This window comes from Bacteroides sp. An19 (assembly GCF_002160215.1).
GTDB classification, from domain to species: Bacteria; Bacteroidota; Bacteroidia; order Bacteroidales; family Bacteroidaceae; genus Phocaeicola; species Phocaeicola intestinalis.
In genome coordinates this window covers 111,695-169,365 of sequence record NZ_NFKD01000001.1, presented here as the reverse complement: position 1 = coordinate 169,365, position 57,671 = coordinate 111,695, and the positions used below count along the sequence as shown (strand labels likewise).

At 44.6% G+C, this 57,671-nt stretch carries 57 protein-coding genes and 1 pseudogene (2 of these 58 running past the window's edge); 6 read left to right on the top strand and 52 right to left on the bottom strand.

Annotated elements, in window-relative coordinates; translation table 11 throughout:
- The 7 genes from B5F25_RS21445 to B5F25_RS00885 form a co-directional block, all read right to left on the bottom strand.
- Positions 1-139: the 5' portion of a hypothetical protein gene (locus tag B5F25_RS21445; protein ID WP_162608579.1), read on the bottom strand. The gene continues 44 nt to the left of window position 1, outside the view; only the first 139 of its 183 coding nucleotides appear in the window; it begins with the start codon at positions 137-139; the stop codon falls past the left edge of the window.
- A gap of 212 nt (positions 140-351) precedes the next feature.
- Positions 352-933, bottom strand: coding sequence for a Maf-like protein (locus tag B5F25_RS00910; protein WP_191763679.1), 582 nt, complete (start codon positions 931-933; stop codon positions 352-354).
- A gap of 33 nt (positions 934-966) precedes the next feature.
- Positions 967-1,485, bottom strand: coding sequence for an HAD-IIIA family hydrolase (locus B5F25_RS00905; protein WP_022040865.1), 519 nt, complete (start codon positions 1,483-1,485; stop codon positions 967-969).
- 68 nt (positions 1,486-1,553) lie between these two features.
- Positions 1,554-1,706: a hypothetical protein gene (locus B5F25_RS21440; RefSeq protein ID WP_158098054.1), complete on the bottom strand. Its 153-nt coding sequence runs from the start codon at positions 1,704-1,706 to the stop codon at positions 1,554-1,556.
- Between the two features lie 59 nt (positions 1,707-1,765).
- Positions 1,766-2,578, bottom strand: coding sequence for a Rossmann-like and DUF2520 domain-containing protein (locus B5F25_RS00895; protein ID WP_206423520.1), 813 nt, complete (start codon positions 2,576-2,578; stop codon positions 1,766-1,768).
- A gap of 18 nt (positions 2,579-2,596) precedes the next feature.
- Positions 2,597-2,929, bottom strand: a complete 333-nt coding sequence (locus B5F25_RS00890) for a hypothetical protein (RefSeq protein WP_022040863.1) — start codon at positions 2,927-2,929, stop codon at positions 2,597-2,599.
- Entirely contained in the window at positions 2,926-3,462 is a 537-nt protein-coding gene (locus tag B5F25_RS00885; protein ID WP_022040862.1) for a nitroreductase family protein, read from the bottom strand. The genes B5F25_RS00890 and B5F25_RS00885 overlap by 4 nt, the downstream gene beginning before the upstream one ends.
- Positions 3,463-3,861: 399 nt before the next feature.
- Between B5F25_RS00885 and B5F25_RS21015 the strand changes: the two genes are divergently transcribed.
- Positions 3,862-4,269, top strand: a complete 408-nt coding sequence (locus tag B5F25_RS21015) for an MATE family efflux transporter (protein ID WP_140406835.1) — start codon at positions 3,862-3,864, stop codon at positions 4,267-4,269.
- A 223-nt stretch (positions 4,270-4,492) separates the two neighbouring features.
- Here B5F25_RS21015 and B5F25_RS00875 read toward each other — a convergent pair whose 3' ends face one another.
- Complete coding sequence (locus tag B5F25_RS00875; protein ID WP_022040859.1) at positions 4,493-5,083, bottom strand: sugar O-acetyltransferase; 591 nt, start codon at positions 5,081-5,083, stop codon at positions 4,493-4,495.
- Positions 5,084-5,144: 61 nt separating this feature from the next.
- A complete protein-coding gene (locus B5F25_RS00870; protein ID WP_087247012.1) occupies positions 5,145-5,507 on the bottom strand; it encodes a helix-turn-helix domain-containing protein in 363 nt (120 codons plus the stop codon).
- Positions 5,508-5,733: 226 nt separating this feature from the next.
- On the opposite strand from B5F25_RS00870, the gene B5F25_RS00865 reads away from it, so the two are divergent.
- Positions 5,734-6,615 carry an arginase family protein gene (locus B5F25_RS00865; RefSeq protein ID WP_241148326.1) on the top strand — a complete coding sequence of 294 codons (882 nt, stop codon included), beginning with the start codon at positions 5,734-5,736 and terminating at the stop codon, positions 6,613-6,615.
- A gap of 193 nt (positions 6,616-6,808) precedes the next feature.
- On the opposite strand, the gene B5F25_RS00860 is transcribed toward B5F25_RS00865, so the two are convergent.
- From B5F25_RS00860 to B5F25_RS00850, 3 genes are read right to left on the bottom strand one after another with little or no spacing between them, the layout of a single operon-like run.
- A complete protein-coding gene (locus tag B5F25_RS00860) occupies positions 6,809-7,609 on the bottom strand; it encodes a hypothetical protein (protein WP_140406834.1) in 801 nt (266 codons plus the stop codon).
- Position 7,610: 1 nt separating this feature from the next.
- Positions 7,611-8,183 (bottom strand): hypothetical protein, encoded by a 573-nt coding sequence (locus B5F25_RS00855; RefSeq protein WP_140406833.1) that lies wholly within the window; start codon positions 8,181-8,183, stop codon positions 7,611-7,613.
- Positions 8,138-8,587: a hypothetical protein gene (locus B5F25_RS00850; protein WP_087208329.1), complete on the bottom strand. Its 450-nt coding sequence runs from the start codon at positions 8,585-8,587 to the stop codon at positions 8,138-8,140. The genes B5F25_RS00855 and B5F25_RS00850 overlap by 46 nt, the downstream gene beginning before the upstream one ends.
- A 98-nt stretch (positions 8,588-8,685) precedes the next feature.
- On the opposite strand from B5F25_RS00850, the gene B5F25_RS00845 reads away from it, so the two are divergent.
- Positions 8,686-9,975 (top strand): ATP-binding protein, encoded by a 1,290-nt coding sequence (locus B5F25_RS00845; RefSeq protein ID WP_087247004.1) that lies wholly within the window; start codon positions 8,686-8,688, stop codon positions 9,973-9,975.
- A gap of 136 nt (positions 9,976-10,111) precedes the next feature.
- On the opposite strand, the gene B5F25_RS00840 is transcribed toward B5F25_RS00845, so the two are convergent.
- From B5F25_RS00840 to B5F25_RS21430, 37 genes and pseudogenes are all read right to left on the bottom strand, one after another.
- Positions 10,112-11,242 (bottom strand): dTDP-glucose 4,6-dehydratase, encoded by a 1,131-nt coding sequence (locus B5F25_RS00840; protein WP_087247002.1) that lies wholly within the window; start codon positions 11,240-11,242, stop codon positions 10,112-10,114.
- Positions 11,243-11,289: 47 nt separating this feature from the next.
- Positions 11,290-12,195: pseudogene (rfbA, locus tag B5F25_RS00835) on the bottom strand (glucose-1-phosphate thymidylyltransferase RfbA).
- A 40-nt stretch (positions 12,196-12,235) separates the two neighbouring features.
- On the bottom strand, positions 12,236-13,252 hold the full coding sequence (locus B5F25_RS00830) for an NAD(P)-dependent oxidoreductase (RefSeq protein ID WP_087247000.1): 1,017 nt from the start codon (positions 13,250-13,252) through the stop codon (positions 12,236-12,238).
- A gap of 12 nt (positions 13,253-13,264) precedes the next feature.
- On the bottom strand, positions 13,265-14,335 hold the full coding sequence (locus B5F25_RS00825; RefSeq protein WP_087246998.1) for a glycosyltransferase: 1,071 nt from the start codon (positions 14,333-14,335) through the stop codon (positions 13,265-13,267).
- Positions 14,336-14,386: 51 nt separating this feature from the next.
- On the bottom strand, positions 14,387-15,151 hold the full coding sequence (locus tag B5F25_RS00820) for a glycosyltransferase family 4 protein (RefSeq protein WP_087246996.1): 765 nt from the start codon (positions 15,149-15,151) through the stop codon (positions 14,387-14,389).
- 4 nt (positions 15,152-15,155) lie between these two features.
- Complete coding sequence (locus B5F25_RS00815) at positions 15,156-15,524, bottom strand: glycosyltransferase (protein ID WP_087246995.1); 369 nt, start codon at positions 15,522-15,524, stop codon at positions 15,156-15,158.
- A 210-nt stretch (positions 15,525-15,734) separates the two neighbouring features.
- A complete protein-coding gene (locus tag B5F25_RS00810) occupies positions 15,735-16,154 on the bottom strand; it encodes a PIN domain-containing protein (protein ID WP_087246993.1) in 420 nt (139 codons plus the stop codon).
- Position 16,155: 1 nt separating this feature from the next.
- The gene (locus tag B5F25_RS00805; protein WP_087246991.1) at positions 16,156-16,392 is read right to left on the bottom strand and encodes a hypothetical protein; all 237 of its coding nucleotides are present in this window, start codon (positions 16,390-16,392) and stop codon (positions 16,156-16,158) included.
- A gap of 107 nt (positions 16,393-16,499) precedes the next feature.
- Positions 16,500-16,898 (bottom strand): HEPN domain-containing protein, encoded by a 399-nt coding sequence (locus tag B5F25_RS00800; protein ID WP_087246989.1) that lies wholly within the window; start codon positions 16,896-16,898, stop codon positions 16,500-16,502.
- Positions 16,895-17,203, bottom strand: coding sequence for a nucleotidyltransferase domain-containing protein (locus B5F25_RS00795; RefSeq protein ID WP_087246987.1), 309 nt, complete (start codon positions 17,201-17,203; stop codon positions 16,895-16,897). The genes B5F25_RS00800 and B5F25_RS00795 overlap by 4 nt, the downstream gene beginning before the upstream one ends.
- A 118-nt stretch (positions 17,204-17,321) precedes the next feature.
- Positions 17,322-17,564 carry an acyltransferase gene (locus tag B5F25_RS22185; protein ID WP_206423519.1) on the bottom strand — a complete coding sequence of 81 codons (243 nt, stop codon included), beginning with the start codon at positions 17,562-17,564 and terminating at the stop codon, positions 17,322-17,324.
- 251 nt (positions 17,565-17,815) lie between these two features.
- A complete protein-coding gene (locus tag B5F25_RS00785) occupies positions 17,816-18,793 on the bottom strand; it encodes a glycosyltransferase (RefSeq protein ID WP_087246985.1) in 978 nt (325 codons plus the stop codon).
- A 176-nt stretch (positions 18,794-18,969) separates the two neighbouring features.
- Positions 18,970-19,896 carry a capsular polysaccharide synthesis protein gene (locus B5F25_RS00780; protein WP_162614337.1) on the bottom strand — a complete coding sequence of 309 codons (927 nt, stop codon included), beginning with the start codon at positions 19,894-19,896 and terminating at the stop codon, positions 18,970-18,972.
- On the bottom strand, positions 19,893-20,894 hold the full coding sequence (locus tag B5F25_RS00775) for a glycosyltransferase (RefSeq protein WP_087246981.1): 1,002 nt from the start codon (positions 20,892-20,894) through the stop codon (positions 19,893-19,895). The genes B5F25_RS00780 and B5F25_RS00775 overlap by 4 nt, the downstream gene beginning before the upstream one ends.
- Positions 20,891-21,895: a hypothetical protein gene (locus B5F25_RS00770; RefSeq protein ID WP_087246979.1), complete on the bottom strand. Its 1,005-nt coding sequence runs from the start codon at positions 21,893-21,895 to the stop codon at positions 20,891-20,893. Before B5F25_RS00770 ends, B5F25_RS00775 begins: the two co-directional genes overlap by 4 nt.
- Before the next feature lie 16 nt (positions 21,896-21,911).
- Entirely contained in the window at positions 21,912-22,802 is an 891-nt protein-coding gene (locus B5F25_RS00765; RefSeq protein WP_087246977.1) for a glycosyltransferase family 2 protein, read from the bottom strand.
- Between the two features lie 21 nt (positions 22,803-22,823).
- Positions 22,824-23,978, bottom strand: coding sequence for an EpsG family protein (locus B5F25_RS00760; protein WP_087246975.1), 1,155 nt, complete (start codon positions 23,976-23,978; stop codon positions 22,824-22,826).
- Between the two features lie 276 nt (positions 23,979-24,254).
- Positions 24,255-25,301, bottom strand: a complete 1,047-nt coding sequence (locus B5F25_RS00755; RefSeq protein ID WP_087246973.1) for a glycosyltransferase — start codon at positions 25,299-25,301, stop codon at positions 24,255-24,257.
- Positions 25,302-25,358: 57 nt separating this feature from the next.
- A complete protein-coding gene (locus B5F25_RS00750; protein WP_087246971.1) occupies positions 25,359-26,897 on the bottom strand; it encodes an MATE family efflux transporter in 1,539 nt (512 codons plus the stop codon).
- The gene (locus B5F25_RS00745) at positions 26,894-27,946 is read right to left on the bottom strand and encodes an acyltransferase (RefSeq protein WP_087246969.1); all 1,053 of its coding nucleotides are present in this window, start codon (positions 27,944-27,946) and stop codon (positions 26,894-26,896) included. Before B5F25_RS00745 ends, B5F25_RS00750 begins: the two co-directional genes overlap by 4 nt.
- A gap of 5 nt (positions 27,947-27,951) precedes the next feature.
- A complete protein-coding gene (locus tag B5F25_RS00740) occupies positions 27,952-29,202 on the bottom strand; it encodes a nucleotide sugar dehydrogenase (RefSeq protein ID WP_087246967.1) in 1,251 nt (416 codons plus the stop codon).
- 90 nt (positions 29,203-29,292) lie between these two features.
- Positions 29,293-30,285: an acyltransferase family protein gene (locus B5F25_RS00735; RefSeq protein ID WP_087246965.1), complete on the bottom strand. Its 993-nt coding sequence runs from the start codon at positions 30,283-30,285 to the stop codon at positions 29,293-29,295.
- A gap of 73 nt (positions 30,286-30,358) precedes the next feature.
- On the bottom strand, positions 30,359-30,775 hold the full coding sequence (locus B5F25_RS00730; RefSeq protein ID WP_087246963.1) for a hypothetical protein: 417 nt from the start codon (positions 30,773-30,775) through the stop codon (positions 30,359-30,361).
- A 286-nt stretch (positions 30,776-31,061) separates the two neighbouring features.
- Complete coding sequence (locus B5F25_RS00720) at positions 31,062-31,952, bottom strand: site-specific integrase (RefSeq protein WP_087246961.1); 891 nt, start codon at positions 31,950-31,952, stop codon at positions 31,062-31,064.
- A 9-nt stretch (positions 31,953-31,961) separates the two neighbouring features.
- Positions 31,962-33,065, bottom strand: coding sequence for a hypothetical protein (locus tag B5F25_RS00715; RefSeq protein WP_087246959.1), 1,104 nt, complete (start codon positions 33,063-33,065; stop codon positions 31,962-31,964).
- A gap of 108 nt (positions 33,066-33,173) precedes the next feature.
- Positions 33,174-34,679, bottom strand: a complete 1,506-nt coding sequence (locus B5F25_RS00710) for a transcription termination/antitermination NusG family protein (protein ID WP_087246957.1) — start codon at positions 34,677-34,679, stop codon at positions 33,174-33,176.
- A 1,045-nt stretch (positions 34,680-35,724) separates the two neighbouring features.
- Positions 35,725-35,919 carry a hypothetical protein gene (locus tag B5F25_RS21435; RefSeq protein ID WP_162614336.1) on the bottom strand — a complete coding sequence of 65 codons (195 nt, stop codon included), beginning with the start codon at positions 35,917-35,919 and terminating at the stop codon, positions 35,725-35,727.
- Between the two features lie 34 nt (positions 35,920-35,953).
- Positions 35,954-36,988 carry an alcohol dehydrogenase gene (locus tag B5F25_RS00705; RefSeq protein ID WP_087246955.1) on the bottom strand — a complete coding sequence of 345 codons (1,035 nt, stop codon included), beginning with the start codon at positions 36,986-36,988 and terminating at the stop codon, positions 35,954-35,956.
- A 61-nt stretch (positions 36,989-37,049) separates the two neighbouring features.
- Entirely contained in the window at positions 37,050-37,184 is a 135-nt protein-coding gene (locus B5F25_RS22615; RefSeq protein ID WP_255376638.1) for a hypothetical protein, read from the bottom strand.
- A 114-nt stretch (positions 37,185-37,298) separates the two neighbouring features.
- Positions 37,299-38,588, bottom strand: a complete 1,290-nt coding sequence (locus B5F25_RS00700; protein WP_087246953.1) for an MFS transporter — start codon at positions 38,586-38,588, stop codon at positions 37,299-37,301.
- Positions 38,589-38,754: 166 nt separating this feature from the next.
- Entirely contained in the window at positions 38,755-39,366 is a 612-nt protein-coding gene (locus B5F25_RS00695) for a PepSY-like domain-containing protein (RefSeq protein ID WP_022039653.1), read from the bottom strand.
- A gap of 178 nt (positions 39,367-39,544) precedes the next feature.
- Positions 39,545-40,588 (bottom strand): ketol-acid reductoisomerase, encoded by a 1,044-nt coding sequence (gene ilvC, locus B5F25_RS00690; protein ID WP_013616880.1) that lies wholly within the window; start codon positions 40,586-40,588, stop codon positions 39,545-39,547.
- Between the two features lie 198 nt (positions 40,589-40,786).
- Positions 40,787-41,533, bottom strand: coding sequence for an acyl-ACP thioesterase domain-containing protein (locus B5F25_RS00685; protein ID WP_087212770.1), 747 nt, complete (start codon positions 41,531-41,533; stop codon positions 40,787-40,789).
- A gap of 5 nt (positions 41,534-41,538) precedes the next feature.
- Positions 41,539-42,096: an acetolactate synthase small subunit gene (gene ilvN, locus B5F25_RS00680; RefSeq protein ID WP_013616882.1), complete on the bottom strand. Its 558-nt coding sequence runs from the start codon at positions 42,094-42,096 to the stop codon at positions 41,539-41,541.
- Positions 42,097-42,211: 115 nt separating this feature from the next.
- Positions 42,212-43,915 (bottom strand): biosynthetic-type acetolactate synthase large subunit, encoded by a 1,704-nt coding sequence (gene ilvB, locus B5F25_RS00675; RefSeq protein ID WP_087246951.1) that lies wholly within the window; start codon positions 43,913-43,915, stop codon positions 42,212-42,214.
- 109 nt (positions 43,916-44,024) lie between these two features.
- Positions 44,025-45,827, bottom strand: coding sequence for a dihydroxy-acid dehydratase (gene ilvD, locus B5F25_RS00670; protein ID WP_087247094.1), 1,803 nt, complete (start codon positions 45,825-45,827; stop codon positions 44,025-44,027).
- 349 nt (positions 45,828-46,176) lie between these two features.
- Positions 46,177-46,410 carry a hypothetical protein gene (locus B5F25_RS21430; protein WP_158100143.1) on the bottom strand — a complete coding sequence of 78 codons (234 nt, stop codon included), beginning with the start codon at positions 46,408-46,410 and terminating at the stop codon, positions 46,177-46,179.
- Positions 46,411-46,764: 354 nt separating this feature from the next.
- Here B5F25_RS21430 and B5F25_RS00665 point away from each other — a divergent pair, with 354 nt between their 5' ends.
- Both B5F25_RS00665 and B5F25_RS00660 read left to right on the top strand, forming a co-directional pair.
- Entirely contained in the window at positions 46,765-49,983 is a 3,219-nt protein-coding gene (locus tag B5F25_RS00665; RefSeq protein WP_087246949.1) for a UvrD-helicase domain-containing protein, read from the top strand.
- Between the two features lie 115 nt (positions 49,984-50,098).
- A complete protein-coding gene (locus tag B5F25_RS00660) occupies positions 50,099-52,969 on the top strand; it encodes a PD-(D/E)XK nuclease family protein (RefSeq protein WP_087246947.1) in 2,871 nt (956 codons plus the stop codon).
- 108 nt (positions 52,970-53,077) lie between these two features.
- On the opposite strand, the gene B5F25_RS00655 is transcribed toward B5F25_RS00660, so the two are convergent.
- The 3 genes from B5F25_RS00655 to B5F25_RS00645 form a co-directional block, all read right to left on the bottom strand.
- Positions 53,078-53,899 carry a hypothetical protein gene (locus B5F25_RS00655; protein ID WP_022039874.1) on the bottom strand — a complete coding sequence of 274 codons (822 nt, stop codon included), beginning with the start codon at positions 53,897-53,899 and terminating at the stop codon, positions 53,078-53,080.
- Positions 53,900-53,962: 63 nt separating this feature from the next.
- Positions 53,963-54,532 (bottom strand): sigma-70 family RNA polymerase sigma factor, encoded by a 570-nt coding sequence (locus B5F25_RS00650; protein WP_022039875.1) that lies wholly within the window; start codon positions 54,530-54,532, stop codon positions 53,963-53,965.
- Positions 54,533-54,944: 412 nt separating this feature from the next.
- The gene (locus B5F25_RS00645) at positions 54,945-57,272 is read right to left on the bottom strand and encodes a transglycosylase domain-containing protein (RefSeq protein ID WP_022039876.1); all 2,328 of its coding nucleotides are present in this window, start codon (positions 57,270-57,272) and stop codon (positions 54,945-54,947) included.
- A gap of 235 nt (positions 57,273-57,507) precedes the next feature.
- On the opposite strand from B5F25_RS00645, the gene pyrB reads away from it, so the two are divergent.
- Positions 57,508-57,671, top strand: the 5' end (the start) of a protein-coding gene (gene pyrB, locus B5F25_RS00640) for an aspartate carbamoyltransferase (protein WP_022039878.1). The gene runs 790 nt beyond the window's last position; the window shows 164 of its 954 coding nt (coding positions 1-164); it begins with the start codon at positions 57,508-57,510; its stop codon lies off the right edge, out of view.

The following is a 57,671-nucleotide window of genomic DNA, read 5'->3' as shown; positions in this document are numbered from 1 at the left end:
TTTTCTTGGCTTGATGTATACGTTTTCGTGTGTGCTTTGGGCGATTTTTTGGTCTTTTTCGCTCCTGTTCTTCGTCAGATAGCCCGCTATCTTCCTCATCACAGAAGCGAAAATGCCTCAAAAACTCATCCCAAATCATCGCACGATAAATTCAAAACAGCTTCTGAGAAAAAACGAACATAAGTGATAAGGTTGACTTACTTATGTGAAACGCCTGGGTTACTTATGTGAAACAGCCAACTCACTTATGTTCATCAAAAGGTCTACTTGAGCTTTGAATGAATTCCGCAAGCAACCCATGTAGGGTAATCGGTCAGAATGCGGACATTCATTTTTATGATTGCACATACCTTACAGACTGCTCAATTCCTGATACAAGCGTTGCACTGGTAACCCCATTACATTATAAAATGACCCTTGAATGCTGGCCACAGCAACATAACCTATCCATTCCTGCACGCCGTATGCACCTGCCTTATCGAAAGGGCGATAACGGGAAACATAATAATGTATCTCCTCCTCGCTCAACGAAGCAAAAGTCACTTCTGTCACTGATGCAAATGTCTTCTGAAACTCTGCCGTAGTCAGGCATACTCCTGTAATAACCTGATGAGTCCGTCCCGACAACTTCTTCAACATCCGACAAGCATCTGCTTCATCTTCCGGCTTTCCCAACACTTCACCATCAACATACACTATGGTATCTGCCGTGATAATCAATTCGTCCGCATCCATATCCTTACGGTAAGCATCGGCTTTCTCACGTGCAATATATACCGGTATTTCTTCACTTCTCAACGATTCAGGATATGTTTCGTTAATGCCTGGCAACACCTTCACTTCATAATCGATGCCCAAGCCTGAAAGCAATTCCCTGCGCCGGGGTGAATTGGAAGCAAGCTTCACTTTGTATTTCTGTAAATTCTCCAATATCATATCACTCTTCTATTTTTAATATTCATGCATTTACCATCCGAAAGCATCCGCGTGCGACATCCATTTGCCCTGTGCACGCAATACCTGTTCTACCACATCCCTTCCGCATCCGTATCCTCCTTTGCGATGGGAAATATACTTGCATATCGCCTTGATTTCGGGGGCGGCATCGGCAGGACAACAAGGCAAACCCACCATACGCAACACATCATAGTCGGGAATGTCATCACCCATATACAATACTTCCTCCGGCATCAACTCATATTTTGCCAACAGGTCGGCATATTCGTTGGTTTTTACCGACGCACCCATATAGATATCTTTCACCCCTAGCCCTTCGTAGCGTTTCCGTATCGCTTCCGAACGGCCTCCTGTAATTATTGCCACATGCAACCCACATTTCACGGCAAGCTGCAAAGCATATCCGTCCTTGATGTTCACCGTCCGCATCGGCTCACCTTCCATGCTCATCGGAATGGTTTCGGCACTCAACACTCCGTCCACATCAAATACCAGTGCCCGTATTTTTGTCAAATCATAATTAATCATATCTGAGTTTGTGTTTTTTTAGTTTGTGAGTCTGTAAGTTCATTAGTTCAATTATTCTTATGCAAAAACTAAGAAGCTGTTTTGAATTTCTCCAAAAAGTTTTTCTTGGCTTGATGTATCCGTTTTCGTGTGTGCTTTGGGCGATTTTTTGGTCCTTTTCGCTCCTGTTCTTCGTCAGATAGCCCGCTATCTTCCTCATCACAGAAGCGAAAATGCCTCAAAAACTCATCCCAAATCAGCGCACGATAAATTCAAAACAGCTTCTAAAAAGTTCATAAACTCAAGGACTTAAAAACTTATGAATGTTCTTGCTTATCAACTCGTATAGCTCGGCAAGTTCAGGTTCATCAGCAAGCATGCTCAGATGACGGTTGATTACATTTTCGTCATACCGCCTTGCCGGTCCGGTCTGTGCCTCCAAGGGAGAAAGCTCGTGTACTTTGCGTGCCGTTTCGTCTATCAAAGGCAACATCGCCCCGAAAGGCAATCCGTGTAATGCCAACAAATGCTCTGCCACAGCATACATGTGATTGGCAAAATTGCAAGCAAACACTGCAGCAACATGTAAATAGCGGCGTTGCTCGGACGTAGCCTCGTATGCCTTTCCTCCCAACTGCCCTGCCAATATTTTCAAGGTTTCCATTTCTTCCTTTCCCGACCCTTCGACAAAAAAAGGCACCGTTGAGAAGTCTACCCCCCTACCCTTGCTGAATGTCTGCATCGGATAAAGCACTCCATAATGCCACGCCAGCCCTTTCCATACATTCATCGGCATACTTCCAGCCGTATGTACAAAAAAAGCATCCGGATGACGACTTACCAAAGGAGGTATCACTTTTTCCAAAGCCGAATCCTTGACAGATACAATATACATGTCAGCTTCCGGATTCACCATGTCAAGCATTGTCGTATAGGGACAGTGCAACTTACCGGCCAATGCCGAAGCCGAGGCTTCGGTACGGCTGAACACTTGTACAACCTCATAACCGGCATCGCACAATGCCGGTCCCAGATGGGTAGCCACATTTCCGGCACCCACCAATACGACCTTTTTCAAGGACACAGGCTGTCCGTCTATCAATTCTTTATTCATTATTTTCTCATTCTTCATTTATCGGGATGAAAGCCAATACAACAAGATACCTATCAGGAGCAATGCTACAGGAAGCAGATAGCCCGACATCTGTCCTAACAAAGAAACTACCAGTCCGATGTTCTGTATCAACCAGATACCTGCCAGGACAATTCCTACCGACTTGTCCGCCTTAAACCATAAAAAGATAACCGCCGCATAGAGCAACATCGTATCTTTCTGCATCACCCAAGGCAAACCATGGGCAGCGAAACCAATCAGACGGTCGAGCAAATAAAGAAGTCCCATTATTCCCAAGAACACTGCCGTAGCACGATACGTGTCTTTATGATTCGAAGCCTTTGCAGTCATCGTTCACCATATTTATTAAGGTGTATCTTTTCCCATTGCAGCTTGTCTTCATCGAAAGGTTTCCGCTCCATGCCTTTATGCCCAACCGCAATAATGGAAAGTACCTGAAGCTGCAAAGGGATATCCAACACCCCGTGCACAAACTCATCGGCCGACATACCTGTAGCTGTATATCTTTCGCGTACCTGAATCCAACAACTGCCCAGCCCCAGGTCTTCTGCCTGAAGCTGAATCATGATGGAAGCTACCGATGCATCTTCTATCCACACATCGCTTGCCAACGGGTCGCCAAGCACCACGATGCCCACTGCGGCATCCTTCAGGAACGAAGCCCCCGCTTCTTTGCACTTCGACAGCAATTCCAGCGTAGACTTGTCGTCCACGACCACAAATTGCCAACTGTTGCTCCGTTTCGATGTGGGTGACATCAATGCAGCTTTCAGCAATGATACCACTTCATCCTGAGTCAATTCTTCGCCGGTAAATTTACGCATGCTGCGCCGTCTCTTGATTAATTCACTGAAGTTTTCCATAAAGCTTGATTTTAGCGATGACAAAGATACAGGTAAAAACCGGAATGCTCAAATAAAATGCCGCCTAACTTATAGCTATTTGCCAATCTGACCACATAAAGAATGCAGTATATATTTATTTTTCAGGAGGGACGTATTGACTGTCGTTGAATATCCATTTATTCTTTTTAAGTAAGTGTGCAAAATTAAATGATATTACCAGAAACACAGATTTTCACGGATTAGCGCAGATTATTGTAATTTACGATTTGACAATTTACTATCTACTATTTGAGCTTTAAATCGTACTTCGTAAATCGAAAAATAGTAAATTAAAAGAATCCGCGAAAATCTGCGTTAATCTGCGTTTCTGAGCCGACCACATTATATAAACTAATTCTCAACATCTACTTACTACCTTTGTCAGCCGGCATTACGGTATTCCTCTTCAACTGGGTGATGATGAAGAACTGGGGAGAAGTGGGAGTAGCTGCATTTACGGCCATCAATTATATGCTGAACTTGGGGGTCCAGATGTTCGTGGGACTGTCGGACGGCATTGTGCCTATCCTGTCGTTCAACTACGGAGCCGGTCATCTGAACCGTGTGAAAGAGACCTTGTTTTTGGGTTTCAAGACGAATGAAATCGTCGTCCACAAGATGAGGTCGACAGCAACGTGTATATCATCACCAAAGGCATCTGGAGGGCTTACCACTTCAAGAACGGAGAGGAAGCTACTGCCTGGTTTGCCACGCCGGGCGAACTGGTGTTTTCCGTCTGGGGCTATATTTCCGACGAGCCTTCGCGCCTGTCGTTCGAGTCCATGACGGAGAGCGAGGCCATTTGCCTTTCCAAAGAAGAACTGCACAGGCATTTCAACTCCTCCATTGCCATGGCAAATTTAGGGCGCAGGATGCTGGAGAACTTTATCCTGCTCTACGAGAACTGGCTCATGGACTTATGGAAAAAGAATGCTTTCGAACGCTACCTGACGCTTCTGGACGAATATCCGGAGGTCATCCAGCAAATCCCCATGAAGTACATCGCGTCTTACCTGGGTGTCACGGTGCAGTCCTCTTCTTCTGTAATCTCACGAATCACCCGGCAGGGATTTCCCGCGGCCAGTACCCGTGGCGGAATATCCCGGTTCACCACGCTGCCCGCACCGATAACCGCACCCTGGCCTATCGTCACGCCCGGCAGCACACTGACACCGGCTCCTATCCATACGTCATCGCCTACCGTGATGGGACGTGCATATTCCAGTCCCTGATTCCTGCGTTCTGCATCCAGCGGATGCCCTGCCGTATAAAAGCCGCAGTTCGGAGCCACGAACACATTGTCGCCGAATTTCACCGGGGCTTCGTCGAGGATGACACAGTTCATGTTGGCGAAGAAATTCTCACCCACTTCGATGTGATAGCCGTAATCGCAGAAGAAAGGAGAGACAATCGTGCAGTTGCCCTTCACTTTACCCAATATGCGCCTTACCAACGCATCCCGTTCTTCCGCTTTGGAGGGACGTAACTGATTCAGTTCGTAAGTCAGATCGGCACATGCCGCACGTTCCGCCAACAGTTCTTTGTCATAGTTGGCGTCGTACAACTTGCCTGCTTTCATTTTCATTTTTTCTGTTTCCATGTTTGCTTGATTTATATCCGGGGCAAAGATAACTTTTTCGTGCTACAATTGTATATAAAAACTATTCCGCCATTCCCGTTTTTTTCAATATCCGCACCATCTTCGGGCGGAAATCATTTCCCCATTGTTCCAGCATCCGGATAATGGGCATAAGGCTCCGTCCGTCGTCCGTAATGGAATATTCCACGTGGGGCGGAAGTTCGGGATAAATCGTTTTCTCTATCATGCCGTGCATTTCCAGTTCTTTCAACTGCTGGTTGATGACGCGGGGGCTGGTATCCTCAAAATGCCGGTGCAGTTCACTGGGACGTTTGCAGCCTTTCTCCAGTTCGTAGAGGATGCACGATTTCCACTTGCCACCCATGACTTCCATGGCTATGGCCACACCGCAATCCAGGTCTAAGGGTATTTTCTTCTTATACATATATTTGATGTTGTCAATTCGCAGGACAAAAATACACATTTTATGACTGGAAACGGATATAGGGACAAATTTATCCGTATATGAATAATTTGCCCGTACTTGCAGACGTGGCGTAAGGATGCTATCTTCGCACACAAAAAAGGGGAATATGAACAGAATGTTATTAGTAACCGCCTTGCTATGCGGAACGCTGTTTTCCGGCAAGGCACAAAATAATGTATTAACAATGGATAATCAACGTACAAAAACCATCCGGTTGGTCTATCCCCAGTGGCAAGGTGGCGACATCGCCCACTGGATAACGGAAGTGAAAGACCCGGAGCAGGCTTCGAGGGGATATTACCTTGGGGCGCAGTTGCTGAATTTCCTTGCACCGGACAGCGGGCAAGAAACCTACACGGTTCCTGTGGCAACCGACAAGATAGAGCGTAAAGTAACCGATGGCGTTTTGGACAAAGAGGCACTCATCGCGCAGACCCGAGCGGCTTTGGATATTTTGAAGATAACCCATCCCGATAAAATCGTAACACTGGGCGGAGAATGTTCGGCAAGCGTTGTTCCGTTTACCTATCTTGCGGACAAATACAAGGATAACCTTGCAATGGTCTGGATTGACGCACATCCGGACATCACCTTGCCCGGCGATGCCTATGCGGGCTATCATGCCATGGCGGTAACAGCCTGCATGGGCTTGGGCGACAAACAGCTTGTTTCAGAACTGCCGATGAAGATAGACCCTTCCAAGATTCTTTTTGTCGGATTGCGCGATTGGGAGCGTGACGAAATCAAAGCAAGGCAGAAACAATATGGCATCAAGCACCTGACACCGGAAGATGTCCGCGAGAACAGTGACGCGGTCCGGCAATGGTTACAATCGTGCGGAGCATCCAAAGTTGTCATACACTTTGATATGGATGTACTCGACCCGGCGGAAATCATCGCGGCGGTCGGTGTGGTCCCGGATGGAATGAAAATCGCAGAAGTGGTGCGTGTGATAAACGATATTGGGCAGGAAAAGGATATTGTAGGGCTGACCGTAGCCGAACCTATGCCCCGCACGGCTATCCGCATCAAGAACATGCTGGAGCAACTTCCGCTATTGAAATAAGGATTTGTATTTATTGTGTAAGCATTGCAGGGAGCTTGGCATAAAGACGTCCATGCAATAAATATTCGGATGTGGCGGAAACCTATCTGTCCTACTGCAAGAAAAGCCTTTGCCTCCTGTTTGAAACAGAAATGCAAAGGCTTTTTATTTCTCTTGTCTGACCGCTACACAGCCAAGCAAGCATTATGCGACCTTATTGTTTTCTCAGATTCACCGTCTTGATTTTCCCTGGTATTATTGTCAGCCGGGCCGTTCCGTTTTCGTTTATCTCCACATCCGTGTAGCGCGTTTCTATCACCACTTTCCCAGCCACCATGATGATGCCCCATTGGTTGGGGTTGCCCTCCACGGCGCAATAACAGCCCACGGGGCTTTTGATGTTTCTGTAAATTGGTGGTACGACAACACGCCCGTCCAACTGCAATCCCCATTTCAGACCAGACCTGAACGGCACGGCGGCTTTCAGCTCGTCAAGCCGCGCCCTGTGCTTCCGTTCATCGTTTTGCCACTCTTCCATCTTTCGTTCCGTCAAGCGTTTCATGGCTTCGGACTTCAGCCGTTGAATGACACCATCGAAGTCCTCTTCCGCTGTTTGGGGATGCTCGCAGGCTATGTATCGCTTAGCCTTGCTTGCATCCTCCACAAGGTAATACTTCCCGGCATTGTCGACAATTACGATGTCTCCACCAGTCAACATCCCGCAATAATGATAATATGTGTCGTGGTCTCCGGCAAGCAGGCACACGCAGTCATACCCCCACGTGGCATCGTCCTCGTTGACCTGCCTGCATCGGGGAGGTGAAAAATAATCTACGATGCGCACATAATGCCCGCAGGTAAGGATGTTTGTCCCACTTGTACTCCTCCTGCTTTTGTACAGTTCCCGTGTGCGGCTGTAGTAGATGCCGTCCACCTCCAACAGCTGCACGTCTCCCAACCTAACAACTTTAGGTTTCCTCGTGTACAAGTGTCCGCTGTATAGGTCGATGTACATTTCATTGTTCCTCTTGTCCGTAACAGCGATAATATGGTTTTCCTGAATCCTTACGCTTTTGTAACCGGCAAGGCTGTGCTTCACTTTTCCTATCGTCTACCACGGCCATGCTCAAGTTCACCAGCCTTACGATGGCAAAGTCTTCTTGAATATCAAACACCCTCACAAACTGCGGTTTGCAGGTAATCATATTTCCGCGCCTCAGTCCGTACAGTCCACTCGCCACGTCCTTACAAGCTTTCAGGCAAGCCGTATTGTTTGGACGGGACAATTCTTTGTTAAGATACGTCATAAGGTTGTCGTGCGACACTATAAGTTCAAGCCCGTTATCCGCGACTGTAGGAATGGATATAGAACTGTCACGGACTGCCATGCCAATATGGCTAGCATAACCTTTTCCTGCCATACGCCCTTCGAACATCGCTTGCCAGTCCCGATAAGCGGTCGGCAACCCGAATATGTGGTATAGCCCCACGTTGTCAATCAGCACACACGTTTCCTTGCCATCCACTTTCCTGAGTCCGCGTCCTACTTGCTGCAGGTATTTGGCAAGAGAGAGTGTCGGCCTTGCCATCTGGATATGGCGACGGCATTCATCCCATGTTCCTTGTAATATTCAGCAATGTTCCGTGCGTGGCTGATGTTTATCGCATACACGATGCCTTTCTTTCCGTCGGCATACAGCAGCACGCTTTCATATAGCCTTTCTATGCTCGGTCTACGGTTCAGCACAGCATCCATTTCCTTGACCTGATAATCGCCGTCGGCACCACGTTTCGACAGGCCGTCTATGAGCCTTTGATCGTAACTGCCCGGCCTTATAGACACATAGTCGAAAGCGGACAACCATCCCTGCCTGATAAAGTCCGCGATGCTGTCCGAAGTGATGAGCGTGTCAAATAAGTCTGTGAATCCCTTACGGTTCAACCGGCAAGGCGTGGCGGTCATGCCCAGCTTCCTTGCCTTCGGATAGCACAACCACAGTTCCTATTCGTGCAGAAAAATGTAGGGAACACTTGTTTATTCATGCAAAAAAATGTAACTTTGTGCCAGTTATTCGTGCAAATAAATGCGATATGGAACGTAATATATTAGCTCAACTCATTGATTGGCAGAATAAAACCAACCGTAAGCCACTTATCCTCAATGGTGCGCGGCAAGTGGGAAAGACATATATCTTGAAAGAATTTGGCAGGACGCAATACAAAAACATTGCATACGTCAACTGCGACAACAACGATGTGGTTACGAAGATATTTTCGCGGGACTATGACATCCGCCGCATCATCTTGTCCTTGTCTGCCGTTACCCATGTCAGCATCAAGCCTGGCGAAACGCTGATTATCCTCGACGAGATACAAGAAAATCCCTTGGCATTAAACTCCTTGAAATATTTTTGCGAGAACGCCCCCGAGTATCATGTCGCCGTGGCAGGGTCATTGTTGGGCATATCGTTGCATGGCGACACCTCCTTTCCTGTGGGTAAGGTAGACGTGATCAAGATGTTCCCCATGACGTTCGATGAGTTCTTAATGGCCATTGGTGAGAAACAATTGGCAGACATATTGCGTACACGGGATTTTAACGTGATAGACACTTTTGCCGGCAAGTTAACCGATTGTCTACGTCAATATTACTTCACGGGTGGTATGCCGGCGGTGGTAAGCGAGTACACCAGGAGTCATGACATCAGTGAGGTGAGAAACCTTCAAAAGCAAATATTGTTCGGCTACCGCCGCGACTTCTCCAAGCATGCCCCTTCAAGTCAAGTGCCGCGCATCAACCAGGTGTGGGACACCATTCCCTCACAACTGGCCAAGGACAACAAGAAATTTATCTATGGTGCCATCAAGAAGGGTGCCCGAGCTTCCGAGTTTGAGCTGGCCATACAGTGGCTCATCGACGCAGGGCTGGTCTACCGTGTCAACCGCGTCACCACACCGTCGCTTCCGCTGAAGTTTTACGAGGCCTTTTCCGCTTTCAAGTTGTTCACCCTCGATGTCGGCTTGATGGGCGCGATGGTAGACACGCCCCCAGAGACCATTCTGGTCGGCGAAAGCTGTTTCAGTGAGTACAAAGGCGCATTCACCGAGCTATTTGCGCTTACCCAGATGGTGTCCAAGGGCATCCCTGCCTATTATTACAGTGCGAATGACTCGCGAGTAGAAATAGACTTTCTCATCCAAAAGGATGAAAAGGTCATCCCTATCGAAGTGAAAGCAGAGGTAAATGTCCGTTCGAAATCACTACGTACCTATATTGACAAACATCCCCAGTTGAAAGGAATGCGCCTGTCGATGTTGCCTTACAAGGACCAAGGATGGATGGAAAACAAGCCGCTCTATGCGGTAAACTTTTGCCTATAAATAACCCTCGCGCTCCCGGCAACAACGTTCCATGGTACATCGTATGCCAGCTATGTTTACCATAGCCAAAAACAGCCGTTAAGTATAATATGGGACAAAAGGGACGGCATTGCCCTTGAGTTGGCAAAAAAGACGTTTACCGTTCCTTATACATTTCCTCGTAATACTTCTGGTAGTCACCGCTCGTCACGTTGTCCATCCATGCCTGATTATCCAGATACCAGCGGACAGTCTTTTCGATACCTTCCTCGAACTGCAGGCTCGGTTCCCAGCCAAGTTCGCGTTGCAGTTTGCGTGAGTCAATGGCGTAACGCATATCGTGACCCTTGCGGTCTGTGACGTAGGTTATCAAGTCCATGTCCTCGCCGTCCTTCCTTCCGAGCAGACGGTCAACGGTCTTGATGACAACCTTGATTATGTCGATGTTCTTCCACTCGTTGAAGCCGCCGATGTTGTATGTGTCGGCTATCTTGCCTTTATGGAAGATGAGGTCAATCGCCCTTGCATGGTCCTCCACATACAGCCAATCCCTTACGTTCTCGCCTTTTCCATAGACCGGCAGCGGCTTCCTGTGGCGGATGTTGTTGATAAACAATGGAATGAGTTTTTCAGGGAACTGGTAAGGTCCGTAGTTGTTGGAACAGTTGGTTACGATGGTCGGCATTCCGTAGGTGTCGTGGAAAGCACGGACAAAATGGTCTGAACTTGCCTTTGAAGCCGAATAAGGAGAATGCGGATTATACTTCGTTTCCTCGGTAAAGAACTCGGTTCCATAGGCATGGTGGTGCTCCGAACTTGCTTTTGTAGTGAACGGAGATTCAATTCCCTCCGGATTGGTCAGCTCTAATGCTCCGTAAACTTCATCCGTAGAGATATGGTAAAAGCGTTTCCCCTCATATCCTTCGGGTAGGCTCTCCCAATATTCCTTTGCGGCTTGGAGCAGCGTCAAAGTTCCTATTACGTTTGTATGGGCGAAGGTGAACGGGTCTTTTATGCTTCGGTCAACGTGGCTCTCTGCCGCAAGGTGTATTATTCCGTCAACGTTGTACTTCTCCATCAGCGACTTCACCGTCTCATAGTCGCAGATGTCGGCTTTTACGAAAGTATAGTTCGGTTTGTCTTCCACGTCTTTCAGATTAGCCAAGTTGCCGGCATATGTCAGCTTGTCTAAGTTGATGATACGGTATTCAGGATATTTGTTTACGAACAGGCGCACCACGTGGCTTCCGATAAAGCCCGCGCCGCCCGTTATGATGATATTCTTCATAAGTACATTTCTTTTAAATTTCTCTATAATGCTTCTTACTTTCCTTTTTAATCCAGGTTTGCCTCCCCAGTTCGTTCCACCTCGTCTATCACTTTCAGCAGATACTGCCCGTAAGGGTTCTTCAGCATCGGTCTGGCTTCTTCGCGCAGCTGGTCTGCCGTAATCCACCCTTTGCGGTAAGCGATACCTTCCAGGCAGGCCACTTTCAGACCCTGGCGTTTCTCTATCACTTCGATGTAGGTGGAAGCCTCAGCCAGAGAATCGTGCGTACCCGTGTCCAGCCACGCGAAACCACGGCCTAAGGTCTGCACCTTCAATTCCCCGTCGTTCAGGAAACACTGGTTCACGGTCGTGATTTCCAGTTCGCCACGTGCCGAAGGCTTGATGTTCTTGGCTATCTCCACCACCTTATTCGGGTAGAAATACAGTCCCGTCACCGCATAATTCGATTTCGGATGCTCCGGTTTCTCCTCGATGCTCAGGCAGTTCCCGTTCTTGTCGAACTCCGCCACGCCGTAACGTTCCGGGTCGTTCACCCAGTAGCCGAATACGGTGGCTTTTCCTTCTTCTTCCGCCGTGCGTACCGCTTCCTTCAGCATGGTGCTGAATCCGTTTCCGTGGAAGATGTTGTCGCCCAATACTAAGCAGGCACAGTCATCACCGATAAACTCCTCTCCGATAAGGAAAGCCTGTGCCAGTCCGTCGGGTGAAGGCTGTTCGGCATATTCAAAGCGTACGCCGAAATTGCTTCCGTCGCCCAACAGCCGTTTGAATCCCGGCAGGTCGTAAGGCGTGGAAATAATCAGGATTTCCCGGATACCCGCCAACATCAATACCGAAATGGGGTAGTAAATCATCGGTTTGTCGAAAATGGGAAGCAGCTGTTTGCTCACTCCCTTGGTGATAGGATACAGACGTGTACCGCTGCCACCGGCCTATACGATTCCTTTCATTCTTTGAACATATTAAGTTTAAATTTTAAGCGAATTATAGTTATTCCAAGCATTGCCGATCATTGTTTTCAAACCAGTCAGCAATGGCTTCTTCAAAGGTATAATGGAAAGGATAACCCGAAGCGGCGAGCTTCTTTCCGCAAATGTTTGTAGATATCTGGAGCTTCTTTACACGAGCCGGACAGATACCCATCGGACTGCCTAAACATTGCGCTATATAAGCGGCTGGCATAATCAGGGCATTCGGAATGTAAGGAACATATTGATTCAGCCCTGTCACCTTTTTCATAGCCTGCACAATGTGTTCTATCGTATAAGCCGGTTCATAGCAACAGTTGTATAATTCTACCCCCTGTTCATGATGTTCCAAGCGGTACAGCATAAACCTTACAAGTTCTTTCACATAAATACACGCCTTAATGGTATCTTTCCGCCCCGGATAAGCGAATGTATGCTTACGAATCCCCCAATACAGCCGGGTAAAGTTTCCGTTCTCTCCCTTACCGAACACTACACCCGGACGGACAATGGTCAATTGACGTTCTTGCTCATTACGGGCCTGCCATACTTGATGGATTTTCTCGGCAACCAGCTTCGAGATGCCGTATGGAGTATTTGGAGTAGGCAAAGTAGTTTCTTCCTTCAATGCTTCCGCAGCCCCGTATGGAGCGATGGAACTAGTGAAAACTATCTTCTTGATGCCATGTTTTTCTGCAAACGCACACACATTCTCAGCCCCTCGGATATTTGTTTCGAAATACTCATGGTCAGGATGTCCCGGCGTGCGGTGCACTGCGGCAAAGTTGAAGATGATGTCTTCACTCGATACAGGCACGTCCAGTTCGATAGGCTTTCTTACATCGCAATAAATAAAGGTAGATTGTAATGTCTTGCCTTTTTTTAATGGAGAGTGGTAATGCCCTTTTACTGCAGGAAGCGGAGTGCCGGGTTCTACAATATCCAAATTATAAATATTCGCTTCGGGATGTACTTCTTTTAAGAGATTAGTAAGATGTGTACCGATAAATCCAGTACCTCCAGTGATAAAATAGTTCATATTAATAGATGCTTATAGAATAGGTTGACAATAAATTTCCGAATACTTATTTGCCATAGTCGCGGCATTATAGTTGTTTTCTACATCTTTCGAGGCTTGTTCCGCAATGTTTGTTCCATTTATTTCTCCTTTTATTATACGTCTGATAATAGTTGCGTATTCTTCCGGCTTGTTACAGATAAAGCCGTTTTTTCCCGACCGGATGACATCACGGTTTCCTATTACATTGCTTACCAGACATCTCTTTTTCAAAAACATAGCTTCCAGCAACGAGATAGGCAGCCCCTCCCATAAGGAAGGTAAAATGAAAAAGTCAGAAGAGCAGAGTGTTTCCAATGCCTTTTCACGTGTAATCCATCCGGTCACTTCGATATTGGGCGAAGTTAGTTCCGGTTTCAGTTCCCCTTCCCCTATCCATACAAAACGGATTTCAGGAAGCAACTGTGCGATTTGATTGAATAAAGGCGGGTTTTTCTGATACAGGATTCTTCCGCTTGTACAGACGGTTATGGGAGTATGGAAGTTTAAGGAAGAGCTTGCGAGTAAAGGAATAAGCTCTTTCAGATTAATACCATTATTCACATAGGTACTGTTCTTAGAAAGTTTTAATGCTTCTTTATATTCCCCTTCACTACATGCAATAATTTTCGATTTCCGTTTAGCAGAAAGATATTCCAATAACCAAAACGTTTTCCGTTTTAATGCGGAACCGTCCTGCATCAGGAATGAGAATCCATGAGGAGTATAGAACACTTTCGTTTTCCTGCAAGGTATTGCCCAACGCCCGACGAATCCCGAAGCGGAAGAGTGCAGATGTACAATGTCCGGCTTGATTTGATTATAAAGCCTATACACATCCAGATATGCTTTCGGGTTAACGACTGTGCCCAATGCCCCTTTGAAACTATCAACCTTAATCAGATGGATACGCTTATCGAACAGGGTCTCTACATTTGAGGGGGTTAATGGGCGTATGCCATACGCAATGTAGACCTCATGGTCGTCTGCTTGCCGTTTAGTGATATCCATAAGGAAACTCAACACGCCTGTAGCAAACGGTTCGGCAATATGAAGTATCTTCATGCCGCCCTCCTTTCATCATTTTGGAAGGCATCACAAACTGAAAATACAAGCCTACATTTTACCCCCCCCCTGTTTACAAATATTAACAAACAAGTTCGCGTGTTGCTCTACCACACGGCTGATGTCATAATTCCGGATTACTTTATCCAATGCTTTTTCTTTCATGATTTTTGCTTCTTCTGGATGATTATATAACCAAAGTACTTTGTCTTTTACGTCTTCCGGATTGTCCACCTCCACCAATAGCCCGTCCGTTCCGTCTTCAATCAAAGTCGGTATCGCATCGGTCCTTGATGCCACCACATTTTTCTCGACCGCCATATATTCTACAATGGCAAGTCCGAAGCCTTCCCAACGGGACAACAACAATGCCACATCGAAAACTTTCAGATAAGAATAAGGCGCATCCGTCCACCCTGTCACATACAGCTTCAAATCGTTTTCTTCCGCAAAGCTTTCTACGGATTCCCGTTCTTCACCGTCACCTACGATGATAAAAACCGAGTTTGGAATTGATTCGTGGATAAGTTTGGCTGCACGGATGAATGTATCCGGTGCCTTTTGAGGGGACAATCTGCCTATCATGCCTACCACAAAAGCCTCATCCGGTATACCCAACTCACTTCTTTGTTTAGGTATTGCATTTCTGACCGCAGAAATATCTATGCCGTTGGGTATCAGTTCTAATTTATCCCTTCTGGCGATGTGGTTTCTTTCCGCCGATTCCTTTTCCGCTTCCGATATACAGACGATTTTGTCCGTCAACGGCGAAAGGCACTTTTCCATCAGCAAATACACGATGCTTTTCAATTTCATAAGCCTACCTGATATTAAAAGCCCATCCGTGAGGGTTATAGACAATCTTACAGGGTAATCCCCATGCAGCCAGCCGTCCCAATCCGCCCGCAAAACTGCTATGGCAATATACGATATCCGGACAGATACCTTTTATATACTTCCGGATGGAAAGAATCTTCCGGATAACTTGCAAAGGCGAGAACGTCTGCTGTAAGTCCATTTGCTCTACTCCGTCCACCATGCCTTGATAGTTACGCTTGTCGTAATTGTAGGAACAGATGAAGAACTGGCAAAATCCCTTTGCCTCCAGACGTGGCAACAGCATCTGCAGATAACGTTCCACCCCTCCCGCACATTCGGCGATGTGCAGGACAGTAATTCGTTGGTCCATAAAAAATAAAGAGTTTATTAGTTTGTGAGTTCTTTAGTTTTTAAGTTGAAGCATGGAAAGACATTTATGGATTTGAAACTCAAAACTAAAGAACTGGATATTTCGAAATGTATTTTAGATGCGGCAGGGCATGAAGCTAAGTCCGTAGGCCTGCGGACATAGCTTCGGAGGCTTACGGATATAGGTGTATTAAAAATGTTTTTGAAGGTTTTATTTCGAGAATGGCAAGAATTGCACTAAGAATTCATCGGGAGAAGATACTGTAATCTCGCTGAATTTGAAGTCATTCTTATTGCGAGTGACAATTACTTCACAATCAGCCTGCAAGGCACTGTAATATTGTAACGCATCTTCAAAGTCGGAAGCTTCTAACAATAAAGCTCTTTCAAAGGATTCTTGCGTCATCGGAGAAATGTTCAAGCGATTGGATAGTTTGTTCAATGCTTGATACAATGCTTTGCCTTTCAATGTTTTCCGCAAGATGTATGCCAAGTTTGCTATTGAGAGGACAGACGTGTAAAGGGCACATTGAGGATTATCGCTTAAAGCCAAAATATGCCCTGCCTGTTCGTAACCTTCACGCTCGCATAGAAGGTCAATCAACACATTCGTATCAATAAAGATTCTCATCTTACTTATTTAACAGATACGATAATCTTTCGTCCGATTCTATCTCTTGCGAATCGATACCCGAAGCGATACCGATTAAACTGCGAATGTCTTCGGGCAATTCATTCGTAGAAGAATCTTTCGTTTTAGCATTCTCTTTCCGTACGGATACTTTAGTTACCCCCTTTAAAAGACCAATCGCCTTTTCCAACATAGGGAGCAATGAATTGTCGCTGACCGTTACAATTATCTCTGCCATATTTGTCCAATTTTAGTTACTTAGTACAAAGTAACGGTTTTATTTCGAGAATGGCAAAGATTGTGCTAAAAATTCATAAGGGAAGTTTTCCAGTATAGCGAATGTCATTAGGCTTGAAATATCTGTTTATGAATCAGGTTTATGAAAGAACAGACTTTCGGATACATTTCTTCCACGTCATTTAATTCATAGTTCTTAAAATCTTCGTAATCAGCAGCCGAACGATTGTTGAAAATGATAGTATAAAAATGCCCCCATTCTTTGGGTATGATTCCAGTCAAGATAAAATGCTTGCCAAACATTTGCCTGACCCCTTCATGAGTTTTTACGCCATCTATTTCTGAATGCAAAAGCAAAGCGCTGACAGCGTAAAAACACGCATAATACATCCGGTTCATGGCTGTATTGTAATATCCATGACCTATATGGTCTTTGATTTCAACAAGTAAATCTTCAGCAGATTTCATTCTGTATACCACTATGTCAAACCGCTGTTCTGGAGTCATAACAATATCCCTTCTTTGATGACATTTTCATAAAATGGAGTAAATCTTTTTCCCCATTTACGCAACGATTCCACTATCGGATTAATTTGAATTCCGGTTTCCAATTCAATATCATACAAAGGAGCGGTTAAAGCCATTTTATCCGCTAATGTAACCGGTTCTTTATCCACTAAAAGCAATAAGTCTATATCGCTGTCTGCCCGTGCGTCTCCACGTGCTTCGCTGCCGAACAAAACAATTTGCAATCCCGGTTCATTCCGATGCAACGCTTCTTTAATTCGCGATATGATTTGCGGTCGTTTCATGTCTTTATGCCATTTAGTATTACTTTTACAAAGAAACGGTTTTATTTCGAGAATGGCAAGAAGATTGGAAAGATTCTCATATTTTCTTCCCAATGATTAATCTCGGCAATGATTAATCTTAATCCCCGTATCGTTGAATCACTTGATTCTGATGATTCACCACAACCGAATTGTCCGGCACGTCTTTGTATATCACACACCCTGCCCCTATCACGCAATTGTCGCCGATAGTCACCCCTTTCAAGATAACCACATTGCTGCCTATCCAGCAATGTTTACCTATCGTTATGGGAGCGGATGTATAGCCTTGGTCTTTGATGGGAATGTTTGCATCTTTATAGCAATGGTTATGGTCGTACACCTTCACGTTCTCGCCGAACAGTGTGCCGTCACCTATGGTTATACTGGCACGCGAAGCAAGGGTGCAATAGTTATTAAAGAAACAATGTTCCCCGATTTTTACCCCCCAATTGTCCTATAACAATATGAAAACCAGCACGATATGTGCTATTGAGAGGCATTATAAAAGACTTGCTGTAGATTAATTTGTAAAACAAAGTTTTGACCAAACAAAGCAAATGATAATATAGTTTTAATACAATCATCGTTCATTTATTTATTCCGTTCTTTTACTTGATTTAATATCCTTCGAGCCGTATTCAGCCCTAAGTAAGAAATCAATGCACCTATGCGCGCTTTCTTCCTTGCCCTTGTGTCTGCCAATACTTTCCATCTGTTTCTTTTCACATAATCGATAAGAACTTGCTTGCGCTTATCCGGATATCCTGCAGGCATTTCCAACAGAATATGCAAGCAGAAACTTAACAAACGGCAACGCACCGCTTTTTCTATCGGCTTCAATTCACGAATATGACCTTGTATCATTTCCAAAATCTTCAGGGCACTCTCTAATTTGTTTGCCTTAAAAGGTTGTCCTTCTATGCTGCTTGTCCGAAGAAGATAATTATAGACAATCCGGTTGCAGAACGCTATTTTATCCGATTGCAGAAACAGCAGGTAAGTAGTCGGTAAATCCTCATAAATCAATCCGAACGGATACCGTATGCCAGTATCAAAAAGGGAGCGGTGGTATATCTTACACCATGCAGCAGTATCGAAAAGCTCTTGATAAAACATCCTTTCGATGCCTTCCATTCTATCAAACACCTTTTCCAAATACGTAGGCTGGCTTGTTTCCGGTTCATGACCTTCATGGAAAGTCCTCAGCCAGGCTACCCCTACTTTACACTGATATTTCTCCACTAAACGATAAAGCGTCTCTACATAATCCGAACTGACACAATCATCACTATCCACAAATGTAATATAATCTCCTGTAGCTACATCTATTGCTGCATTGCGTGCATCTGACAACCCTCCGTTCTTTTTATGAATCACCCTGATACGGCTGTCCTTTTGTGCATATTCGTCACAAATCATCCCGCAATTATCAGGCGAGCCGTCATTCACCAAGATGATTTCCAGGTTGGCATAGGTCTGCCCCAAGATACTGTCTACGCACTTGGGCAGGTATTTCTCCACGTTATACACGGGGACAATTACTGAGATTAAGGGTTTGCTTGAATTCATATCGTGACTTGAAATTTAAATTGACAGAGGAGTTTCATCCTTCCAGAGAAAGATTATTTCTGTTTTTCCAAAGAAAAATTTGTTCCGTGACCATGATGTCCCGCCCATACAACTGGACAAATATCCCTACTTGCTATACAGGGAAGTTCCGATAGAAACGAAAAACCTTTCCATGTTTACTTGCCAGTGTTTATGATTGCCTCTCCAATCGTGTCTTCTGTTGAGAAAGGATGCTTCCAAGATAATTTATTGAACCGTTGACCGAGCAGATTATGCCACAATTCTGTGGAATATGGTTGATTGATGTTTTCCTCCATTTGATACACCAAGTCGTTATCAATAGGGTTGTTGTCTATTGCCTTTCGAAAATACGGGAAATAATCATAAGCTATTGCTATAGCGTAATCTACCAGATAATAATCAATCATGGAATCATATTTTTTCCAGTATTCCAAGAAGAGTTTATATATAAAATCTGTAACGTAATTATTTAAGCCCACAGCAAGTAAATATGCGGTCCATTTGTTTCCGCTTTTAACATACCGAGAATATGTTTTCGTTTGTTTCACGCTATAAAAAGGAGTATCATATGACATTATTGTTGATGTGCAGAAAACGGTGGCATCCATCCACCATCCCCCCCATTTACTTAGAATACCCATCCTAACGATATCAGAAAAGTGTGTTAATGTGATATACTTTTTTTCAATCTTCTCATAAATATAGCTGGGGATATCAATATAGGTGTGTATGTTTTCACGCGAAAGTAGAATCACCTTGTGCTGTCCCGCATGATCTTTTATAGATTTCACGCAAGCTCTTACTATGGGAGGCATATTGTTTTCTCCTTGAAACCATAGCACCCAAATAGTGGAATCATCTTGAATATTTGACATACGGATATTCCTTTTCTCATGAAATTGATTTATAACTTCACTTAGATTTGATTTCAGATATAATAAAATTTCATGATGCTTTTTTGAATTTCCATAATTTATATAAGGTGATAAGGCAAAGAGCAAAGCCTTTGTTGAAGAGAAGAAAAAACGTTTATTTTTATAATCTTCAAATATAAATTTTATTTTTCTTTGTATATTGCTCATATTGTATTGATGGTACTTATAGCCGCTTCCAACTTTTTGGAACATGCTTGAATTGTATAATTATTTTCTATAAATCGAAGTAAATCAGGTTGATGTATTTCTTTTTCCAAGCATCTAATAATAGCTTTCCCTATTTCATCTATAGATTTAGGATTTACTAATTCTGCATGTTCTTGGAAATATTCTTTAGGTGCTCCTACATTAGTTAATACAATTTCACATCCATAAGCAGCAGCCTCTAAAGCAACCATACCTACTCCTTCAATAAGACTAGGCAAAGCAAAAACTTTTGCACGTTTATAATAATTACAAAGTTCACTATCTGATATTATTCCTAAATATTGGATATTATCATGTGATTTAATGAGATTATACAGCCATTCTCTATCAGAACTTGTTGTGTAACCCGCTAAAACCAAATTAAAATGATACTTAATTGCCGCTTTTATCAGACGTTCTACATTCTTATTTGGACTGGCGAGTCTACTTGCATGGAAACAGAATTTTTCTTTAGAAGGCATTTCTTTTAATGGATCAAAGCGCAATGATAGGGGAACTAGCCTTATGCGATTTGCTTGTATGCCACACGAATATGATAAATATTCTGTTTCTTGAATAGACCTTGTTAGAAATAACTTGGCATATTTACTACCTAAATATAAATCATGAAAACGCGAAGACAAGCCAAGATGTTTTTGAAATCCCCAATATTTTACAAAAAATTTAAATATAGCTTTTGAGGTATAAGGATCTATAATAGGTGCAACAACTATATTATTATTATGCAAACTTAACGTTTTCATGATAACTCTAAACATGCCACCAAATTCAAGAACAATGATTACATCATAAACAGTCCAATCATATGATTCCCAAAAGTTTATTAAATCAACGCTATGTCCTATTTCTCTTAAACCTTTAGCCCACATTAATCCTTGAACCTTAACGCCTCCTGTTGCTACAATGGAGTCCGTGGATTTTATTATCGCTATCTTCATACTAAATCTATCTTATATTCTACATAAATTCTATCTCCATTTTCGTTGTCAACGATTATTCCCACATGAAAATCGTCAAGATTTTTATTATAGTTAGGAAAAAGTCTGAATTGGTATCTCCGTTCGTCATGCCTTTCTATTATTTGTCTGATTGCCGCTAAATCTTGGTCTTGATGATTGGATGGCAATCTAAAAGAATCCATGTTTATCCTCCACTCATGCCATTCTATCTGGTTGTCTTGCGGAATGCCTATCCTGTTGATATGTAGGATATAGCCGTTATGACGGGATGGAGCGTCTATCTCATAGACTGCTCTTATTTTCAATTTTGTATCAACCGCTTCCCGCTTAAAAGTAATATTCAATTCCTTGCCATCCGATTTTTTGCTGACCGTCAGCAAGGCTTCACACCCTTGGAATAATCGGGAAGCAATGGCAGAAGAAAAACGGTAATTCAGTCCTTCATATCCGTCTATGCTGTCCGCTTCCAATACATTTCCCATTTCTTCCGCTTGTCTGAATGTGTCAGGACACAAATTTTTGCGCATGATATTCAAGTACTTTCCTGCGGTAGAATCAGCAGCAATACCTTCACTACAAATAGCTGTGCAAACAGAAAAACAATCTTCATTATGAGCTTTTCCCCATTTGCTGATGTAAACATTATTATCTCTTCCATCCTCTATTTCCTTAAAAGCAATAAAAGGATTTGTAGAAGTATATAGTACTTGTTCTCTGTCTTGATTATAACGGAACATCCTGACACTTTCTGCATCTTGTATATAACCGTATTGCGAGCAGTCTTCTTTATCCGTCCAATTATCACTATCGTAACGGGCACGGTAAAAAGGTAAGTTCAATGGCAAATCGTATCCTAGCATGACGTTTGAGTGTTCGGTTACATATTGTTGTATATCAGCGTCTGTCACTTGATTGTCTAATAGATGAGTTCTTAATTCCTCATTGGCATTTAATAGATTGATGTATTCGTTGAGGGTCATAGTTGATTTTTTATATTTAAGAAATGAGCAAACGCAAATATTCTTTTTTCTCTTGCTTTGTTAGCGAAGCAAATAAAATGAACGGAATGCGCATGAAAAAAAACATAATTCGGAATAGAATATAGGAAAAACGAGATGCTGTTTTTTTGAAATAAAGGAACTGGCTTCTTTGTACCATCATCATTTTACGTATGTTTCGCTTATTGGTTTTCTTTATACTGCCTCCCTCCAAATGGACAATTTCTGGAGTCGGAAGAATATAGCTTGGATACCCTGCTTTTGTTAATCTATGCTGCATCTCCGTCTCTTCAAAATACATAAAGAATTCTGGATCAAAGGCTCCATATTCATCTAACAGGGATTTCCGGATAAATATATCAGCACCGGTTACGTAATCTACTTTAAACGGAGTATCCTTGATTAGGGAATCATTATCTAATGTGTTATAAGTATTTCCGAAAAGTTTGTATAAAGGATTAATAAATCTAGCAAGCAAGACCTGTCCTATTCTTGGAAAATCTGCAAAAGAGTGTGTACGCTTTAAGTTTTTGTCTTTAAGTAAGCAGCCGATTGCTCCGATATTTTTGTCACAATTCTCATAAAAATCAAAAAACAATTTAAGGGCATTGTTGCATAAATAGGTGTCCGAATTTAAAAAAAATACATATTTCCCTTTAGCTGCCTGTATGCCTACATTGTTTGCTTTCCCAAATCCTAAGTTTTGAGACTGAGGTAAAAAGCGAATATTGGTATTTTGACTGAACAATTCCACGCTTCCGTCTGTAGAGGCATTGTCTATGAGTATTATTTCATATGTTACCCCTGTAGTTTTTTCGATAATTGAATTGATACAATCTTTTGTTAATTGTTTGGTATTATAGTTTACAATAATGACAGAAACATCCATGGGCAAATTGTCGCAATAAAATTAAAAAGAATGATATAGATTAATAAGAGAATAAGGGTTTAGTTGTTCATCCCAAACATAATGCATAAAATCGTCATGCACCATAGGAGCGCAAAATACATACAACTTACGCAATATGTAAGTTATTGAAACTAAGAGCAATATAGTGTTTGTAAATGTTCTTCTTTGTTTTATCAAATATAGAATGCTATAAGATGCTATCACACAAATAAATGGCTCAAACAGATAAGAATACCTTCCCATTAATTCTAATCCGCTTGCTGTATTTTTTAAATATATTCCTACTAACATCAGATTATACACTTTGGCTAAATTTAAATTGAGGCTTACTTTATATCCAACAAGTATATAAGCCCATAATGGAACATTCGCTATTAATAATGAGATTGTAGAACGCCTTTCACTGGTAGAATTTTGCCCTTCTCCAGTTAACCACCCCGTTGCGTCGTTAGCATAAGTATCAAATCGATCAAATCCTTTAAAAAAATCAAATACAAAACTGAATTTTCCCATGATGGCAGGGTCAAACAAGACAGATAAAAGGATGGAAATAACTATTGCTGCAAAAGGCTTGAGCAAAACTTTATTATAGGTAAGTAATGCATAAAAAATCGGCACAGCAATGATTATACCAATATGAGTACAAGCACTACAAATAGTTAATAAAATAGCCAACGTTCTTTTCTCTTCTTGATATAATCTTATAGCAATTAAAAGAAAAGAAAATCCCATATACCATCTAATAAGATTTGTTGCTGTTCCTGCACAATTGAAAACAATAAAAGGGATTAAGATGTAGGTAACAGATTTATATGTTTTAGTAAAATAAAATATTGCGAAAATAAGAAAACAAGAGCATGAAGCAATAACTATTGGATATGGAAAATTTAAAAAAGCATACAATCTCCAAATAGCTTGAAATAAAACTTCATGATTTGAAGAGAAACCATGCAAATAATCATTGTATACATTATAATAAATGCACCAATCAATATTTCTTCCCCATCTTAATCCTTCTTCAATTGTAAATGCTAATATAGGTATAAATGAAAGTTTCCAATAGGAATTTATAGATTTATGTGAAATCTGTTTTCCATAATATAAGAGAATTATAGCAAGTAATAAATGAAATAAGATGTAACGAAACTCAATCATAGCTATTTATTTTATTAAGAGTTTAGTTTGATGGTAATCCAAATTCTGACGTACACATGTTTTTTCGGTCTGTATGCCGAAAATAGGATTAAAATTAGGTTGATATTTATAACTTGTTATCACTTATGCCGATGGTTGATGGTATAAGTTTTCCGTAGTAACGGTTACCTGCGACTATCTCGGCAAAGAATTTCTTGAGGTACTCCAGGATTGAATACCCTTGCAGCAACAAATGAATATAAAAACATTAGGAATATCTCTATTTATTAGATGTGTTTATGTGAATATATTTTGCCATTTTTGAGCCATGTTTTCACTTGAATAATTTTGTCCGCATTGAATGGATAATATTCTCATTTTCTGATAATTGCCATTAGACATGGCTATAGCTTTTTCTATACCTCTTTCGATTTCTCCTTCTTTACAGATTATTCCATTAATATCTGATGTTACTATTTCTTTAGGACCAGGATGATCTGTTGCTATTGGTACACAACCACAGGCCATACCTTCAATTATTGCAATACCGAAAAGTTCTTCCCATGAATTTGTCTTATGTGAATTCATTATCAGAAAAGATGCGTTACTATATAAAGGAATGAGATTCTTCAACCCTTTTACATAACCTTTATAAGTTATATTCTTATACGTTTTAACATATTCTTTTACTATATCCTCTTTGCTGCCACTGCCAACTATAATCAAATTTGCATAAGGCTTCTTTGAAAATATTGTCAATATTTCGTCTATGCCTTTAATTTCTTCTAAACGTCCCACGAATATGAATGTGTTGTCTTTAAGGTGATTGTAAGAAGCACAAATAGGAATATTGAAGGAATGATTTACTATGGAAATTTTGTCAGGTGTAGCATATTCATTTGATACTATTTCATTTTTCGTTTTTTGCGATACGGCGAAAATATGTTTAACATAATTGGTTGTAAAATATTTCCATCGTTTTAAGTTCTTTTCTGATTGCACAGGATATGCTGACATTTTACCATCCCAATGAGTATAAGATGTGTGGTAATACACTTCGTGTTTTTTTAACAAAAACATCATAACTTTTAACATAGGATTAAAGGGAGCAATGCCGATTACTATTTTAGTAGGTTTTATAAATGAAATTCTCAATAAGAAAAAGATGTTTGCTATCCACTTGCTAATTTTGTATTTTCCTTTTAATGTTTGCTTAAGAAGGGTGTATAAAGAAAATTCATAGAATTTAACTTCATAATCCTTCTGCTTTGCTAATACAACTAATGCGTTATAGTGTGAGTTTGCACCATATTCGTGAAGTACATATATTACATTTTTCCTCATAATTTTATCGTATCAATAAGATTTAAATTGAAAGCTATATGAATAAAAACAAAATGATTACCGTATTCTATTTGTTTTCAAGTGTTTGATTTTGAACTTCTCATTGAGATTCATCCTCTCATTATGCGTTATTCCAAAAGCATACACCACTAAAGCAACAATCACACACGCAATGACTGAAGTTAAAATGAATGTTCCAAAGTTTACAGGTAAAGCCTTATGCACATAGTATGCTGCAATAAAGCAAAACGTCCCAAGCAATATGTTCTTTCCTACAATGAAAAAAGCGAAGTAACGTAATTTATAAGCTGGCACTTGTCGTTTCAAAACAATAAATCTTGTGAACAAACCGACAAAAACAACGAGAACTGTTGGATACATTGCCATATAAGGCTTACCGCCAAAGTGCAGAATAATGTATGCCAATGGCAACTCACACAGCATCACGATGCATATTGAAATTTGAAAAACCTTTATTTTACCTGTTGCCTGTAAAGCCGTAACCAATGGATGTGACATAGAATTAATCAAGGCCGCAACTAATGCCAAGAATAAAAAATCGGACGTGTATTCAGGAACGGTACCCAACCATAACTTTAATAAATAATCAAGGTTTATCATAACAGGTATGGCAATAAAAGCAAGTAAAAAGAATGAGAATCTACTTCCTGCATACACTAATTTCATACTACTTTCAATGTCACCCGAAGCATATTGTTTTGTTATTTGAGGATTAAGTGCCATCATGAAATTTGTAGAGAATCCTGCAATAATTCCGTTTACCTGCAACGCAACACCTCGCGCTGCATTTACCACAGTTCCGAAAAACAAGTTCAAAATGACATTTGCCGCTTGATCTTTAAAAGAAAAGCCAAGATTACCGACAACGCTCCAGCCCGCAAACGAAAACATTTCCTTGAAAAGTTGCTTATCAAAATTGAAATGATAAGTGCATTCTTCAAAATGCCGCTTGCAGTAAACGCCATACGTCAACCGCACCACCAAGGCTACGGCAAACACCAAGACGCCGTATGTTATCAACTTGTCGTAATTGGCAACGAGCAGCAAATAAACAATGAGTAGCTTTAACGTAACCTCCAATATGCTGATATACGCAAAAGCGTTCATGTGTTCATGCGCAACGATGCACGAATTGTATGGTACGCTTAAAATAGTCAGCATAAACGTGAAGATAGAGAATTGATACACCCAGTTTGCGGCAACCATTCTGTTGGCATCAATGTTGAGATGGGTATTAATGAACCAAAGACCAACTGTTTCTGCAATGACGAAAATTATAACCGCCAACGTTGCATGAATAGTAACGGAAGTACAGAAAATTTTCTTTAGTTTGCTTATGTCGCCACGTCCCAACTCAAAAGCGATAAACCGCTGTGACGCTGCCGTAAGCGCAGAGTTAAGGAAAGAAAGCATGGCAACAATGCCACCTACAACATTGTAAACTCCGTAATCACTCACTCCCAAGGTGTTGAGTACCACACGGCTGGTATATAACCCAACCACGATGGTAAGCAACATACGGAAGTAAAGCAAGAGGGTGTTCTTGGCTATGCGCTTATTGCTGGAAGTTGTCATTGTTGACCTATAAACCTGTAAAAATGCGTATTGGCTATATTGCCAAGCCTAATTACATAATTCCAGATTGGTTGCAGTGCCTTGTCAATGAAGATGCTTATAAGCATTATCACAAAGGTATAACAGATAATCAAAAGCAAAAACGAAACATTGTCGAATGACCAATCCCTTAATACAGGAACGGCTTTGCCTATTACATTAAGAATCACAGGTTGTGAATGAATGAGGTATATGGCTAATGTTGATGACGCAAGATAGTTTATTTTTGTGGACTGCATGTGTATCTTTCCAATAATGAGGAACATCAACAACGCATTTACCAAAAGTATCGGACTGCAATAAGGATAGCTTAGTATCCATATAGCCTTGCCCATGATTGAACTTGAACCGACCGATAAGTATGAAACTACCAAAGCAAAATTTATCACTATAAAGGCTGGAATGAGACGTGAGTATCTAAATCTTTCCCAATAGGATTTGTATCTGTTCAAAGTGTTGCCTATCACGTATAAGAAGATGAAATTTGCAAGGTTTTTACCGTCTTGCAATGACGGGTCTCCATGCGATGTGCCAAGATAAGTGCTGATGAAAAACAACGAAGCCAAGAGCAGGATTCTTTTCTTGTCAGTGACAACGTTAAGGTACAGATTGATTATCGGGGCGAAAATGAAAAGGCAAATATAAGTCCGCATAAACCAATATGGAGTATGTGAAACGAAAAGTATAGTCTTTAATATTTCTTTTAAATTACCCCCCTCCGAATGCAAATAAATGTAAACAAACTGGATGGGGAGATAATATACGGCCATCATCCCTATAAGTTTTAGCAACCCTTTTGGAGTTGCTTTTATCCCAAAATATCCACTGATTAACACAAACAACAGAACTCCAATGTGCAAAGGCATCTGGATTGCTTTATAAAAGTCATTTCCGTAAAGTGGATAAAGGAAGAACAAGAAAAGATGATAAAGCACTATTAAAAACATCGACACCAAACGCATAAGTTCAAAGGAACTCTCACGCTGTTTATTAACCGTTCTTGCTTCCATACAAACTAATCCCTCCTGAATATATCTCTTGTATAAATCTTGTCTTTTACGTCATCTAAGCAAGAATCGTAACGGTTGGCAATGATCGCGTGGCTTTGTTGCTTGAACGTATCAAGATTGTTCACCACCTTGCTGCCGAAGAATGTGCTGCCGTCTTCAAGCGTGGGTTCGTAAATAATCACTTCCGCACCTTTGGCTTTTACCCGCTTCATCACGCCTTGGATGGAGGACTGGCGGAAGTTATCGCTGTTCGACTTCATGGTGAGGCGGTAAACGCCGATGACGCACTTCTTTTCTTCCAACGGATTGAAATCGCCACGGTTGTAATAGTCATAGTAACCGGCTTTGTGAAGTACCCGGTCTGCAATAAAGTCCTTCCTTGTTCGGTTGCTTTCCACAATAGCTTGTATCAGTTTTTCGGGCACATCGGCATAGTTGGCCAGCAACTGTTTTGTGTCTTTAGGCAGACAATAGCCACCATAGCCGAAGCTGGGGTTATTATAATGCGTGCCAATACGTGGATCGAGGCAGACACCATTGATGATGGCTTTTGTGTCCAGACCCTTCATTTCGGCATACGTATCCAGTTCATTGAAGTAGGAGACACGCAGGGCAAGATAGGTGTTGGCAAAAAGTTTCACTGCTTCGGCCTCGGTCAAACCCATAAATAAGGTGTCGATGTTTTCTTTGATGGCCCCTTCCTGTAACAAGGATGCAAAAGTGTGGGCGGCCTCATCCAAACGGGCATCGCCTTCCGGTCTGCCTACGATGATACGGCTGGGGTAAAGGTTGTCATACAGTGCCTTGCTTTCGCGCAGGAACTCAGGCGAGAAGATGATGTTGTCGCACTGCATTTTCTTGCGGATGCTTTCCGTGTAGCCTACGGGGATGGTGCTCTTAATCACCATGATGGCGTGTGGATTGACACTCATAACCAATTCAATCACTTCCTCCACATGGCTAGTATCGAAATAGTTCTTTACCGGGTCATAATTGGTGGGAGCGGCTATTACGACAAAGTCTGCATCGCTGTATGCCTTCGCCCCGTCCAAGGTTGCGGTGAGGTTCAAGTCTTTTTCCGCCAGGTATTTTTCGATGTAATTATCTTGAATAGGTGACTTACGTTGGTTTATTAAGTCCACCTTTTCAGGTATCACGTCTACCGCTGTCACCTGATGGTGTTGACTAAGAAGCGTTGCTATACTAAGTCCTACGTAACCAGTTCCAGCCACGGCTATTTTCATTTTCTTATCCATAATGATTTATTTTATTTATTTCAATTTCTGACTGATTTATAAACACGTTGAAAATCTATGATTTTTATGTTTTTATATTTCAATAAATCTTTAAATAAACTTGTTTAACGCTGTATATTTGAACAGTGGACGCAACATGAGTAGTATAATGTTCACTAGTATGAATACAATTATTAATAATACCCCCCCCGATAGTGAAAAATACCTAACAGACATCTTTTGTACTATCATTAAAACTGGCCAATGAAGTAGGAACCAATACATTGAGTCACGACCAACAGAAGATAAAAAACTTAGATTACGATTCATTTTATGGAACACATAATTAAATAATAATATACCGGCAAGAGCATATATATACCATAGCGGAAGATTACCTGAAACCAATGTGTTAGTCCTAAAATCTACACGAGAGGAAACGATAAAAGACATGATGTAAACAACCAAGGAAGCTGCAAAATACTTGTTGCTAAACTGCCGTTCACGCATACATACTCCCAAGCCATAAAAAAACATGGCAGGGAAGAAATTGAAAAGATAGTACGGGTGAAGGAATCCATAACCAAGCTGTCCGTTAACAACGCTAACCACACAACCTATCGCGCCACAAACAATCCAACCGTAGCCTTTACACGATTTCAATACTATGGGAGATAACGTATGCACTATAAATAATGTGACAAGAAACCACATTGATAGCTCACCTGCATTGGTTCCACCATCCCAAACTGTTTGCTTAAAAGGAGATAAAATATAATGTACCCAATTCCCATCATCATCCAGAAACAGTATAAATGCGTTTACTATAAATCCGATACACCAGAAAAAAAAGAAAGGCTTCCACAATTTTTTTAATATATGGCTAAATGCAGTTTTAACAGAAGTATTCTCTTTATGGAACATTCCTGATTTAAAGAAGAACCATGCCATAAAACAGGAAAAGACCACAGATAATACTCGATAAAAAATTGTGCCTGTCATTTCTGTAAACTGACAGCAGTGCATGAATATCATATAAATGATAAACAGGCCTGCGACATTATCAAGGTATGCTATTCTTTTTTGTTGTTTAATTTGTTCCATTTATTATTTGATTTGTAAGCGTCCGATTCTGATTTTCTACTGTTTTTCAATTCGTTAGCAATCATGCCGATGGTCAATGCCTTAAGTTTTCAAACTTTTCCCAAATATTCAATGCATACGGCACACCATAATCCTCGTATGCCTCCGTATGCTTCAACTTCTCTAATCCGTCCTTCAACCGTTGCAACTCTGCTGCTGGAAAATTCCCACTCTTAATAGAGCTGATGATTGCCTCCATCATATCTTGACAAACATAATCAGGACTGTACATGTCATCGAAATAGTTGTAATGCTCGTCTTGTACGAAGTGGTGAGTGAGGCTTTCGAGCACTTCAAGCAGGATGGTTACAGCTTCGGCATAGCTGCCTTGATTTAGCGATTCACGAATCGTTTTCCGATAGGGTGAAAGCAGTCTCGCTATGGTATCGCAATCTTCATCTATGTTGCGTTCGCTGAATATGGCTTCGATTTTATTCTTTCCGTTTGTCATACATGTATGTTTTGAAAACGTTATCTATATCTATTTTTTAGGGATATATACTGCATCGGCAGTTGCAGTATATATTCATCAGCAGTTGCAGTATATATTCAACTGGCGATGCAGTATATATTCCTTTTTCGGGTGTACTATCCTGTATGGTCTGTTCTGCCTGCTGCGCGTTCGGGGCGATGAGGTTCTGGCCGCCGTTGATGATGCAGACAAACTGGGGGTCTTCCCGCTCGTGGAGCTTGTCTATCTCATCGTGGTACTTCTAACTTATACTTCATTCTTCATTCTATAGGATGTCGCTTATGCTTACGCTCTTCGTCAGGCTCTGCCACGAATGTCTTGCTACGGTGAGGTTCAGCGGATAACCGAGACCCATTATCTCACCCAATTTCTTCAGGCTGTAATTGATGCGGTGCAGGAGGCTGTCATACTGTTTCCATTGCTCGTGTGGGGATTTTGCCGTGATGACAGGGAAAAGGCGTGCCGTGCCTTTCCTTCTGTAACGGTCTGCTATCTCCTGCAGTGCCGGCTCCCAGGGAATGGAGATTTCCTTACCGGTGATGTGCTGACGGTAAGTGAGCTGTCCGTCCTGGATGTTCTTTCTTGTCAGGCGGAAGATGTCATCGCTCCTCATGCCACGTGCATAGACAGAGAACAGGAAGATGTCGCGGGCGAAAACGATTGACGGATGTTCGCTGCTCAAGTCCAAGTCACGCATATGTTTTACCTCCGCAAGCGTCAGGCCGTTCTTCTCTTTCTTGACGTGATAGCTCACGTCCATGCCTTCGAAGGGATGGCATTCATCGGCCAGTCCGCTTTCTACGGCAAGGCGGTAGACCCGTTTCAAGTTCCGGATGTACAAGGAAATGGTATTGCGCCCTAATTCCTGATTCTTCAGCCACGTATGATAGTTGCGTATCAGCAGGGAATCGAAGTCCTTGAAAGGCACTTCGCTCTTGCCCAAATAGGCAATGAACTTTCTGAGATACATTTTCAGCTTGTTTGCGGCATCGTAACGCCCCTCGTCCTGCAGTTTCTCAACGCAGGAATTGGCGTATGCAATAAAGCCGAAACCTTCCAGCCCCTCTCCGACTCTCCCAGTCTCTCTCCAGTTCTCCTCATGAGGAGAAAGGGTAACGGCCGTCTGTGCTATATCCTTTTGCACTTTATTCTTCATTTTTCATTCTTAATTCTCGGGCTTCATGCATCCCAGAAAATCGAAAATGTTAGGCTCGTCGAAATAGATGCCCATGTCGGCGTAACAGGCTTCCTCCTGGTCTTCCGGTACGGTGTAGAGGTCTTCGTAAAGACTGAGCCGCTTGCCAAACGTGGTGGTGAAAAATGTGAGCTTTGCCGCATCCTGTTCTTTTTTAAGAATGTCGCTCCAATTGGTTTCACCGTTCCACACGGGCAAGGCTTCCTTGTTAAGCCAGACTGCAGAACCGTTTATGTAAGTTTTGTCATTGTAAGTGACAAGCTGGGCGGCAAGAGGACGGCTTTGCACATTTTCCGAAACAGGCGCGGGGAAAATCACATCACGGAACTCACGGCCGTCCCTGTGGAGTAAAGTGAGCGTGCGCCCGTCTTTACGCCCGATAACCGTGTAAGTGTCCAAGCGTTCGGAACGGATAGCATCGAGACTTTCCGCCGCTTCTTTCAACCTGTCTTTTTCTTTTCCTTCGGCAAAAGACACTTCATAACGGAACTGCCTGGACAAGGTATCCGCCAAGAAGTATCCGCGCTTGTCACGCCAGTTGAAGGCAAGGTCTGCCCACAGCATCTGCCGGGCGGTCTGCCAGTCACCCGTAAGCCTGCGGAACATCACCTCCCTGAAACGCAAGTCCGGGAAAATGTGCCACATTACCGGGTCTTCACATGGAAACCAAGCCATCATGCCGCTCATACGGGAAAAATCACCCGACAGCACGCATTCTGTCATCCATTGCCGGAGGGCACTGCAACCGGCTCTTGACACAGCTTCTGACACGAGACTGTCTACTTGTGAAGTGGCATCCGCACCCATGTCCAGGCTTTCGCACCAGCGGAACACGACATCGCCCACGCTGCGGTACCTGTATTCGTAAACACCGTCAAGCCCGACGGCAAGGGTATTCTCTGTATAAAGCAGCAGAGAAAGTATAAACTGTTCATCGAACCCCGCCGCATACTGTTCAGCCAAACGGTGCAGCCTGACGTAGATTTCATAAAAGAAAACCACGTCGCCATCCACATTCATGGACGGATGGTGGAGGCGTTGCCATCGGGAAGTAAATTCGGCTATCGTGTACATTTTATTTCAGGTAACAAGTTGACCAATTGACGAGTTAACGAAGTTTTAGATGCCATTAGTGAAACTATTCAGAACCTTGTTGCCTTGTCAACTGATACCTTGTCAACTTCAATTGTGCAGCCACACCGTCCGCAGATACCTGCGCCATACGGCAAGATGGTTGGTAGTATTGATTTCCTTGCAGATGCGGACACAAGTCTGTATCAGCTTGTCCTTTGCCGTGTCTTTTTCTTGAACTGAAGACCGGATAGCAAAGACATTCAACGTATCTTCGCCGACCTTAAAATCCGGTACGGCTTTTACGACTGAATCCGCATCTGTCAATACCTTATATAATGTTGGGGCATAGTTGCGGAAAGACTCGATGAGTTTTTTCCTTTCCGTATTCGTGGTTTCGTCAAGGACAGATTGCGACCTTCCCGACACTAACTTCTCGTTGGCTTTTCCTGCCGTAAGAAAATATTCGCTGAGGAAACCGTCCCAGTTGGCGAAGAAAACGAGGTTTTCCATCTCTTCCCTCATGCCGATATGGGCATCATACGCAGTGGTGACTTTTCCGTCCTCCTGTCTGCTGGGGTAATAAACCTCCTCGGTGATGTCCACCCTGCGGATGATTTCCGTAAAATTCTTATGTTGAAGTTCCACCTCGTTCTTGCCTTCTTCCCATTCTATTCCGGATGTAGGCGTAAGAAACGAACGCAGGAGAATCTTTTGCCAGTTTTCCTTCACATATCCGGGAGTATCATGTTCGTAGCGGGCAAGGTTTATCAGAAGTTCAGCTTCCTTGGTAGTCAGTCTGGCAAGACGGCCGCCCAATGTTTTCTCACCTTTCTTGTCAAGTTCCCGGCAGAGATTGGTCAATGACAAATCGACAGCAAGGCGTTCCATCAGTTCATAAAGCATGGCTTGCGTGCGCTTTCCGTAACCGCAAGCCTGCAGGATGCCGACAAGCAGGTCAACGGCACGCCCTTTTTCCGTGCCTATAGACAGGCGGTCGCCCTCGGCATTGTGGAGACGGACAACGTGCAGGTCGGAGACATTGGGATAGGTGACGGTCAACCAGCTGCCCGGCACCATGCCTTGCACGCGGAACACCAGTCCCTTTTTGCGGTGGAAGCGGCAGATGTAACCTTCTTGGCCGGCAAACGGACCGTCGACCACGCGCACAATCTCATTCGCCTCGCCCTCTTTCGCGTTGAAGGCATAGTCCGAGTAAGGACGCTCCAGCACTATTACCTTATCAGCGTAATTCTCGTTGTAGTCACGGAAAGCGCGCATTTGCGATTCGGGTATGGTGCAAGCGGTGGCTTTCTCGTCCGGCGTACGCTTGCGGTTGTAGCGGATAAAGGCATCTGAACAGTTGTCACGAAGGAACTCAACCAGTGCGTTTTGGGTGGCAAGCACGAACACATAGCCATCAAAAAGAGGCATCCGTTGCTCACAGTCACCTCTGCGCACGTACACCTTGGTATGGGTAGGACAATAGACTTCCAGTATGTTCCGGATCTTGTCCTTTTCGCGCCCAATGAGTGCACACAACTCCTGTTCATGTCCGGGTTTGGTACGGACAAGGAACCATTGGTAATCTACGTTGTTGAGTTTGTCGGACAACATGATGGATTTACGATTTACAAAGTACTATTTACGGTGGTTAATCCCCTTTACAACACAGCCCAATCGTAAATTGTAAATAATGCCAATCAGGAGTTAAAAAGGAAGTTATAGGTAGTTATCGCCCACTTATCGGGCTGGGAGTTAGATGCCAATACCTTTTGCACAGCTTTCAGAAGCAAAGCTATTGACCTTTAACTCCTGAACGAAGTGATAACTTCTGTGAAACATAACTACGTTTAACTCCTGATTCGCATAAATAACCAAATTGTAAACGAACAAGGCATTCTTTACGTTACCCTCATGACAATCGCATGACGGCTAACCGTTACCTCTCCGAATTTGAATCACTACGCTTTGCAAACTTTTTTAAGAAGTTTTCAGACGTTGTTTACAGCATTCTTTAGGTTTAGCGGCAGCATTCCGGAGTAAAAACTCAGCAACAATGTCCTGCCGTTGTTATGTGACGAGAAGTGCAAAGCGCAATTCGCTTGAATGTTTTTGCCTCCATATCACAAATATTTGATATACAATCAATTAAATATTTTCAAGTTCGCCGCTTTATCATTGTTTTATATTATGAAATGGCAGAATTTTGTAATAGGTTGATAGTCAATAAATAGTAGATAATGTTCTCCGGATTTAGTCGAACAAATGCAGCTTTTGGGGAAATTTAATCACTAATCATGAATTTTTTTTTGACCGTAAAATCCTTAATATTAAATCTTTTCACTATATTTGCAACGTGTTTTGCCGCTTCATAATATACAATAGCAAGTTTTATTGGATAGATTCCGGTCGTTTTATTTGCAAAAAATCTTGACAATCAGTTAACAGGTTCAAGGACATGGAAGGAACTTCGGGGTGAAAGCTGCATTGACATCAGTGGGCTGCCCGAAAAGCAAAGCATCTGCACCAGCCGTGGTTTTCCAGACAGTGGTTTGACGGAGTTGGGAGTGATGGAAGACACTGGCACTTGAAATGCGAATATAAGGCAGCCCAATACACCACAAGCCTTTGTGAAGCTATCAAGGTCAAAGTCTAATTACTATATATACAAGATGCCATTAAACCTAGAAGCTGTTTTGAATTTCTCCAAAAAGTTTTTCTTGGCTTGATGTATCCGTTTTCGTGCGTGCTTTGGGCGATTTTTTGGTCCTTTCCGCTCCTGTTCTTCGTCAGATAGCCCGCTATCTTCCTCATCACAAAAGCGAAAATGCCTCAAAAACTCATCCCAAATCATCGCACGATAAATTCAAAACAGCTTCTAACACTAATTATCCACTGATAGCAATCTTCATCACCCCGTCCAGCTTATTCTCAAAAATGTGATAAGCCTCCTCTATCTGGCGAAGCGGAAAACGATGGGTAATAAGCGGAGTAGTGTCTATCTTGCCTGCTTCTATCAGACCGAGTATCTCGGCGCAGTCACACCCGTCCACACCGCCAGTCTTGAAGGTGAGATTCTTGCCATACATGTCGGGCAAAGGCAACATTTGGGGCTTGTCGTACATCGCCACCACGGTCACGATGGCATTGGGGCGGGCACACTCCCACGCCAGGCGGAACGTATCGTCTGTTCCTGCCACTTCCATCACCACATCGGCACCACCGTGCACACTATGCGCTTTCACAAAGGCAAGGCAATCTTCGGGTTCTGTTACCAGCACTTCGGGGTAATGCCGGCGTACGAAACGGATTCGTTCGGGCGAACGTTCGCACACAATGATGCGCCGCGGACGCTTCAGCATCGTGCAAAGCAAGGTACAAATGCCCGTAGGACCGGCTCCGATGATAAGCACCGTATCCTCCTCTTTCACCTCGGAGATACGCGCCGCCCAAAAGCCGGTAGCAAGTATATCGCCCACAAACAACGCCTGCTCATCGGTCACCGAGTCGGGGATGCGGTTCAGCCCTGTGTCGGCATAAGGCACACGTACATATCCCGTCTGTCCACCATCGATACGGCATCCCAGCGCCCATCCGCCGTGAGGGTCGGTACAATTGTTCACGTACCCGTGGCGGCAAAAGAAGCATTCTCCGCAAAAGGTTTCCACATTGACGGTCACACGGTCGCCCGGCGCAACGTTCTTCACAGCCTCGCCCACGGCTTCCACCACACCCACCATCTCGTGACCTACCGTGATACCCGGCACGGCACGCGGCACGCTTCCGTGTTTGATATGCAGGTCGCTGGTGCAAATGCTGCTCAGCGTGACCCTTACGATGGCATCGCGCGGCCCCTCCAGCCGAGGTTCCGGCTTATCGCGCCATTCGAATCTGCCTTGTTCTACATAAGTATAAGCCAACATAAATTCATTTACTATTTTTCAATTTACAATTTACAAAACTACAGTTTAATGTGCTAAGAAGCTATTTTGAATTTCTCCAAAAAGTTTTTCTTGGCTTGATGTATCCGTTTTCGTGTGTGCTTTGGGCGATTTTGGGTCCTTTTCGCTCCTGTTCTTCGTCAGATAGCCCGCTATCTTCCTCATAGTAAAGACGCAAGATTTTGCGTCTTTACAAAAACTCATCCCAAATCATCGCACGATAAACTCAAAACAGCTTCTAATAAACAAATGCAATGTGCTGATTCATTCTCACATTAGCCATTAAATCTACTCATTTCTTCCCAAATTCCGGGTCTATCTTCAGCAAGGCCGCCACGGCGAAAGTCGCACCGCAGCACGCCATAATCCAGATGAAGAAATGACGATAGCCCAGAAGCTCCTGAAGCCAGCCGGCTGCCATGCCAGGCAACATCATGCCCAGCGCCATAAAGGCGGTACAGATGGCGTAATGGGCGGTGCTGTGGCTCCCACGTGAAAAATAGATGAGGTACATCATGTAGGCGGTGAAGCCGAAGCCGTAGCCCAACTGCTCGATGAAAATGCACACGTTGACCCAAAGTAAGGGCGTTTGGGGAAAATAGCTGAGGTAAACGTACACCAGGTCGGGCAGAGATATCGCCCACACCATCGCCCAAAGCCAACGCTTCAAGCCGTGACGCGCCACGGCGATGCCACCCAGAATGCCGCCCAAAGTCAACCCGATGACGCCCACTGTGCCCTGCGTGAAACCTATCTGCTCGGTGGTCATGCCCAGCCCTCCTTCTGCCATGGGGTCGAGCAGGAACGGAATGCCCATCTTCGCCAATTGCGCTTCGGGGAAGCGGTAGAGCAGCATGAAGAGCAATGCCACGCCGATGCCTTCCTTACGGAAAAACGAGCGGAAAGTGAGAAGGAACTCGCGCCACAGGCTCTGCGTCGAAATGCTTGCTGCCGGACGGTCGGCACTGGGACACGGAAGTACAAAAGCGTGGTAGACGAACACAGCAAGAAACACCCCCGCCAACAGTAAGAACGTAACGCTCCAGGCAAAAGGGATTCCCCTACCCGACTGTTCCAACCAGCCGGCAAACATCAGGAGCAATCCTTGGCCGGCGATGGTGGCAAGGCGGTAGAAGGTGCTCCGGATGCCCACAAACAAAGCTTGCTGGTGCGGCGTAAGCCCCAACATATAGAACCCGTCGGCTGCAATGTCGTGAGTGGCGGAGGCAAACGCCATCAGCCAGAACAGGGCGAGCGTGGACTGAAAGAAATGCGGCGCAGGTATAAGGAAAGCAATACCCGCCAGTGCAGCACCAATAAGCATTTGCATTGCCACTACCCACCAGCGTTTGGTGCGCACCAAGTCTACGAACGGGCTCCACAAAGGCTTGACCACCCACGGCAGGTTGAGCCAACCCGTATAGAGCGCCACCTCGGCATTCGAGATGCCCATCCGCTTATACATCACCAGCGAGAGGGTCATTACCGCTATATAGGGCAGCCCTTCCGCAAAATAGAGCGTAGGCACCCACGCCCACGGAGAATCTTTTTTCAAGTTACGATTTGCCAATTTGCTATTCATGTGAACCAGGAGTTAAACGTAGTTATGTTTCACAGAAGTTATCACTTCGTTCAGGAGTTAAAGGTCGAAAGTCTTACTGAGAATCTGTTTTGAATTTCTCCAAAAAGTTTTTCTGAGGTATTGGCATTCAACTCCCAGCCCACACCAGCGGGGCGATAACTTCTCACTAGTCGTCTCCCTCATCGAAACGGTCCTCACCATCGTCTTCATGACAACACCCGCGATGGTGGCGGTGAGGACGGCGATAACGGTTGTGGTCGTCCCACTCATCATCTCCTTCGTCGAAATGGTCCTCGCCGTCATCCCAAGACTCACCTTCCCAGCGTCCTTCGTCCCACTCGTCATCCCATTCGTCATCGTAAAAGCGGTCGATGATGTTTCCCCGCTCCGACACCACCAGCACGTAGCTTTGGTCATTACGGTCGGCCTGAACGATATAGAACATTCCCCGACGGTTCTCCATCGCCATATTATCGTTATCGTCTATCTCTTCGTACACGAACCCTGTCCGTCTCAATACGCTGATTACCGCACGCGGAAGCCTGCTGCGGCGTACTTCCCACATGGTACGCAACCATTTTCCATCGGCATTGAAAATAACGATCTTTTCCTTTCCGCGATGCGACATTTTCACTTCGATGAATCCGTCATCCCAATCACGGTCTAAAATACGGGCATCCGGATATCTGTTCCGTACAAACGACGTAGGATCACTCTCTGCATACACAAAAAGCGCAAAGCACATTGCCATCATTCCTAAAAATACACGCATTTTCATAAATAGTCTGTTTTTTAATGGTCTACGGCAAATGTACAACACTTTTTCTTATCTGCCAAAAAAACAATTGGCAATTGACAACCGGCAAAGTGCTTTGTGCCTTTTGGGGACTGGAGCATAAAGCAATCATTACCAATCATCAATTGCCAATCAGAAATAATTGTCAATTGTCAATTGCTCAGTTATTTTCCGGACGGAGCTTGCGTACTACCACACCCGTCTGCCACATTTCGCTTTCGCGCAAGGCTTTCAACTCTTCGTTCAGCTTTTCGCGATAGTCGGGCTGAGAGTTGGAGTCGATGGAACGCTGGGCTTCCAATCCGTCGGCTACCGACTTATACAGTTTTTCGAATACCGGCTTGGTAGCATCGTGGAACGGAACCATCCAGTCGAGTGCGCCGCGCTGGGCTGTAGTAGAGCAGTTGGCATACATCCAATCCATACCTTTGGCGGCAAAGAGCGGCATCAGCGACTGGGTAAGCTCTTCTACGGTTTCATTGAAAGCTTCAGAAGGTGTGTGCCCGTGTTCGCGCAAAGTTTCGTACTGAGCCAAAAGCAAGCCCTGGATGGCACCCATCAGCGTACCACGTTCGCCGGTCAGGTCGGAAGTGGCTTCGCGCTGGAAAGTGGTTTCGAACAGGTATCCCGAACCAATACCGATACCCATAGCGATGACACGGTCCCAAGCCTTACCGGTAGCATCCTGATAGATAGCATATGACGAGTTCAGCCCGCGGCCTTCGAGGAACATGGTACGCAAAGAAGTTCCCGAACCTTTCGGTGCCACCATAATCACGTCTACATCTTTCGGGGGAACCACACCTGTACGGTCGTTCCACGTAATGGCGAAACCGTGAGAGAAATACAGTGCCTTACCAGCCGTAAGATGTTTCTCGATAGTCGGCCAGCAAGCTATCTGCGCTGCATCCGAGAGCAATACGGCGATAATCGTCGCACGCTCGCAAGCCTCTTCGATGCCGAAAAGGGTTTCGCCCGGCACCCATCCGTCAGCAACGGCTTTATCGTATGTCTTTCCCGGACGCTGGCCCACGATGACATTGAACCCGTTATCGCGCAAGTTCAACGACTGGCCCGGTCCCTGTACGCCGTAACCGATTACGGCTATGGTTTCGTCTTTCAATACTTCACGTGCTTTTTCCAAAGGAAATTCTTCGCGGGTCTCTACATTTTCGATAACTCCGCCAAAATTCATTTTTGCCATAAAATTACAATCTTTTTACGCAGACCTTACCGGTCCGCAAGTTAATATTTGAGTTTGTTAGTTTTTAAGTTTGTTAGTTTTTAAGTTTTCACCACAAAGGACACAGAGGCACACAGAGTTTTTTAATTATTATGAATATCCGCATTTTGCCCTTACATAGGATGATTGCGGACATTCATTTTAATTCTTAATTATTAATTATTCAAACACCACTTTGCTCCGTATGGCGGTCTCAGTCCCGTTCTTCCGTACCTCGATGTCGTATTCGTTTTCCGACTTCTGTTCCCGATAAAACCCCAGCACATCACCATAATGACTTTCGGCTGCATACGCAACCTCGAAACGGTGCAGCGTTTTTTCACGGTACATTTCCAGCGGAAACAGGTCGAGGATATGCTCGATGTACTTGATGCTGTTCACATGCCCGTTCAGGTCGATGTCGCTGTACCGGGTATGATATTCCGCCACCAGCTGCGCATCGCCTACCTTTACCCTGCCCGCCTTTGCGATGGGACAAGGCTTGTCGGCGCATATATAGCTTGTGATTTCATCGCCATGCAAGAGAAACAAATCGGCAGGCTTACGGGTCTCCATACTAATCATCGCCCATACCGAACGTGCATAACCGATGGGCTTGCCTTCCGCATTGAGTACCGCGAAGTTGCGGTCGGTGAAGAGCCGGTAGACATTTTCCACCCATGTCTCGATACTGAACTTCTCGTATGCCCGGGGCATATCGGTCATTTCTACCGCCAAGCGCGAAAGCACCCACGTATAATGGTTCTCATTCAATACCGCTATCCCAAACCCGCGGTCGGCGGCATGGAATCCGGCACAATTCAATAAATGGTTTCCCAATACTCCCATGGTGAGCCGTCCCGCAAAATCTACATGAAAAGGCTCAGCCACAAATTCGTATCTGCCTACTTTCTCTTTTGCGTCCATAATGTTTACTCTTTTTTCTCTTTCAAATAACGTTCTTCCCGATGCGCCAGGTACTCGTTCACCCGCTCGAAACAACTGGTAGACACAGCTATCCGCCCTGAGCGGACAAACTGGAGCACGCAGTTCAGGTCTTTCAGCTTCTGGTACAAGTCGGTGATTTCGGCACTCATTCCTGTCAGTTCCACGATGCAGAACGTGGGGTTCACCTCCACGATGTGCGCACTGGCACGGCGCACCACCTTCGATGCCTCAGGGTTCGACTGAAACTCGGGTGTAGAAACCTTGTACATCGCCACCTCACGCTGAAAGATTTCCTTTTCAGTGAAATAATGCGCCTGAATGACGTCGATTTTCTTCTCTATCTGACGCACTACCTTCTCCACGATGTCGGGGGTAGTCCAGCACGTTATCGTATATTTATGCACGCCCTTGATGGAAGATGCCGAAACGTTCAGGCTCTCGATATTGATTTGCCGGCGGGTGAACACGGCGGTCACCTGATTGAGCAAACCGGCAAAGTTTTCCGAGTGAACGATAATTGTATATAATGTCTTATTATCCATTTGCGTTTTATTTTTAGGTAACAAGTTGACGAGTTAACGAGTTGACAAGGTTTTAGATACACAAAGCTATTCAGAACCTTGTCTCCTTGTAAACTGGTACCTTGTCAACTGATATTCAACAATCCAGTTCAAGCAGCATATCGTTTACCGAACTTCCCGGAGGAGTCATCGGAAGCACATTGCCTTCTTCTACCACACACACTTCGAGCAGAAAAGGCCCGTCGGTGTCCAGCATCTCGCGGATGGCACCTTCCAGTTCGTCCCGTTCCATCACGCGGCGTCCGGCTATGCCGTAGGCGGCAGCTATCTGCATGTAGTCAGGGTTCATCATCGGCGTAAACGAATAGCGGCGGTTGAAAAACATCGCCTGCCATTGGCGCACATTACCTAAGTAATTATTGTTCAGTAAAATAAGCTTCACCGGTACTTGCTGCTCCATCACGGTACCCAGCTCTTGCATCGTCATCTGCAAGCCTCCGTCGCCCATAAAGGCGCATACCATACGTCCGGGACATCCGAACGTGGCACCAATTGCCGCCGGAAGGCAGAAGCCCATCGTTCCCATACCACCCGAAGTCACGATGCTCCGTTTTTTCCCAAACTTGAAATAGCGGCATGCCATCATCTGGTTCTGGCCTACATCGGTCACCAATATCGCTTCGCGGCAAGTTGCCTCGCTCACGGCATTGACCACCTCGCCCATATTCAGCGGACCGCTTTCGGGATGTACCTCGGGACGGATTACCTGCTCGTACTCTTTCTCATCGTACGGGCGGAAACTTTCTATCCATTCCGTATGCTTGTGGGTCTGTATCAATTCGGTCAGTAAAGCCAACGTACGCTTGCAATTGCCCAGCACGGGCACATCCACCGGCACGTTCTTGCCTATCTCCGAAGGGTCTACATCCAGGTGGATGACCTTCGCCTGACGGGCATATGTTTCCAGCTTACCCGTCACACGGTCGTCGAAACGCATCCCCACGGCTATCAGCACGTCACACTCGTTGGTCTTCACGTTAGGGGCAAGATTGCCGTGCATCCCCAGCATTCCCTTGTTCAGCCGGTGGGCAGAAGGCAATGCCGAAAGCCCCAACAAGGTACATCCGCAGGGGATGTCCGCCTTCTCAGCAAATGCTTTCAGTTCTTCTTGTGCACCTCCCAATTCTACACCCTGCCCTACCAGCAGCAAGGGGCGTTCGGCTTCGTTGATGAGCTTCACCGCCTCTGCCACCATCTTCGGGTCGGTCTCGGGGTCAGGGTCATAACTCCGGATAAAGTCCACATCCACCGGTTCGTATTCCGTCATTTCGGTCTGCGCATTCTTGGCAAAATCGAGCACCACCGGACCGGGACGCCCGCTCCGCGCAAGGTAGAACGCACGCGACACCGCCCATGCCACGTCTTCGGCACGACGTATCTGGTAACTCCATTTCGATATAGGCTGGGTAACACCTACCAGATCCACTTCCTGAAAAGCGTCTGTACCCAATAACGATGCACCCACCTGACCGGCTATCACCACAATGGGCGTACTGTCTATCATCGCATCCGCCACACCGGTAATGGTATTCGTAGCGCCGGGACCGCTCGTCACCAGACATACTCCTACCTCACCCGACACCCGGGCAAAGCCCTGTGCCGCATGTACCGCTCCCTGTTCGTGGCGCACAAGGATATGGTTCAACTTGTCCCGATGGTCGTATAATGCATCAAATACCGGCATAATGGCTCCGCCGGGATAGCCGAAAAGCGTCTTCACCCCTTCGTGCTCCAGCGAACGCATCAATGCCTCCGAGCCTGTTATTCTTTCTTTGTCCATATTCTTCCTTTTATTTATTTTAGGAACTAGGGTTTAGATACTAGTTGACTAAGTTTTGAATAGTCTTACGAATGGTATCCAGAACCTAGTTACCTAGTACCTAAACAATTCAGTCAATCATTCTCACTCCTCCTTTATCCGCCGAGCTTACCATCGCGGCATACGCCCTGAGAGCTTTCGACACCTTGCGGTCGCGCGTAACGGGTGCCATCGGGCGTGCCGCCAATTCCTCATCGCTCAGCCGTACGTTGATGGTACGGTTCGGGATATCTATCTCGATGATGTCGCCGTCTACAATCTTACCGATGTTTCCCCCGGCAGCAGCTTCAGGCGAAATGTGTCCGATGCTCAAACCCGATGTACCGCCGCTAAAGCGTCCGTCGGTAATGAGGGCACACTCTTTGCCCAAGTGTTTCGACTTGATGTACGATGTGGGGTAAAGCATTTCCTGCATTCCCGGTCCTCCTTTGGGGCCTTCGTGGGTGATGACCACCACATCGCCGCTCACCACCTTGCCTCCCAAGATTCCCTCGCAAGCCGCTTCCTGCGAATCGAAGACTTTAGCGGGACCGGAGAATTTCCAGATGCTCTCATCCACTCCAGCCGTCTTCACCACGCATCCGTCCTGCGCAATGTTACCCTTCAATACCGCCAGGCCTCCGTCTTTCGAATAAGCATGTTGCAAATCACGGATACACCCTGCGGCACGGTCGGTGTCCAGCGTATCGTACATTGTGTCCTGTGCGCCCAGCGCGATGCAGAACTTTCCGCCCGGTGCGCTCCGGTAAATGCGCAACGCCTCGGGATCGGGAGCGGGCACACATATATTATATCGGGCAATGGCTTCTGCCAAGGTAGTTCCGTCTACCCGGCGCACCGAAGTGTCCAGCAAGCCCCCCTTCGCCAGCTCGCCCAAAATGTTCAGAATACCACCGGCACGGTTCACGTCCTGTATGTGGTATTTCTGCGTATTGGGAGCCACCTTGCACAGGCAAGGCACGCGTCGCGAAAGCTGATCGATGTCGTCCATACAGAAATCCACTTCCGCCTCGTGGGCAATGGCAAGCAGGTGAAGCACCGTGTTGGTAGAACCGCCCATCGCAATGTCGAGGGTCATGGCGTTGAGGAAAGCCTGGCGTGTGGCGATGCTCCGTGGCAATACACTATCATCCCCATCACGGTAATACTTCCACGCATTCTCCACGATGAGCCGTGCCGCGTCTTCAAACAGGATGCGGCGGTTGGCGTGCGTAGCAAGAACGGTGCCGTTCCCCGGCAGGGCAAGCCCGATTGCCTCGTTCAGGCAATTCATCGAGTTGGCGGTGAACATTCCCGAGCAGCACCCGCATCCGGGGCAGGCATGACGCTCTATTTCCGCCACATCGGCATCGCTCACACTCGTGTCCGCCGACTTAATCATCGCGTCTATCAGGTCGAGATGCATCCCGCCCCACTCGCCAGCCTCCATCGGTCCTCCCGACACGAACACCGTGGGGATATTGAGCCGCATCGCCGCCATCAGCATCCCCGGCGTAATCTTGTCGCAATTGGAGATGCAAATCATCGCATCCGCCTTATGCGCGTTCACCATATACTCGATGCTGTCGGCGATAATGTCGCGCGAAGGCAATGAATACAACATCCCGTCGTGCCCCATCGCTATTCCGTCATCAATGGCAATGGTGTTGAACTCGGCGGCAAAGCACCCCTGCCGTTCGATTTCGGCTTTCACCATCTGCCCGATTTCATGCAGGTGGGTATGTCCCGGCACAAACTGGGTAAACGAGTTGACCACCGCAATAATCGGCTTGCCCATCATTTCTTTCTTCATCCCGTTGGCCACCCACAAGGCGCGGGCTCCCGCCATGCGCCGGCCTTCGGTACTCATTGAACTGCGTAACTGATGTTTCATCTCCATTATGTTTTTTTAGTTCTTTAGTTTTTAAGTTTGTTAGTTTTTAAGTTCTTGAGCTTCCACCCAATCACAATACCAGCTTAACCCAACTGCCAATTATAAAAAAGCCTCTCTCGACCTCAGGGGTGAGAAAGGCTTTTCAACGTATAATCTCGAACAACTACATACACGAACCTTCCTCACCCCCTGGTACCACCACGACGTGAATCAAATGCAGGACTGCCAAGTTAATTCGTATATCAGTTGTCATTGTCATTCGGTTTAATTGGTTTTTACGGTTGCAAAGGTAAAGCCTTTTCCCGAATAAACAAATAAAATGAAACTTTTTTATCGAAAAAAATTATCATTAGTAAGAGAGTGTTTCAATTTTTCCGATAAATTTATTTAGCGGATATGAATCAATGTATGATTGAGAAGCTGTTTTGAATTTCTCCAAAAAGTTTTTCTTGGCTTGATGTATCCGTTTTCGTGTGTGCTTTGGGCGATTTTTTGGTCCTTTCCGCTCCTGTTCTTCGTCAGATAGCCCGCTATCTTCCTCATCACAGAAGCAAAAATGCCTCAAAAACTCATCCCAAATCATCGCACGATAAATTCAAAACAGCTTCTGAAAGGTTCAGTATCTGTTTCAAGCTGTCTTCTTTTTACGTTCTCCATATCAAAACCGTACGGTTTCCATATCGAGAACGTACGGTTTTCAATTGGAGAACGTACGGTTTTGATATGGAAACCATAAAAGGATGATGTCTGGATTGATAATATAATCCAATCAGATATTTCAATTATATGGCTTTAGGAATTTGATTATAAATGCCCATAACATTTTTTCTTTGATTAATTCAAAACAGTTTCCAAATAAAACGGTTCATCGTTTCCGGTATCCAAGCAAAAGACTATCTTTGCACTGAAAACGCATATTAACGCATATAAAAAAGCTATGACAAATACCCCACAACTATTAGTCTATAAAGCCTCAGCCGGTTCAGGAAAGACCTTTACCCTTGCCGTGCAATACATCCGGCAATTGATAGAAGATCCTGCATCCTACCGGCGTATCCTGGCAGTAACCTTCACAAACAAGGCTACAGCCGAAATGAAAAGCCGTATTCTGGAACAACTCTATGGGCTGGGCTACAACGTCAAATCATCGGACAGCTACCTCAATGAACTGAAACGAATATGTCAGATGGACGAAGACGCCATCCGCAAGGCAGCACGACGGGCGTTGCACAACATCATACATGACTACAATCGTTTCCGAATTGAAACCATTGACTCTTTTTTTCAAGCCGTGCTGCGCAATTTAGCCCGCGAGCTGGAACTAGGTGCCAATATGACCATAGAACTGAATAACACAGAAGTACTTTCAGATACCGTAGATGCAATGATAGAAAAACTGGACCGTCATTCACCCGTACTGAGTTGGCTGATGGAATATATAGACGAACGCATCTCGGATGACAAACGCTGGGATATTTCAAGCGAAATCAAGAACTTCGGACGCAACATCCTTGACGAAGGATACATTGAGAAAGGCGACGGGCTGCGCCGTAAACTTGCCGACCCGACTTTCATTCCCAACTATCGGAGACAGGTGCAGGACATCCGCCGTGAAGCATTGGAAGAGATGAAAAGCTTTAACGACCAGTTTACAGGTGTACTGGAAATGAACGGCCTGTTGCCAACCGATCTGAAAAACGGTTCGCGTGGTATCGGAAGCTATTTCAACAAACTCGCCCTAGGAAACCTGTCGGACAATATCCGCAATGCCACTGTAGACAAGTGCCTGGCGAGTGAAGATAACTGGGCAACACGCACTTCACCCCATCGCGCTGCCATCTTAGACCTTGCCACACGCGAACTGATTCCCTTGCTGAAAACCGCCGAAGAGTTCCGGCCGAAGAATAACGTACTGGTAAACTCGTGCAATCTTTCGTTACGCTATCTGAACAACCTACGCCTTCTGGCACATATTGATGAAGAACTGCGCTTGCAGAACCAGCAACACAACCGTTTTTTATTATCCGATACCAACGCCCTCCTGCATAGCCTGATGCACGAAGGTGACGCAGCATTCATCTATGAAAAAATAGGTACTTCCATCGACACTGTGATGATAGACGAATTTCAAGATACGTCACGTATGCAATGGGAAAATTTCCATCTGCTGCTGGAAGAAAGTCTTTCACAAAGGGAAGGTAGCCTCATCGTAGGCGACATCAAACAAAGCATCTACCGCTGGCGCAACGGAGACTGGAAAATTCTGGCAGGACTGGGGAATGACCCGACCTTGCGTATCCGCGAACTGACCCTGAAAACGAACTGGCGAAGTGAAGCACGCATCATTTACTTTAACAACGCAATGTTTACTTCCGCTTGTACCGCCCTGAACCACAAATATGAGGATGAAACAGGCACCCCATGCCTGCAATTGCTCAACGCATACAGCGACGTATGCCAGGAAACTTCCAAACAAAACGAACAGGGATTCGTCAGCCTGACTTTCCTACCCGATACCCAAGAACAGCCATACGCTGATGCTACCCTGCATGCCCTTGCCAGCCAGGTAGAACAACTTATCGCACAAGGTATACATACCAATGACATAGCTATTCTGGTACGGAAAAATAAATCCATTCCCTCCATAGCCGATTATTTTGATAAACATACACCCTACCGCATCGTATCGGACGAAGCTTTCCGCCTCGATGCTTCGCTGGCTGTATGCATGATGGTAGACGGGTTACGCTATCTCACCTCGCCCGAAGACCGCATAGCCGGTGCACGTCTGGCAGTAGCATACCAGCACGAAATACTTCACTCCAGCATCAGCCTAAACCAAATCTTAGCGGATGACCTCACTCCTTTCCTACCTGAAGCCTTTGCAGCACAGATGCCTGAATTGCGCCTCATGCCTCTTTATGAGCTATTGGAAAAACTCTTCCTGCTATTCGATATGCAACGCATTGAGCATCAAGACGCCTACCTATGCGCTTTCTACGATGCTGTAACCGAGTACATGCAGCAACATTCGTCTGAGCTAACTGCCTTCATTGCTTTTTGGGACGAACGCCTGCACGAAAAAACCATCCCATCGGGAGAAATAGAAGGTATCCGTATCCTTTCCATCCATAAGTCGAAAGGATTAGAATTCCACACTGTACTGCTCCCTTTCTGCGACTGGAAGATGGAAAACGAAACCAACAATCACCTGATATGGTGTTCAGTGGCAGGAACAGGAAAAGAGACCGACCGTGCCCCGTTCAACGAACTGGACATCGTACCGGTAAATTATTCTTCAGCCATGGCAGACTCTGTTTACCACGACAGCTATTGGGAAGAACGACTCCAGCTATGGGTGGATAACCTGAATCTACTCTACGTGGCGTTTACCCGTGCGTGCAAGAACCTTATTATATGGGGTAAAGCAAACCAGCGGGGCACTGTATCGGAACTACTTGCTGAAGTAGCCCCCCAACTCAACATTTGGGACACAAAAACAGAAGAAACCGAAGAAACATCTCCTCTGACATACACCTTCGGCTCTCTCTGTCCTTCGGAAAATAAAAAACAGGAAAAAGGCTCTGAGAATCCACTTGCAGTACTTCCACAAAGCTTGCCTGTACAGGTGGAATCGATAGAAACCCCAATCGAATTCAAACAATCGAACCGTTCTGCCGACTTTATCCGAGGCGATGAAGATGAAGAAGAACACGAACGCTACATCCGTCAAGGACAACTCCTGCATCAAGTGTTTGCTTCCATCACCACTGAATCCGACTTACCTGGAGTCATCAAAAAACTCACGTTTGAAGGCATACTGGAATCGGAAGAGAAAGCATGCGAAATCGAAAAACTTGCTCGTTGGGCGCTAAACCACCCGCAGGTAAAAGACTGGTATGGAGGAAATTGGAAACTCTATAACGAATGCAGCATCATTTACACTGATGAAACCGGAACATTCCAGACACGGCGACCAGACCGCGTAATGATGAAAAAAGACAAAGTGGTAGTAGTCGACTTCAAGTTCGGTAAGAAAAAAAATGTCTACCGCCAGCAGGTAAAAGAATATATGAACCTGCTCATCGGGATGGGCTACAAAAATGTAGAAGGCTACTTGTGGTATGTATTCGGAAACGAGTTGGAAAAAGTATGACTCCACAGAAATCCAGATATCCAGAAACCGATACTTTTCCCCTAAAAAGGCATTAATATCCAATCCCAAGTGACAAATTCCCCAACTACTAACCCTCAATAAACCAATAAAAAAGATGAAAACATTCCTACAAGAAGTAGCACACGACCTATATGAAAAAACGCACGGTGACCTAAGCAATGTTGCCGTGGTTTTCCCCAATAAACGCGCCAGCCTGTTTTTCAACGAGTATTTGGCACATGAAAGCAAGCGCCCCTTGTGGTCGCCCGCCTACACCAGCATCAGCGAATTGTTCCGCCAGTGCTCTCCATGGCAAACAGGCGATTCCGTCAAATTGGTGTGTGACCTGTATAAAGTATTTCGCCAAGTAACCGGAAGTAATGAATCTCTAGACGATTTCTTTTTCTGGGGAGAGATGCTGATAGCCGATTTTGATGACGCAGACAAGAACTTGGCAGATACCCAGGCGCTCTTCAGCAATCTGAAAGACCTGAACGGCTTAACTGATGATTACGATTTTCTGGAAGAAGGACAGAAAGAAACCCTTTCGCAGTTTTTCCGAAATTTCTCGATTGACCGCGTAACAGAGTTGAAACAACGCTTCATTTCGATATGGGACACACTAGGAGAAATCTACACCCGATATAAAGCATTGCTGGAAAGCCAGCACATTGCTTACGAAGGAATGATGTACCGCCAAGTCATCGACACCCTAAATCCCGACAAACTTCCATACCGGCTGTATGTTTTTGTAGGTTTCAACGTACTGAACAAAGTAGAACATACACTCTTCCGTAGACTTGCCGATGCAGGAAAAGCCTTATTTTACTGGGACTACGACACCTTTTACCTGAACCGGACACCTCATGAAGCAGGCGAATTCATCCGCCGGAATTTACGGGATTTCCCATCTGAGCTTCCTCCCTCTTTCTTTAATAACTTAAATCAAGCCAAAGACATTACTTTTGTAGAATCGCCCACCGAAAACGGACAAGCGCGCTACCTGCCCCAATGGCTTCGTGAGAATCTTACCGAAGAAGAAAAAGAAACTGCCGTAGTGCTATGCAACGAGGCACTGCTCCAGTCCGTACTCCATTCGCTTCCCGAAAATGTAAAACACATCAACATCACAATGGGCTTTCCTCTCTCACAAACGCCTACATATAGTTTTGTCTGTGCCTTGCTGGAACTGCATACTGCAGGATACAACACACAAAACGGACGTTATCGCTTCACCGAAGTAATCAGCCTGCTGAAGCACCCTTATACGCGACAACTCTCGTCACAGGCGGCAGAATTGGAGCAAAGCCTAACCCGTGACAACAGATTCTACCCACTTCCCTCCGAATTAGAAAAAGACGGAATACTGGAGATACTCTTCACGCCCGTTACCACCAACTCCAACTTATGCCAGCTGATTACGAAGGCATTAGAGAAAGTCGCGTTATCTTACCAGCAACAAAAGCCTTCGGATACAACTGCTTTCGACCAGCTTTACCGTGAAGCCTTGTTCAAGACCTATACCTTGATGAACCGATTCTACACACTGATAGAAGACAAAGACTTAAACGTAAAACCCGAGACATTGCAACGCCTGCTTACCCGCGTCATGGCTACTTCGAGTATTCCTTTCCATGGCGAACCAGCCATCGGACTGCAAGTAATGGGAGTACTGGAAACACGTAACCTCGACTTCCGTCACCTCATTATGCTCTCGGTAAACGAAGGCCAACTTCCAAAAGGTGGAAACGATGCCTCATTCATCCCCTACAACCTGCGAAAAGCATTCGGAATGACCACCATCGACCACAAGATAGCCGTCTATGCCTATTATTTTTACCGTCTGTTACAGCGCACGGAAAAAGCTACACTGATATTCAACACTGCTACTGACGGCATCAACCGTGGCGAAATGTCGCGCTTCATGCTCCAATTCATCATCGAATGGGGGTATCCCGTCAAGCGTTTGAGACTGGAAGCTGCACAATCGCCACAAGGCTCTACCCCTATCTGTATCTCCAAAGGACCGACCGTCCTCCGACGCTTATGGGAAACCTTCGATGTACGTTACAACCCAAAAGCTGTACTTTCGCCCTCGGCATTGAACTGTTACCTGGACTGCCCGTTAAAATTCTACTACAAGTATGCGGCACACCTCAATGCCCCCGATGAAATCTCTCCTGAAATTGATGCTGCCAAATTCGGCAGTATTTTCCACCATGCTGCCGAACACATCTACAAAGACCTGACAACACACGGAAAAGTCATCAATCAAGAAACAATAGAGAATCTGCTGAAAAATGAAGTTCGCTTACAGGACTATGTCGACAAAGGTTTCAAAGAACTTTTTTTCCATCTGCCTCCTGAAGAAAAACCCACTTACAATGGTATCCAACTTATTAATTCAGCTGTCATACTACGCTATGTGAAGCAACTGCTCCAGAAGGACCTGAAGCATGCACCATTCACGTTCGTCAGTTCAGAATACCCCGTCTACGAAGAACTGAAACTCACCGTAGCCGACACCGTCCTACATTCACGTATCGGAGGCATCATTGACAGAATAGATTGGAAAGACAACATTCTGCGCATCGTCGATTATAAGACTGGAGGAAACGCCGACACGCCATCCAGCATAGAATCGCTCTTTTCTCCCGACCTCAAACGTTCGAGTCATGTATTCCAAACATTCCTCTACGCTGCTATCGTATGCCGCAAGCTACGGGAGAAACAAGACACACGCCAAGTAGCTCCCTCACTGCTGTACATACACCGGGCTGCCTCAGAAAACTACACGCCAGTCATCCAACTGGGTGAAGCACGAAAAGCTGAACCAGTTTACGACTTTGCCCGTTACGAAATGGAGTTCCGCGAACGACTGAAACTGTTGCTGATGGAAATCTTCTCCCCGGAAATCCCATTCACACAAACCGAGATTCCGGATAAATGCACCTATTGTGATTTCAAGGATTTATGCCGGAAATAACGGATAATCCTATCTTCAAAAGAGGATTATCCGACCTGACACAGAAGATAATCCTCTTCTCATTCACCGCATTGTGGACATTTAACCTTAGCCTTGCAATATTGAGTACTACAACAATTTCACATACCCCAAACGAGTATAACGCACTCCGCGACTCTCGTAATGCGATATCACCTTAGCAGAAGCAAGATGCAACATCTCGTGAGCAATGACCTTTCGTGTATGGCAACTTAATACATTGGGCGAAAGACTACGTCCGCCTGCTTTAAGAAAAAACGTAAAACGATTTCCATCACGGTCGGCTGCCAAAATATATTGGTCCACATAGAAATCAGGCTTGTAAATATCTACTTGTAGACGGACATTCAACACCGTCAGAAAAAGTTCCTTCAAACGCTCGCCTACTTGCCCCACATTATGGCTCACCGATGAAACGCGACGCTTTTGTACTGTCAGTTCAAAATGAACACGTGCAAACTCTTTGGCCAGAACAACCAATGGTTCGTAACGCTTGAGACTAGGTACAAATTTATTTGCCAGCCACAATACGTAAGAAGGATCAATATAATACACTTCAGCCAATCGTTTGCCACGGTACTTTCCGAAAGGAACAAAATCTTCCGATTGTCCATAATAGCATTCAAAAACCCTATTATCAAATACTTCAAGTTTTACATTACAATTTTGAAGCAAAGAAAAAGCACGTTCAGCCGCCATATCAAAAGTGACGGCAAGTGTCCGTATAAATAAAGGAATCTCTACGTTGGGGAAGAAACGCCAGAAAGCATAATATGGACGATAAGCTGTAGCCACACTAATAGCATAACAACCATTAACGGTTGTCCTGCCCCGATTGAATTCACCGATACGGGCTATTACCGTTTCTGCCAACCGGGGAGATACTTGATATAAAGTCAAGTCATAATCCATATTCTCCCTTTTTTGCAAAGATAAGATTTTCAAGTCTATTTTACTACATATTCCCGACAAGAATCAAATAAAAGCATCATCATACCCTTTGGCAAGCATACTCTTTTCCAGTTGGTGATAAGCAGACTGCAAACGCTTGGCTATTGTCGATTTGTTCGAGTTTAATTTGACGGCAATAGCCTCTAAAGTCATTCTTTTCCAGATTTTCATCTCTACCAATATTCTTAATTCCTCCGGAAGCTCCTTGACCGATTTCCTTAGTTCTGCATATTTATGTTCTCTATCCTGCGAACTTAATTCATATTCATTTTGCCAATCTTTCACCGTCTCCAAATCCAAATCTGTGATTTTAGGCTTCATTTTCCTACAATAGCTACATAAATAATTGTCAACTACACAATGTAGCCAACCTCCAAATTTCCCATTTTCCTTGTAAGCTGTCTTCAGTTTAATACTGAAATGAATGGATAAATCTTGAAAAACATCTTCAGCTTCTTCAATACTGGATATGATTTGACGAATAGAATATTTAATCTGGTCGGCATAGCGGTGTAAAAGAATAGCGAATGCCTCATTGTTTCCAGACTGAAATAAAGAAATCAGCTCTTCATCAGAGCTAACGAGTAAATTCATAGTATCTGTTTTTATGGTTTATAAATTAATTCAATTACAAATGAAAACATCTATCATACAGTCAATCATTTAAGAAAGATATAAATCATTTTGCTGTAAAGGAAATATTTTTTCAGTAAAAAAGCTAATGAAAAAGGATTTTTTTTCGAAATATCTTAGATAAATACCGTTTTCTCCTTTAAATGACTGGTTCTAAGAAACAGTTGCAAGACCTAACCCCCAAAACCAACTCTTTCAGCCAACTATTTTCATAGGTATATCCGTAGTCTGCCAACAACCGACAATAGAAAATAAATACTTCGCCATTAAAAGCTATGTTTCAGATGCAGTTGCATATATGAACTGCATCTGAAACATAGCTTCATTTTTAAGAACGACAGATGGGCAAAGTGCGGGCATCCATAAAGCATTGTTATTGGAAGAACACATCGTCCAGCCTGCTGGCATTTTCTTCTTCCATTTCAGTCAATTTGTCCTTACAAGGGTCAAAATCACCTGGTATGTCAAAGCGTTCCTCTTCAGAATAGCCCAATTCCTTATCAGCATAAACTTTTTGCATAAAGAGTCCCCATACCGGAAGTGCCATCGAAGCACCTTGTCCATCACGCATCGTGTCAAAATGGATATCACGCTCTACACCGCCAACCCAGCATCCAGACACCAATGAAGGAGTAAATCCCATAAACCAACCATCCGAATTACGGTTAGTTGTTCCGGTCTTTCCACCCATATCTGCCTTAATGCCATACAAACGGCGCACACGTCCTCCGGTACCCTCATTAATAACGGCACGCAGCATCACCAACATTTTATAAGCACTCGATTCACTGATTACCTCATCGACCTGTGGAGTAAAGTTAGCAATGACATTTCCCTCATTATCCTCAATGCGCGAAACAAACAGCGGTGCCGTGCGGATGCCCCGGTTGGCAAATGCCGTATAAGCACTAACCATTTCTCCTACCGATATCTCACACGGACCCAGACAAAGAGAGACAGTGGGCTGTATGTCTTTGTTCAGCACACCGAACGAGTGAATCAACCTCGCCAGCGCATAAGGGCTAAGCTTACTCATCAGATAAGCCGATATCCAGTTATTCGAGTTGGCAAGTCCCCACTTCAGAGTAACCACTTCACCATAATGCGAACGGGAAGAGTTACGTGGCGACCAAGCTTTTCCGTTCTCATCGAAAAGTGTCTGTTCCACATTACGTACTTCATCACAAGGCGAAAAACCATTCTCCATCGCTAGCGAATAAAGGAAAGGCTTGATGGTAGACCCTACCTGACGGCGTCCTACCATTGCCATGTCATACTGGAAGTAATTATAATTAGGCCCGCCTACGTATGCCTTCACGTAACCGGTCACAGGATCCATCGACATGAACCCGGCACGCAGAAAATACTTATAATAACGAATGGAGTCCATCGGTGTCATGATGGTATCTTTTTCTCCCTCGTATGAAAAAACCGTCATCTCATGCTTGGTGTTGAAGGCCTGACGGATTTCTTCTTCCGAGCATCCTGCTTTCTTCATCTGACGGTAGCGGTCGGTCTGACGCATTGAGCGGTCCATTATCTCGTTCACTTCTTCTTGCGTCAGCTGGTTGGTATAAGGAGCTGTCTTCCGCCCCATCTTCTCCTTAAAGAAGCGAGGCTGGAGATACTTCGCCACATGCTCGTAAACCGCCTCTTCAGCATATTGCTGCATCCGGGAGTTGATAGTGGTGTAAATCTTCAACCCGTCGGTGTAAATGTTATAGTTGGTGCCGTCCTTTTTCTTGTTCTTCGCACACCAACCGTAAAGCGGATTGGTTTTCCAGGCAATGGAGTCTTCGTAATACTGCTGCATCTGCCAGCCGCGATACTTACTCTTATCGGGCTGCTTAGCAGTCATTATATGACGCAGGTATTCACGAAAATAAGTAGCCAGCCCATCCTTATGGTCAACAGGCTGGAACCTTAACTTGAGCGGAAGTGCCTGCAACGAGTCACATTCAGCCCGCGTAATATAATTCGCCTTGCGCATCTGGTCGAGCACTGTATTTCGACGTCCCCGCGAACGTTCGTTAAACCTGCGCGGATTATAAAGCGAAGGATTCTTACACATGCCAACCAGTGTTGCAGCCTCTTCGATGGAAAGTTCTTTCGGATCTTTCGAGAAATAAGTTTTTGCCGCCGTTTTGATACCCACAGCATTGTTTAAGAAATCGAACTTATTGAGATACATCGTGAGGATTTCCTCTTTTGTATAATAACGCTCCAACTTGACGGCTATCACCCACTCTATCGGCTTCTGTAACAGACGTTCCATCACATTGTCTGCCGTAGGTGAATAAAATTGCTTGGCAAGCTGCTGGGTAATCGTACTGCCTCCTCCGGCATTCTTCTGCATCAGTATTCCGCGCTTGATTACCGCACGCAAGAAAGCACGAAAATCAATGCCGGAATGTTCGCTGAAGCGCACGTCTTCTGTAGCAATCAATGCATGAACCAAATTGGGCGACAAATCATTATAGCCTACATAAACACGATTTTCCTTGCTATACGACCATGTCCCCAGTAATTGGTCATCATCGGATATAATCTGGGTAGCAAATTTCAGATTGGGATTTTCCAATTCCTCCACCGGAGGCACATAGCCTATCCATCCTTTCGCTATAGCCGTAAATACAACCGCCACGGCCAGAATACTCAAGACCACCAAAATCCACAATGCGCATATGAACTTCTTTCTCATAATTCTTATACCTTAATATATAAACATAGAACCCAGGAAATACAATGGCACAAAAAGAGGAATGTCTTGCTTCGCCGACAAAGAAAAACACTGCACCTTCATACTCTTGTGTCCGATATTACTCTTTACGAAGTGCAAAAGTATAAAAAATGCCGGAATAAAAACCGTTCATTCTATTTTTTTGACTATCTTTGAACTCCGGTATTTATTAAAGAACTATCATTAAACGGAAAATATGGAAAATAGAAGTTTAGTCACTATTGCCAACCACTCGAAGGAACGCATCCTTTATCTGCTGGAAATGGCACAAGAGTTTGAAAAGAAACCAAACCGTCACTTGTTGGACCAGAGAATCGTTGCGACCCTTTTTTTTGAACCTTCCACCCGCACGCGTCTGAG

Bases quoted from the DNA above. Each gene is read 5' to 3' on its own strand.
- B5F25_RS00870 (WP_087247012.1), bottom strand. From the start codon at position 5,507: ATGTATAAGAAGAAAATACCCTTAGACCTGGATTGCGGTGTGGCCATA.
- B5F25_RS00700 (WP_087246953.1), bottom strand. From the start codon at position 38,588: ATGAATAGCAAATTGGCAAATCGTAACTTGAAAAAAGATTCTCCGTGG.
- ilvN (WP_013616882.1), bottom strand. From the start codon at position 42,096: ATGGATAATAAGACATTATATACAATTATCGTTCACTCGGAAAACTTT.
- B5F25_RS00785 (WP_087246985.1), bottom strand. From the start codon at position 18,793: ATGAATTCAAGCAAACCCTTAATCTCAGTAATTGTCCCCGTGTATAAC.
- B5F25_RS00810 (WP_087246993.1), bottom strand. From the start codon at position 16,154: ATGAGAATCTTTATTGATACGAATGTGTTGATTGACCTTCTATGCGAG.
- B5F25_RS00840 (WP_087247002.1), bottom strand. From the start codon at position 11,242: ATGAAGAATATCATCATAACGGGCGGCGCGGGCTTTATCGGAAGCCAC.
- B5F25_RS00830 (WP_087247000.1), bottom strand. From the start codon at position 13,252: ATGAACTATTTTATCACTGGAGGTACTGGATTTATCGGTACACATCTT.
- B5F25_RS00855 (WP_140406833.1), bottom strand. From the start codon at position 8,183: ATGGCAAGGCCGACACTCTCTCTTGCCAAATACCTGCAGCAAGTAGGA.
- B5F25_RS00720 (WP_087246961.1), bottom strand. From the start codon at position 31,952: ATGAAGAATAAAGTGCAAAAGGATATAGCACAGACGGCCGTTACCCTT.
- B5F25_RS00685 (WP_087212770.1), bottom strand. From the start codon at position 41,533: ATGGACGCAAAAGAGAAAGTAGGCAGATACGAATTTGTGGCTGAGCCT.
- ilvD (WP_087247094.1), bottom strand. From the start codon at position 45,827: ATGAAACATCAGTTACGCAGTTCAATGAGTACCGAAGGCCGGCGCATG.
- B5F25_RS00905 (WP_022040865.1), bottom strand. From the start codon at position 1,485: ATGATTAATTATGATTTGACAAAAATACGGGCACTGGTATTTGATGTG.
- B5F25_RS00705 (WP_087246955.1), bottom strand. From the start codon at position 36,988: ATGTTGGCTTATACTTATGTAGAACAAGGCAGATTCGAATGGCGCGAT.
- B5F25_RS00755 (WP_087246973.1), bottom strand. From the start codon at position 25,301: ATGAGGAAAAATGTAATATATGTACTTCACGAATATGGTGCAAACTCA.
- B5F25_RS00735 (WP_087246965.1), bottom strand. From the start codon at position 30,285: ATGGAACAAATTAAACAACAAAAAAGAATAGCATACCTTGATAATGTC.
- B5F25_RS00695 (WP_022039653.1), bottom strand. From the start codon at position 39,366: ATGAAAATGCGTGTATTTTTAGGAATGATGGCAATGTGCTTTGCGCTT.
- B5F25_RS00885 (WP_022040862.1), bottom strand. From the start codon at position 3,462: ATGGAAAACTTCAGTGAATTAATCAAGAGACGGCGCAGCATGCGTAAA.
- B5F25_RS00845 (WP_087247004.1), top strand. From the start codon at position 8,686: ATGGAACGTAATATATTAGCTCAACTCATTGATTGGCAGAATAAAACC.
- B5F25_RS21435 (WP_162614336.1), bottom strand. From the start codon at position 35,919: ATGATTTGGGATGAGTTTTTGAGGCATTTTCGCTTTTGTGATGAGGAA.
- B5F25_RS21430 (WP_158100143.1), bottom strand. From the start codon at position 46,410: ATGATTTGGGATGAGTTTTTGAGGCATTTTTGCTTCTGTGATGAGGAA.
- B5F25_RS00715 (WP_087246959.1), bottom strand. From the start codon at position 33,065: ATGTACACGATAGCCGAATTTACTTCCCGATGGCAACGCCTCCACCAT.
- B5F25_RS00730 (WP_087246963.1), bottom strand. From the start codon at position 30,775: ATGACAAACGGAAAGAATAAAATCGAAGCCATATTCAGCGAACGCAAC.
- B5F25_RS00795 (WP_087246987.1), bottom strand. From the start codon at position 17,203: ATGAAACGACCGCAAATCATATCGCGAATTAAAGAAGCGTTGCATCGG.
- ilvC (WP_013616880.1), bottom strand. From the start codon at position 40,588: ATGGCAAAAATGAATTTTGGCGGAGTTATCGAAAATGTAGAGACCCGC.
- B5F25_RS00805 (WP_087246991.1), bottom strand. From the start codon at position 16,392: ATGGCAGAGATAATTGTAACGGTCAGCGACAATTCATTGCTCCCTATG.
- B5F25_RS00775 (WP_087246981.1), bottom strand. From the start codon at position 20,894: ATGAAGATAGCGATAATAAAATCCACGGACTCCATTGTAGCAACAGGA.
- B5F25_RS00745 (WP_087246969.1), bottom strand. From the start codon at position 27,946: ATGGAAGCAAGAACGGTTAATAAACAGCGTGAGAGTTCCTTTGAACTT.
- B5F25_RS00815 (WP_087246995.1), bottom strand. From the start codon at position 15,524: ATGGACCAACGAATTACTGTCCTGCACATCGCCGAATGTGCGGGAGGG.
- B5F25_RS00895 (WP_206423520.1), bottom strand. From the start codon at position 2,578: ATGAATAAAGAATTGATAGACGGACAGCCTGTGTCCTTGAAAAAGGTC.
- B5F25_RS00865 (WP_241148326.1), top strand. From the start codon at position 5,734: ATGGATAATCAACGTACAAAAACCATCCGGTTGGTCTATCCCCAGTGG.
- B5F25_RS00650 (WP_022039875.1), bottom strand. From the start codon at position 54,532: ATGAATTTACTCGTTAGCTCTGATGAAGAGCTGATTTCTTTATTTCAG.
- B5F25_RS00890 (WP_022040863.1), bottom strand. From the start codon at position 2,929: ATGACTGCAAAGGCTTCGAATCATAAAGACACGTATCGTGCTACGGCA.
- B5F25_RS00770 (WP_087246979.1), bottom strand. From the start codon at position 21,895: ATGACCCTCAACGAATACATCAATCTATTAAATGCCAATGAGGAATTA.
- B5F25_RS00645 (WP_022039876.1), bottom strand. From the start codon at position 57,272: ATGAGAAAGAAGTTCATATGCGCATTGTGGATTTTGGTGGTCTTGAGT.
- B5F25_RS00665 (WP_087246949.1), top strand. From the start codon at position 46,765: ATGACAAATACCCCACAACTATTAGTCTATAAAGCCTCAGCCGGTTCA.
- B5F25_RS00750 (WP_087246971.1), bottom strand. From the start codon at position 26,897: ATGACAACTTCCAGCAATAAGCGCATAGCCAAGAACACCCTCTTGCTT.
- B5F25_RS00825 (WP_087246998.1), bottom strand. From the start codon at position 14,335: ATGAAGATACTTCATATTGCCGAACCGTTTGCTACAGGCGTGTTGAGT.
- B5F25_RS00860 (WP_140406834.1), bottom strand. From the start codon at position 7,609: ATGTACATCGACCTATACAGCGGACACTTGTACACGAGGAAACCTAAA.
- B5F25_RS00740 (WP_087246967.1), bottom strand. From the start codon at position 29,202: ATGGATAAGAAAATGAAAATAGCCGTGGCTGGAACTGGTTACGTAGGA.
- B5F25_RS00875 (WP_022040859.1), bottom strand. From the start codon at position 5,083: ATGGAAACAGAAAAAATGAAAATGAAAGCAGGCAAGTTGTACGACGCC.
- B5F25_RS00765 (WP_087246977.1), bottom strand. From the start codon at position 22,802: ATGGATGTTTCTGTCATTATTGTAAACTATAATACCAAACAATTAACA.
- B5F25_RS00780 (WP_162614337.1), bottom strand. From the start codon at position 19,896: ATGAGCAATATACAAAGAAAAATAAAATTTATATTTGAAGATTATAAA.
- B5F25_RS00655 (WP_022039874.1), bottom strand. From the start codon at position 53,899: ATGGATTATGACTTGACTTTATATCAAGTATCTCCCCGGTTGGCAGAA.
- B5F25_RS00800 (WP_087246989.1), bottom strand. From the start codon at position 16,898: ATGACTCCAGAACAGCGGTTTGACATAGTGGTATACAGAATGAAATCT.
- B5F25_RS00760 (WP_087246975.1), bottom strand. From the start codon at position 23,978: ATGATTGAGTTTCGTTACATCTTATTTCATTTATTACTTGCTATAATT.
- ilvB (WP_087246951.1), bottom strand. From the start codon at position 43,915: ATGGACAAAGAAAGAATAACAGGCTCGGAGGCATTGATGCGTTCGCTG.
- B5F25_RS00820 (WP_087246996.1), bottom strand. From the start codon at position 15,151: ATGAAATTGAAAAGCATCGTGTATTTGCTGATGGAAAAGTGCCTTTCG.
- B5F25_RS00710 (WP_087246957.1), bottom strand. From the start codon at position 34,679: ATGTTGTCCGACAAACTCAACAACGTAGATTACCAATGGTTCCTTGTC.
- B5F25_RS00660 (WP_087246947.1), top strand. From the start codon at position 50,099: ATGAAAACATTCCTACAAGAAGTAGCACACGACCTATATGAAAAAACG.